Origin of the sequence: Parapedobacter soli (assembly GCF_025460835.1) — a bacterium.
GTDB classification, from domain to species: domain Bacteria; phylum Bacteroidota; class Bacteroidia; order Sphingobacteriales; family Sphingobacteriaceae; genus Parapedobacter; species Parapedobacter soli.
Map to the genome: position 1 here is coordinate 1 of NZ_JAMXAY010000007.1, position 57,671 is coordinate 57,671.

47 protein-coding genes (1 of these 47 running past the window's edge) are annotated in these 57,671 nt (G+C 52.2%); 26 read left to right on the forward strand and 21 right to left on the reverse strand.

The features are described 5' to 3' along the window. Positions 1–66: 66 nt before the first annotated feature. A complete protein-coding gene (locus NGM62_RS04735) occupies positions 67–3,411 on the reverse strand; it encodes a SusC/RagA family TonB-linked outer membrane protein (RefSeq protein ID WP_262246198.1) in 3,345 nt (1,114 codons plus the stop codon). Between the two features lie 379 nt (positions 3,412–3,790). Here NGM62_RS04735 and NGM62_RS04740 point away from each other — a divergent pair, with 379 nt between their 5' ends. The 3 genes from NGM62_RS04740 to NGM62_RS04750 are packed head-to-tail and all read left to right on the forward strand — an operon-like array spanning position 3,791 to position 6,599. Then, positions 3,791–4,348: a PH domain-containing protein gene (locus NGM62_RS04740; RefSeq protein WP_262246200.1), complete on the forward strand. Its 558-nt coding sequence runs from the start codon at positions 3,791–3,793 to the stop codon at positions 4,346–4,348. A 2-nt stretch (positions 4,349–4,350) separates the two neighbouring features. Next, positions 4,351–5,967: an apolipoprotein N-acyltransferase gene (gene lnt, locus NGM62_RS04745; RefSeq protein WP_262246201.1), complete on the forward strand. Its 1,617-nt coding sequence runs from the start codon at positions 4,351–4,353 to the stop codon at positions 5,965–5,967. A gap of 41 nt (positions 5,968–6,008) precedes the next feature. Next, positions 6,009–6,599, forward strand: coding sequence for a riboflavin synthase (locus NGM62_RS04750; protein WP_262246377.1), 591 nt, complete (start codon positions 6,009–6,011; stop codon positions 6,597–6,599). Here NGM62_RS04750 and NGM62_RS04755 read toward each other — a convergent pair. Then, complete coding sequence (locus NGM62_RS04755) at positions 6,589–7,461, reverse strand: mechanosensitive ion channel family protein (protein ID WP_262246203.1); 873 nt, start codon at positions 7,459–7,461, stop codon at positions 6,589–6,591. The genes NGM62_RS04750 and NGM62_RS04755 overlap by 11 nt on opposite strands. A gap of 77 nt (positions 7,462–7,538) precedes the next feature. On the opposite strand from NGM62_RS04755, the gene NGM62_RS04760 reads away from it, so the two are divergent. Both NGM62_RS04760 and xerD read left to right on the forward strand, forming a co-directional pair. Next, entirely contained in the window at positions 7,539–7,787 is a 249-nt protein-coding gene (locus NGM62_RS04760; RefSeq protein ID WP_262246206.1) for a hypothetical protein, read from the forward strand. Positions 7,788–7,816: 29 nt separating this feature from the next. Beyond that, positions 7,817–8,710 carry a site-specific tyrosine recombinase XerD gene (xerD, locus tag NGM62_RS04765; protein ID WP_262246207.1) on the forward strand — a complete coding sequence of 298 codons (894 nt, stop codon included), beginning with the start codon at positions 7,817–7,819 and terminating at the stop codon, positions 8,708–8,710. A gap of 59 nt (positions 8,711–8,769) precedes the next feature. Here the strand turns inward: xerD and NGM62_RS04770 are convergent, their stop codons facing one another. The 9 genes from NGM62_RS04770 to NGM62_RS04810 all read right to left on the reverse strand — a co-directional run bounded on the left by NGM62_RS04770 (position 8,770) and on the right by NGM62_RS04810 (position 17,316). After that, on the reverse strand, positions 8,770–9,243 hold the full coding sequence (locus NGM62_RS04770; RefSeq protein ID WP_262246209.1) for a DUF4625 domain-containing protein: 474 nt from the start codon (positions 9,241–9,243) through the stop codon (positions 8,770–8,772). A 25-nt stretch (positions 9,244–9,268) separates the two neighbouring features. After that, positions 9,269–9,757 (reverse strand): DUF4625 domain-containing protein, encoded by a 489-nt coding sequence (locus NGM62_RS04775; RefSeq protein ID WP_262246210.1) that lies wholly within the window; start codon positions 9,755–9,757, stop codon positions 9,269–9,271. 15 nt (positions 9,758–9,772) lie between these two features. Beyond that, entirely contained in the window at positions 9,773–12,184 is a 2,412-nt protein-coding gene (locus tag NGM62_RS04780; protein ID WP_262246211.1) for a TonB-dependent receptor, read from the reverse strand. A 90-nt stretch (positions 12,185–12,274) separates the two neighbouring features. Then, positions 12,275–12,628, reverse strand: a complete 354-nt coding sequence (locus NGM62_RS04785; RefSeq protein ID WP_262246213.1) for a hypothetical protein — start codon at positions 12,626–12,628, stop codon at positions 12,275–12,277. An 83-nt stretch (positions 12,629–12,711) separates the two neighbouring features. Continuing rightward, entirely contained in the window at positions 12,712–13,236 is a 525-nt protein-coding gene (locus NGM62_RS04790) for a YdeI/OmpD-associated family protein (protein WP_262246214.1), read from the reverse strand. Positions 13,237–13,241: 5 nt separating this feature from the next. Continuing rightward, positions 13,242–14,057: a 4-(cytidine 5'-diphospho)-2-C-methyl-D-erythritol kinase gene (gene ispE / locus NGM62_RS04795; protein WP_262246215.1), complete on the reverse strand. Its 816-nt coding sequence runs from the start codon at positions 14,055–14,057 to the stop codon at positions 13,242–13,244. A gap of 78 nt (positions 14,058–14,135) precedes the next feature. Then, complete coding sequence (locus NGM62_RS04800) at positions 14,136–15,164, reverse strand: acyl-CoA dehydrogenase (protein WP_262246216.1); 1,029 nt, start codon at positions 15,162–15,164, stop codon at positions 14,136–14,138. Beyond that, entirely contained in the window at positions 15,161–15,796 is a 636-nt protein-coding gene (gene pnuC / locus NGM62_RS04805; RefSeq protein WP_262246218.1) for a nicotinamide riboside transporter PnuC, read from the reverse strand. The genes NGM62_RS04800 and pnuC overlap by 4 nt, the downstream gene beginning before the upstream one ends. 2 nt (positions 15,797–15,798) lie before the next feature. Further along, a complete protein-coding gene (locus NGM62_RS04810) occupies positions 15,799–17,316 on the reverse strand; it encodes a malate:quinone oxidoreductase (protein WP_262246220.1) in 1,518 nt (505 codons plus the stop codon). A gap of 521 nt (positions 17,317–17,837) precedes the next feature. Here NGM62_RS04810 and NGM62_RS04815 point away from each other — a divergent pair. Genes NGM62_RS04815 through NGM62_RS04865 form a run of 11 tightly spaced genes read left to right on the forward strand, consistent with a single transcriptional unit; the run spans position 17,838 to position 36,082 of the window. Beyond that, complete coding sequence (locus NGM62_RS04815; RefSeq protein WP_262246222.1) at positions 17,838–20,816, forward strand: SusC/RagA family TonB-linked outer membrane protein; 2,979 nt, start codon at positions 17,838–17,840, stop codon at positions 20,814–20,816. Positions 20,817–20,842: 26 nt separating this feature from the next. Beyond that, the gene (locus NGM62_RS04820; protein ID WP_262246223.1) at positions 20,843–22,387 is read left to right on the forward strand and encodes a RagB/SusD family nutrient uptake outer membrane protein; all 1,545 of its coding nucleotides are present in this window, start codon (positions 20,843–20,845) and stop codon (positions 22,385–22,387) included. A gap of 16 nt (positions 22,388–22,403) precedes the next feature. Next, the gene (locus NGM62_RS04825; RefSeq protein WP_262246225.1) at positions 22,404–23,534 is read left to right on the forward strand and encodes a discoidin domain-containing protein; all 1,131 of its coding nucleotides are present in this window, start codon (positions 22,404–22,406) and stop codon (positions 23,532–23,534) included. A gap of 29 nt (positions 23,535–23,563) precedes the next feature. Further along, complete coding sequence (locus NGM62_RS04830) at positions 23,564–24,673, forward strand: DUF5007 domain-containing protein (protein ID WP_262246227.1); 1,110 nt, start codon at positions 23,564–23,566, stop codon at positions 24,671–24,673. After that, positions 24,666–27,815, forward strand: a complete 3,150-nt coding sequence (locus NGM62_RS04835; protein WP_262246230.1) for a SusC/RagA family TonB-linked outer membrane protein — start codon at positions 24,666–24,668, stop codon at positions 27,813–27,815. The genes NGM62_RS04830 and NGM62_RS04835 overlap by 8 nt, the downstream gene beginning before the upstream one ends. Before the next feature lie 13 nt (positions 27,816–27,828). Then, positions 27,829–29,352: a RagB/SusD family nutrient uptake outer membrane protein gene (locus tag NGM62_RS04840; protein WP_262246233.1), complete on the forward strand. Its 1,524-nt coding sequence runs from the start codon at positions 27,829–27,831 to the stop codon at positions 29,350–29,352. Positions 29,353–29,387: 35 nt separating this feature from the next. After that, entirely contained in the window at positions 29,388–30,188 is an 801-nt protein-coding gene (locus NGM62_RS04845) for a hypothetical protein (protein ID WP_262246235.1), read from the forward strand. Between the two features lie 19 nt (positions 30,189–30,207). Further along, positions 30,208–31,827, forward strand: coding sequence for a DUF5008 domain-containing protein (locus tag NGM62_RS04850; protein WP_262246237.1), 1,620 nt, complete (start codon positions 30,208–30,210; stop codon positions 31,825–31,827). Between the two features lie 11 nt (positions 31,828–31,838). Further along, positions 31,839–33,551 (forward strand): alkaline phosphatase family protein, encoded by a 1,713-nt coding sequence (locus tag NGM62_RS04855; protein ID WP_262246238.1) that lies wholly within the window; start codon positions 31,839–31,841, stop codon positions 33,549–33,551. 31 nt (positions 33,552–33,582) lie between these two features. After that, positions 33,583–34,971 (forward strand): discoidin domain-containing protein, encoded by a 1,389-nt coding sequence (locus tag NGM62_RS04860; RefSeq protein ID WP_262246239.1) that lies wholly within the window; start codon positions 33,583–33,585, stop codon positions 34,969–34,971. A gap of 55 nt (positions 34,972–35,026) precedes the next feature. Then, positions 35,027–36,082 carry a PKD domain-containing protein gene (locus NGM62_RS04865; protein ID WP_262246241.1) on the forward strand — a complete coding sequence of 352 codons (1,056 nt, stop codon included), beginning with the start codon at positions 35,027–35,029 and terminating at the stop codon, positions 36,080–36,082. 83 nt (positions 36,083–36,165) lie between these two features. Here the strand turns inward: NGM62_RS04865 and NGM62_RS04870 are convergent, their stop codons facing one another. Together NGM62_RS04870 and NGM62_RS04875 are read right to left on the reverse strand one after the other, a co-directional pair. Then, positions 36,166–37,575, reverse strand: a complete 1,410-nt coding sequence (locus NGM62_RS04870; RefSeq protein ID WP_262246243.1) for a DEAD/DEAH box helicase — start codon at positions 37,573–37,575, stop codon at positions 36,166–36,168. A gap of 138 nt (positions 37,576–37,713) precedes the next feature. Continuing rightward, a complete protein-coding gene (locus tag NGM62_RS04875; protein ID WP_262246245.1) occupies positions 37,714–38,301 on the reverse strand; it encodes a hypothetical protein in 588 nt (195 codons plus the stop codon). A gap of 120 nt (positions 38,302–38,421) precedes the next feature. On the opposite strand from NGM62_RS04875, the gene NGM62_RS04880 reads away from it, so the two are divergent. The 3 genes from NGM62_RS04880 to NGM62_RS04890 all read left to right on the forward strand — a co-directional run bounded on the left by NGM62_RS04880 (position 38,422) and on the right by NGM62_RS04890 (position 40,337). Next, positions 38,422–39,597: an AI-2E family transporter gene (locus NGM62_RS04880; protein WP_262246248.1), complete on the forward strand. Its 1,176-nt coding sequence runs from the start codon at positions 38,422–38,424 to the stop codon at positions 39,595–39,597. A gap of 79 nt (positions 39,598–39,676) precedes the next feature. Next, positions 39,677–39,886: a hypothetical protein gene (locus tag NGM62_RS04885; RefSeq protein ID WP_262246250.1), complete on the forward strand. Its 210-nt coding sequence runs from the start codon at positions 39,677–39,679 to the stop codon at positions 39,884–39,886. A 268-nt stretch (positions 39,887–40,154) separates the two neighbouring features. Continuing rightward, positions 40,155–40,337: a hypothetical protein gene (locus NGM62_RS04890; RefSeq protein ID WP_262246255.1), complete on the forward strand. Its 183-nt coding sequence runs from the start codon at positions 40,155–40,157 to the stop codon at positions 40,335–40,337. Here the strand turns inward: NGM62_RS04890 and NGM62_RS04895 are convergent. The 4 genes from NGM62_RS04895 to NGM62_RS04910 are packed head-to-tail and all read right to left on the reverse strand — an operon-like array spanning position 40,334 to position 46,486. Then, the gene (locus NGM62_RS04895; protein WP_262246258.1) at positions 40,334–43,384 is read right to left on the reverse strand and encodes an efflux RND transporter permease subunit; all 3,051 of its coding nucleotides are present in this window, start codon (positions 43,382–43,384) and stop codon (positions 40,334–40,336) included. The genes NGM62_RS04890 and NGM62_RS04895 overlap by 4 nt on opposite strands. Before the next feature lie 6 nt (positions 43,385–43,390). Next, positions 43,391–44,440 (reverse strand): efflux RND transporter periplasmic adaptor subunit, encoded by a 1,050-nt coding sequence (locus NGM62_RS04900; protein ID WP_262246261.1) that lies wholly within the window; start codon positions 44,438–44,440, stop codon positions 43,391–43,393. A 5-nt stretch (positions 44,441–44,445) separates the two neighbouring features. Then, positions 44,446–45,810, reverse strand: coding sequence for a TolC family protein (locus tag NGM62_RS04905; RefSeq protein WP_262246263.1), 1,365 nt, complete (start codon positions 45,808–45,810; stop codon positions 44,446–44,448). Positions 45,811–45,841: 31 nt separating this feature from the next. Beyond that, positions 45,842–46,486 carry a TetR/AcrR family transcriptional regulator gene (locus NGM62_RS04910; RefSeq protein WP_262246265.1) on the reverse strand — a complete coding sequence of 215 codons (645 nt, stop codon included), beginning with the start codon at positions 46,484–46,486 and terminating at the stop codon, positions 45,842–45,844. 230 nt (positions 46,487–46,716) lie between these two features. Here NGM62_RS04910 and NGM62_RS04915 point away from each other — a divergent pair, with 230 nt between their 5' ends. The 4 genes from NGM62_RS04915 to NGM62_RS04930 all read left to right on the forward strand — a co-directional run bounded on the left by NGM62_RS04915 (position 46,717) and on the right by NGM62_RS04930 (position 50,098). Then, positions 46,717–47,193, forward strand: a complete 477-nt coding sequence (locus NGM62_RS04915; protein WP_262246267.1) for an Lrp/AsnC family transcriptional regulator — start codon at positions 46,717–46,719, stop codon at positions 47,191–47,193. A gap of 47 nt (positions 47,194–47,240) precedes the next feature. Continuing rightward, positions 47,241–48,317: an EamA family transporter gene (locus tag NGM62_RS04920; RefSeq protein ID WP_262246268.1), complete on the forward strand. Its 1,077-nt coding sequence runs from the start codon at positions 47,241–47,243 to the stop codon at positions 48,315–48,317. A gap of 73 nt (positions 48,318–48,390) precedes the next feature. Beyond that, a complete protein-coding gene (locus tag NGM62_RS04925; RefSeq protein WP_262246269.1) occupies positions 48,391–49,158 on the forward strand; it encodes a 5'-nucleotidase C-terminal domain-containing protein in 768 nt (255 codons plus the stop codon). After that, entirely contained in the window at positions 49,133–50,098 is a 966-nt protein-coding gene (locus tag NGM62_RS04930; protein ID WP_262246271.1) for a metallophosphoesterase, read from the forward strand. Before NGM62_RS04925 ends, NGM62_RS04930 begins: the two co-directional genes overlap by 26 nt. 23 nt (positions 50,099–50,121) lie before the next feature. Here the strand turns inward: NGM62_RS04930 and NGM62_RS04935 are convergent, their stop codons facing one another. Both NGM62_RS04935 and recR read right to left on the reverse strand, forming a co-directional pair. Beyond that, positions 50,122–50,943: an SDR family oxidoreductase gene (locus tag NGM62_RS04935; protein ID WP_262246273.1), complete on the reverse strand. Its 822-nt coding sequence runs from the start codon at positions 50,941–50,943 to the stop codon at positions 50,122–50,124. Continuing rightward, positions 50,924–51,538: a recombination mediator RecR gene (gene recR, locus NGM62_RS04940; RefSeq protein WP_262246275.1), complete on the reverse strand. Its 615-nt coding sequence runs from the start codon at positions 51,536–51,538 to the stop codon at positions 50,924–50,926. The genes NGM62_RS04935 and recR overlap by 20 nt, the downstream gene beginning before the upstream one ends. 78 nt (positions 51,539–51,616) lie before the next feature. Between recR and NGM62_RS04945 the strand changes: the two genes are divergently transcribed. Continuing rightward, on the forward strand, positions 51,617–52,327 hold the full coding sequence (locus tag NGM62_RS04945; RefSeq protein ID WP_262246277.1) for an LOG family protein: 711 nt from the start codon (positions 51,617–51,619) through the stop codon (positions 52,325–52,327). 37 nt (positions 52,328–52,364) lie between these two features. Here NGM62_RS04945 and NGM62_RS04950 read toward each other — a convergent pair whose 3' ends face one another. Together NGM62_RS04950 and NGM62_RS04955 are read right to left on the reverse strand one after the other, a co-directional pair. Further along, positions 52,365–52,625, reverse strand: coding sequence for a Txe/YoeB family addiction module toxin (locus NGM62_RS04950; RefSeq protein WP_262246279.1), 261 nt, complete (start codon positions 52,623–52,625; stop codon positions 52,365–52,367). Then, complete coding sequence (locus NGM62_RS04955; protein WP_262246281.1) at positions 52,616–52,813, reverse strand: DUF2683 family protein; 198 nt, start codon at positions 52,811–52,813, stop codon at positions 52,616–52,618. Before NGM62_RS04955 ends, NGM62_RS04950 begins: the two co-directional genes overlap by 10 nt. A 322-nt stretch (positions 52,814–53,135) precedes the next feature. On the opposite strand from NGM62_RS04955, the gene clpB reads away from it, so the two are divergent. Together clpB and NGM62_RS04965 are read left to right on the forward strand one after the other, a co-directional pair. Beyond that, the gene (clpB, locus tag NGM62_RS04960; RefSeq protein WP_262246379.1) at positions 53,136–55,730 is read left to right on the forward strand and encodes an ATP-dependent chaperone ClpB; all 2,595 of its coding nucleotides are present in this window, start codon (positions 53,136–53,138) and stop codon (positions 55,728–55,730) included. A gap of 119 nt (positions 55,731–55,849) precedes the next feature. Continuing rightward, positions 55,850–57,671 carry the 5' portion of a hybrid sensor histidine kinase/response regulator gene (locus tag NGM62_RS04965; protein WP_262246283.1) on the forward strand. The gene runs 701 nt beyond the window's last position, so the window shows 1,822 of its 2,523 coding nt (coding positions 1–1,822); its start codon is at positions 55,850–55,852; its stop codon lies off the right edge, out of view.

Here is a 57,671-nt window from a genome sequence, read left to right on the forward strand (position 1 = left end):
TTATTTCTGTTTTTTTTATCCCTAAGTCATAATGCACAACGGGTAGTATCTACCTAATCTACACCCTTAAAAACTGGCATTTAAACCGATGACGAACTGACGGGGGCGCGGATACGTGCCCCAGTCGAAACCCGGCGTCGGATAACGCGAATTATTAATGTTGGGATTACTGTTTATTTCCGGATCTATTCCGGAATAACCCGTCAAGGTCATCACATTGTAGACGGTCCCGTAAATCCGCAATGCACTCAGCCCCGCTTTACTCAGTAACTGGTTGGGCATGGAGTAGCCCAGTGTCAAGGTGTTGAGCCGAAGGTACGATCCGTCTTCGATGCCGATATCGCTTACATACCCCTGATGCATATAAGTCAGTGGCAACGTTGCGTTTTTATTAAGCGCGTCCAGCGCTGCCGGATCGGTAACGCGTACCAGGTTGCGGTTTTCGTCGATATCATACACCCGATAGCCATCGTTTACGATATCGAGTTTGTTGCCATATAACCCTCCGCCTTTGTTGCCATTGTATAAGGAGGCCAATTTGTTGGCGTTGTAGATTTCATTGCCGTAGCTCCAGTTGAAATAAGCGCCCAGGTCTACTCGCTTATACTTAACCGTCAGGTTGAAACCACCTGTATGCTTAGGGGTCATGTTGCCGATTTCCACGTAGTCATCGGTATTGATTACCCCATCACCATCGCGATCGAATAATTTAGGCATACCGGGGTAAGCCTGTTGGCCTGCGGGCACCACGCCTTTATGATGGGCTACAAAGGCCGGCGCAAGGTCGGGAACGCCGTCTTTCAGTGTATACATGCCCGTAGCAGCGTCGTAGTTGAAATCGCTCGTTTCATAATAGCCCTTATCTACCGTCCGGAACCCCATCACAATGCCCACCGGCTTGCCTTCCTTCAAGAGGTAGTCGCTCTCGGGAATGCGCGACTGGAAAAAGGATGTCCCGTAGGCACTCTGTACGCCATCGGCCAACTCATCGATATTTGACTTGTTGAAGTTGATATTACCACCGGCGGTAATCTGCCAATCGTCATTTTGGAAAAGGGTGCCCGACAGCGATAGTTCAACACCCCTGTTGCTGGTTTGGCCAACATTGGCATAACTCGTGGTAAACCCGGTGATGGATGGGATATCGGTGAGCATTAACAAATCCCGTGTATTGTTTTTATACACTTCCACGCTACCCCACAACCTGTTCTGCAGCAACGTAAAGTCGAGCCCAAGGTTACGGGTAATGGTCGTTTCCCATTTCAGGTCGCTATTGGCCATCTGGTCTGCTGCCAAATCATACGCCGGTTGGATGGCATTGTCCAACACCGCTTGGCGCCGTGTGTCTGTTTCGGCCCTCCAAAGTTGCGACCATTGGTTGGGATCTACCGCATCGTTGCCCACCTCGCCGTAGGAAGCACGGAGCTTCAGGTCGTCTATCCAAGACACATTTTCCATAAAACGTTCGTTAGAGATACGCCACGCCACGGCCCCTGCTGGGAAATACCCCCAGCGGTGTTCCGGCGAAAAGTTTGACGAGCCGTCCGCCCGCATGGTAACGGTAAATAAGTATCGATCTAAGAACGAATAGTTTCCACGGCCAAAATAAGAGATGATGCGTCCGGGCGTCGATACGCCCGTGGCAACGGTCAAGTTGGTCGCTACGCTACTATCGTATTGGTTCATCATGGCAAACGCATTCTCTTTGGTGAAGTTCGCCGGGAAACGCAGGGCGTTTATCCGCATGTCGGTTCCGCCCGAATTGGTGAACTCCTGTCCCGCCAGTATGTTAAGTCGATGTTTGTCTGTCTGGAGAACGTCGTAATTCAACGTATTGGTCCACCTTAAGTTCCACCGGTCATTTTTCCGATAGTCTGCGTTGCCGGCAAACAACACCCGATCGATCGTTTCCATGGTGCCGGTAGCGACAAAGAAATTCGCATCGGTGGTCGGTCCCGACCAGTTGCGGTCAATGCTGTACGAGCGCGCCAGGGTCAATTCGCTAAAATAGGTTAGATTCGGTACGATGTTCCACGTTGCCCCGGTGGTACCGAGAAAATGTTGGTCCAAGGCAAGGTTTTCGACGTCGTTGGTCCGGTTTACGGGATTGGTCACGTCATACATAACGGTCGCTTCTTCGCCTAGCGTAGCGTGCGTAAGCAGAGATAAATCACCCTTGATATCGCTAATCCGGATCGGCCGGAAGCGGTAGGCCGACGAGAGGATGGAACCTGCACCGCTGGTGGTACCTTCGTTTCCGAGGCTTCTGCGGTCTGTATAACGCAGGGTGAGATTCAGGTTGAGATTATCACGGATTTTTTGGTCCATCTTGAACATGGCAGCCGCCCGTTTGGCGTAAGACATCAATTTCATGCCGTCTTCATCCATGTAACTGGCAGACACCCATATTTTCGTCAGGTCGGTTCCTCCGGTCATGCTCAGGTTGTGCTGTGCGGAGTGCACCGCACCGCCAAACAGTTCCCGTTGCCAATTGGTGCCTGCTTGGTATTTATACAGTTCCAAATCGTCATATTCGCCAAAAAACTTCTTGAAATTGGTATACTCGCTTGAGTTCTCTCCGCGCAACACACCATATTCGTAATGCAACAGTGCAAACTCGTAAGGAGAAAGCACATCAAGCTCCTTTGGCATGAACTTGCTCTGAAAGAAATTATTATAGTTGATATTAGTACGGCCTGCTTTGGGCGATTTGGTAGTAACGATAACGACCCCGTTCGCCCCACGCGAGCCATATATGGCAGTAGAAGAGGCATCTTTCAACACGTCGATCGATTCGATGTCTGATACAGCGATATCGTTGATATTGTCTACGATGAAACCATCCACGATATATAACGGTGAGTTGTCTTGGGTGATGGATCCGCCCCCACGCACGCGAATAATGATTTCCGCGCCGGGCGAGCCGTCTACACTAGTTACCTGTACGCCGGGAAACCGGCCGGTGAGTGCCTCGGCAACATTGACCACAGGCGCTTGCGCCAACTCCGATCCTTTGATCGAGCTTACGGCCCCTGCCAGATCTTTACGCGACACGGTTCCATAGCCAATGGCCACGGCTTCTTCGAGCAGGTTATTGTCGGGCGTCAAAGCGATGATTACCGGTTCACCAGACACGGCCTCTCGCTCCACCGTTTGGTAACCCACATAGCTAAACACCAATGTAACGGCGTTAGCACCGGGCGCAAGCGCCAGTTCGAAGGTACCGTTGTCGTCCGTTTGGACATCGCGGCCCCCACCCCGTTCCGACACGGAGACACCCGCTATCGGCTCACCTGTAGAAGCGTCGTTTACCGTACCGCGAACAACGTTTGACTGTTGGGCAAAAACGTATGGGTCACTACCGTACACCATAACCGCGATGACCAAAAGAAATAAATAAAATTTTCTCATACTTATCGTCTCCAGTTTTATAATTGACAATTGGCTATTCGTCTGCAACCGCATTTCCAACGTTGGAATTACTTCCACAACGATTGCCCATTCCTGCAATTATAATGTATCGTAGTCTTAGTTTACGGCAATAATGGGATAAAAATTTACGCAATCGATACCGGTAACGATTGCAAGACGGTGCAGGATGGCTAAGTGCGATGCGTGTTGCGTTTAGCCTATTGTACGTAGGAGTTGAGCGACACCATCCTCGGATCGTTATGATGTAAACCCCATCGGCCGCACAACATTGCAGGCCGGTTACGGTGGGTTTCCAACCGCCACCGGAACAGATTCAAACACCTAAACAAATCTTTCCTATATTAGTGCCAAAATTACGATGCGTATCGACCAATACATCAACGACGATCAGGATCCCATAGCGGTGGAAAAGTTACTGCTGAAACTGCAAGATATGTTGGCCTCCGCCGGTGAGGAAATCACCTACATCGCCGTGCAGAAAAAGCCGGCGGTCACGTTATTCCCCAATAGCATAGCCCTCACCAACAAGCGGGTATTCATCTGTAAATCGACCAAATGGGGGCTGGCGACCGACTTTGACATCGTGCCGTGGCAGGACATTGAAGACCTCTCCTTCAAGGAAGGTATCTTGGGAAGCCAAGTGACGTTCACCAAATACAATGGCGAAACCCTCACAATGGCCTACATCCCCAAAGACCAGGCACGGAAGTTGTACCGAGCGGGTACGGAAGCCTTGCAGGCACGGTCCGCCAGGGATGGAGCTAGCGACACCGATGCGACTGCCCAACTGGATGCGGCCGACCCAAACGACGAACTCTCCGTAAAACTCAAAAAGTTGAAAACCTTGTTTGAGCGCGAACTGATTACCGAAGCCGAATACGAAAACAAGAAAAACGAACTGTTATCCCAGCTGTAACCGTGAAAAAAAACTATTTATTGGCCCTACTGAGTGCGCTCTTATTATGGTTGGCATGGCCACCGTTCTCTTATACCTCGCCCCTACTTTGGGTGGCTTTCGTGCCGCTCCTGCTGGCGCTCGAAACCGTGATGCGGGGCGACTACCGCCGCAAAGGCGGCAAAGTTTTCCTGCTGGGCGGGCTGACGGGTCTCGTATGGAACACAGCCTCCATCTACTGGGTATTCAACGCCATGAATGCCGTGATGCCCGTGTATGCGGCAGCGTTCGTTTCATTGATTCCATTCGGGCTAGCCGCCCTATTGATGGCCTTGGCCTTCCGGCTGTACTACCAATTGCGTAAGCGCTACGCCATCGGATGGTCATTGGCGGGATTGGTTTCCTTCTGGATGACCTACGAATACCTGCACCAGAGTTGGGACCTATCCTTCCCCTGGATGACCTTGGGCAACGGGTTCGCCGGCACCCACCAGCTGGTGCAGTGGTATGAATTTACGGGGGTATATGGTGGAACCGTGTGGATATGGGCAAGCAACATCCTGCTCTTCCTGATTATCTTATCCGCCAAAGATGGCTTCGGGCGGGCACACCGCTATAAGCTGCTGGGCGCACTCGTGCTCCTCATCGGCATACCTTCAGCATGGTCTTTATACCGCTATTCCAGCTACGAGGAACACCAAAACCCCTCGGATGTGGTGGTGGTGCAGCCTAACATCAACCCTTATGGCAAGTTCACCTTCATCACGCCCGAACAACAGATCGACAACCTCATCCGGCTGTCGGATTCGGTAGCCCAGCCGAACACGGAATTTTTCATCTGGCCGGAAACGGCCATCGCCAGGCAAGGCGGGTTTGATGAAGACCGCTTTTATGAACACCCCGCCTTCTTCCGTATCGAGCAGTTTTTACGGCAGTATAAGAATGGAAACGTCCTCTCGGGCATCGAGGGTTATCGGGTCTATAACGATCAACGGACGCCTACTGCGCGCGAATATGACGGTATCTATTACGATGCCTTCAATTCGGCCGTGCTGATCGAAAATTCCGCCAAACTCCAGTTTTACCACAAGTCCAAGCTGGTGGCCGGCGCCGAACAATTTCCCTTTGCAGGAGCGTTGGGGTTCCTGAAACCGCTGTTCGCCGGATTCGGCGGCACCACAGGCGGGTACGGGAGCCAGGACAAGCCTTCGGTTTTCTACTCGCAAAGTGGCATCGGTGCCGCACCCGTCATCTGTTACGAATCGATATGGGGTAATTACGTCGCCGAATACGTCCGCGAGGGAGCGCAGTTCATCGCTATCATAACCAATGATGGCTGGTGGGGCGACACGGCGGGGAAAGACCAGCACCTGGCGTACGCCAAACTACGGGCTATCGAAACGCGGCGCTGGGTGGCCCGGTCGGCCAACACGGGTATTTCCGCATTCATCAATCAACGGGGCGACGTGGTGCAGCAAACCAACTGGTGGGTGCCCACCGCGCTTAAACAAGACATCAACCTCAACGAGGAGATCACGTTCTACGTATCTACAGGCGACTACCCCGCCTACGCCGGGCTTGCCGGCAGTGCCGGGTTCGCTTTCCTGATCTTGCTTGCCCTCATCAGGCGTAAAAAGTAATCACTATCTTTGTGGATTGGTTCACAAACGCACAAACACACATGTTCACCGGCATCATCGAAACCCTAGGCAATGTCACCCACCTTCGTCAGGAAGCGGGAAATCTCCATATTACTGTGGCCTCCACCTTATCGGATGAGCTCAAAATCGACCAGAGCATCGCGCATAACGGCGTTTGCCTTACCGTGGTTGCCTTATCACCTGGTGAGCACACGGTCACGGCCATCGCCGAAACACTACAGAAAAGCAATTTGGACGAACTAAAGGTAGGGAGTCTCATCAACCTGGAGCGATGCACCAAGGTGGGCGATCGGCTGGATGGCCATATCGTACAGGGGCATGTAGACCAGACCGCGCAGTGCGTATCCATCGCCGATCAGCAAGGTAGCTGGCTATATACGTTCCAATATGACCAAGGGCAGGGCAACATCACGGTGGAGAAAGGGTCTATCACGGTCAATGGCATCAGCTTAACGGTGGTAGATTCGCAAGCCGACCGCTTTTCCGTAGCGATTATCCCCTATACCCTCGAACATACCAACCTCAGCGAAGTGAGGGTCGGCGATAGCGTAAATCTCGAATTTGACGTTATCGGCAAGTACGTGGCACGGATCATGGCCCTCAGGGGGTAACCGGGGGGTCCCCGCCAAGGCTCCCGCCGCTGTCGCCAGTACCGGGTACGTTGACGATACGCATCTCCTGCTGGGGGTAAGGGATGGTGATGTTATTGGCATCGAGCGCCAGCTTAATGCGTTCGAAGTTTTCGTAATAGGCCTCCCAAAACTGCTCTTTCGGTGCCCATGCCCAAATCACCAGGTTGACCGCACTATCGGCTAACTCCGAAACACGCACTTCCGGCTTAGGCGTGCCCATAATGCGGTAATCGTCGTTCAGCACCTTTAGAATCACTTCGCGTGCTTCTTTGATGTTAGACTCGTAGGCAATGCCGATTTTATACTCAAGGCGCCGCTTGGTGATGCTGGAGTAGTTTGTAATCACGGTATTGGCCAGCGGCCCATTCGGCGCAAAGACGGCAATCCCGTCAGAGGTGCGCATGGTGGTATACAGGATGTCGATCTTTTCGATGGTGCCCGCTGCGCCCGACGCACTGCTCACGTAATCGCCCACGCGGAACGGGCGGAACAATAAAATCAATACGCCGCCTGCGAAATTAGATAAGCTGCCCTGCAACGCCAACCCGATGGAGAGACTCGCAGCACCCAGTACCGCCACAAATGACGTGGTCTGGATGCCCACCATCGATGCCACACTGAGGATGAGCATGGTATATAAGATAAACTTGACGATGCTCGCCACGAAATCGCGCAGCGACAGGTCAACGCTTCGCCGCTCGAACCGCTTCCGGATAATGCGGAGAATCAACCCGATTAACCAGCTACCGGCAATCAATATCAATATGCCCAACACCACACTGGGTATGCGCGATAATACTGCTTCGATGATGTGGTCCAAGGCGAGCTCTATCTTTTCCATTGGACGTAAAGTTAAGAAATCGGAATGAATTTGCATATAACGGCATTTTTGTCGAAATTTGTGTAAACTGATATAGAATGAGTACTATCACCATTACAAAGCTATATTCTTTGCTTTCCAATAAATTAGGGAGGGAATCAGCTGAAAACCTAACCACATATATCGAAGAAAAAATTAAGGATGAAGTGGGTGATAAAACAAAAATTTTAGCAACGAAGGCAGATTTAGCAGAAACTAAGTCAGAAGTGATCAAATGGATGTTCATTTTCTGGATTGGCCCGATAGCGGCAACATTCGGCTTTATCCTGTTGTTCCTAAATAAATAGTAGACTCGTTGGCCCTTGGACGCGTGTCAATGAATTGGGATTCCGCGATCGGCGACTTTAAAAACTACCTCCAATTGGAGCGTGCAATGGCGGCAAACACCGTAGACGCATACCTCAACGACCTCGTCAAACTCCAGCAGTTTGCCGACCCGCTGAACCTCGAACCCAAGGACGTTACCCCCAAACACATACAGGATTTCTTAACTTGGATAAATAGCTTCGGGCTATCTGCTACCAGCCAGGCACGCATCCTTTCGGGCATCAAAACTTTTTACCTGTTCATGAGCCTCGAACACGACCTACTCGAAAACCCCACGGCGTTGATCGAAACGCCGCGCCTGTCCCGCAAAATACCCGATGTGTTGAACATCCGTGAAATCGAACAGCTTATCGACGCCATTGATCTTTCTGTGCCTGAGGGCATGCGCAACAAGGCGATGCTGGAGGTACTATACGGCTGTGGACTCCGGGTGAGCGAACTAGTGGGGCTCAAAATATCCAACCTGTTCCTCGACGTGGAGTTCATTAAGGTAGAAGGCAAGGGAAGCAAAGAACGGCTCATCCCCATCGGTACCCACGCCATCAAATTCCTCCGCATATACCTCAACGAAGTGCGCGTACACCAGAAAATCAAACGGGGAAATGAAGACTTCGCCTTCCTCAACCGGCGGGGTGCGCCCCTCACGCGGGTGATGGTCTTCATCATCATCCGCGACCTTGCTACCAAAATCGGCCTGAAAAAGAAAATCAGCCCCCATACGTTCCGCCACTCATTCGCCAGCCACCTCGTGGAGGGCGGTGCCGACCTACGTGCCGTGCAAGACATGCTGGGCCACGAAAGCATCACCACCACCGAAATATACACCCACGTGGACCGTCAATACTTGCAATCCGTGATTACCCAATACCACCCACGGTCATAAAAAAAACCGCCTCGCATGTGAGGCGAGACGGTCTTGATTGTCGCTAACCTTGTTCTTCGCTAATGGTCGTGATCATGGTCATGATCGCCATGGTCGTCCTCACCCGCCACGATATCGAGGTGTGATTCCGTTTCCGCCGTATTGCCGGCCTTATCAACTACGGTAAGATGCAAATGGTATTCCCCTTCCGCAGCGTCGGCTGGTATATCGATATGTTCATGGAAATCGGCGTTCTTAAGCCCTTCATAACCTTCCGTGTACACGCGTTCGAACGTCCATCCGGTTTCACCTTCCGGATGGATTGACAACGTGATGCGGGCGATGACACCAGGCGCCAAAATAGCCGCATCGAGGTGAAGGTCACTGCCCGGATGCGCTATACCGTCGTTATCGTGCCCTACTTCCAGCGATTCGATCAACGGTTTATCGACCGTCGGTGTTCCGCCTTTGTCGCACGCCGCCCAGGAAAAAAAGGTAAAACCAAGTAGGATATATACAAGGAATTTATTTCGCTTATTCGTGATGTTATTCATTACTGATAATATTGTTCGTTAAAAATTATTCGATTTTGATGCTCAGTCCGCGCCGGGACTGCCAGCCTTCCCGATCGGTTACGCTAATCAGGAAGTGATAATCGCCGGGGTCGACGTCCATCGGAACGTCAATCTCAACCTGGGCTTCGTACGTTTCCGGCGCGCCGGGGATGTCGAAGGATTTGATGTAAGTAAACGGCTTTATCGGTGTGTTAGTGCTATCTTCCTGCTCCAACGTACATTCCTCGACTTCCGTACTGTGGTTGTGGTGGTCGAAATTGTCATGCACATTCAAACCGAAAGAGCCAAGCGCCACGTTGTCGCTGAATCTCGCCCGGAAGACAAACGTCTCCCCCCGCCGTACGGTACCACACTGCTGTGGGAACGCTGCTTCAAAATTCTTCTCGATGACCGGGTATTCCGTATCGACCGTCTCCGCGTCCTTGCTGCATGATAGCGCCAGTGAAAGAATTCCAAAGGCAATGATTGCTTTCTTTATCCGTAGTTTCTCCATGATTCTCATGTTTTTTCAATCGTTTTTTTTATTGATGACCGGAATCCGCAGGGAAAGGACAATGTTCCTACCCATTTCCGGCAGTTCGATTAAGCGGTAAAAGCTGGCATGATCCATATACCTGGTATTCAACAGGTTTTGCACCTGTACGTTCAGCTGTACAGGCACGCCCGCCAACGTGGCCGTACCACCTGCTCGCAGGGCCATTACGCCGTAACCGGGAGTTTTCTTTTCCGGCGGCACAATCCGGTCCTGCGCAGCCACCAACCGATGGTCGACCCCAACAAACGGGCTGCCGGGGAAGTGGGGCGACCATGACAGGCCGATCAACAGCGATGGCGGCGGGGCAAACGGCAGTGAAAAGCCGGACTTCGCACCCGAAAGCTGTTTGGAAAACAGGTACTCACCCAACACTTCTGCCTTGAACGACCGCCCCAGCTTACGCGATACCTGCACCTCCCCGCCATACCGCATCACCCGACTCTCGGCATATTCGAACACTTGGTTGCCGGCACCATAAAAATGGTCGAACGACGCCGTGGGGTTCAGGTAAATGTAGTTGGGGAAATAGTTGTAAAACGGGCTTACCTGAATGTACCAACCCGCTGCTGTCCACGTCGCAGACACATCGGCCTGGTACGACCGCTCCGCCGAAAGCGATGGATTACCGCGCTCATAGCCGAAATAATGGTAATTCACGCCGTTGGCCGACAGCTCTTTGGCAATGGGCATGCGGAAGCTTTTCCCGACATTCGCCTTTAAGGAAAGGTTTTCGAACGGCTCGTAATTTATGCCTACCGACCACACGATGCTATTGAAACGCCGGTGCAAATCGGCCGCGCGGACGAGATACGCCTGCCCACCCTCGGGCACATCAGACGGAAACCAATCACGGTATTCCTGCATGCGTAGGCTACCGTGGTCGAAACGCACAGCGCCATGCAGCAGCACCCGGTCGGTTAACCGGAACCGGTCGTACGCGAAGACACCCAACGTCGACTGTTCAAACGAGGGCACCAGGAAGGTCCACCCACCGATATTATTCCGCTGATGTTCCGTATTGAGACCAACGGTCAGCTGGTGCCTGCCCCGCTCTAAGTAATCTTTCACATTCAGCGAATACACCTGTTTATCGAATTGGCGCTCCAGCGTGGCCGGAATGCGCAATGTATCCGGCAATACAGATGGCATATACCCATGGTTCACATACGGACTGTGCTCCTGCCTGAAATTGCGCTGGAACCCCAGCTCTGCCTCGATGTGATGCTCGCCTACATGCAGGGCGTTCCTACTTATCAACTTGAAGTGGTTGACCTGCTGGCCGGGCAGCTGGATATCCCGTGCCGATCGGTCGTGCAGGTCCGTATCCACCCTGCGCGGCTCCAGGCCGTGCGCATTGGCAAAAAAACCGGCCTTATGAAAGGTGTTGCTCACATACAGGATGGAATTGAAACGCCCGCCCAGGTAACCGGTGGTGAAGTGCACGTCTGTTTCGCGCCCGGCGGTATTGCGGAGGTGCTGGCCGTTGAGCGGCACCGCATAATCATAGACGTATACCGTGTCTGCGGGGACGCGGTAGTCGCCGTAACGCAGGTAGGTAAAGCGAGCTTCGGCAAACCATTTGTCGCCCCGCCCGCCCACACGCACCGAGGTACCATAGCTGAGGTTGTTACTCCGTCCTACCAGATCAACCGACACCGCCCGCGTGTGTGGAGCCGGCAGCGCTTCGGGCTTCACGTCGATGGCCCCGCCAATGGCATCCGACCCGTAAACGAACGATGCCGCACCCTTGATGAGCTCTACTTCCCCTGCGGCAAACTGATCCAGCTCGAGGCCATGGTCGCTCCCCCACTGCTGTCCTTCGTGCTTGATACCCCGGTCGACCACCACCACCCGGTTGAAGCCCAGTCCCCTGATGAGCGGCTTCGATTGCCCCGATCCGATGCCGATGGTCTGCACGCCGGGCAACCTTTCGAGCGTTTTCATGAGGCTGCCGCCCAGGTTGCGGTAAACAAAATCCTTGCCTACCACTTCCAGGTTGAGCGATTCCTCCTGCTTTCTGCGGACAACGTGGTTGTCTACCACGAGCACTTCATCCAGTAACCGCACCTCACCATACAAAACTATGGCCACGTCACGCAGGTCGCCCGTTAAAGGCACCGCTACTTGCTGCTCCCTATACCCTTTCTTTTCAACCACTACCCGATAATTTCCACGCGGCAGTCCGGAAAAAGAAAACTCACCGCCCATATCGGCATTCACGGTCGCCACAATTCGAGCCGGCACGCCAGGCCCATGCAATACAACATTTGCCTCGGCGATTGGATGATCTAAGCTATCGGTCACCCGGCCTGCCAAGCTGAAGCTCTGCCCCTGGACGGCGCCGGTGCAAAGCAGGCCGATAAGAATATTAATTACGAATTTCATCGAATGCTATAATCGCATTGATTAAAAAATATGAAAACAGGAAAAACATGCAGACACCAGACCAACTTCCCGTTGATCCGGAGTTTTTGATCAGGCATAAAGGGACGGCGGCCCCCGGGTAGTATGTTTGTTTGCTATACCTTTACAAAGCACTTTAGGCCTCGGTTGGGCAAATATGGTAAGCAGTGGCGTTATCGGTGCCCGAAAGGAAAACGAGGGTACAGGCAGTGCGTCCTTCGGCGTGAATTGTGTATATAACGCACAGAAATTACAGTCTTGTGCGCCGTCGGTACCCGTAGCGTCACCATGCACGCCATCACACCCATCCACGTGGGCAACGTGGGTATGCAGGACGGAAATCAGCGGGATACTGACCACCGTAACCACCACGCTTAGCGTAATCGCACACAGCAACCACCGGGATATATGAAAATGACGCCTCATATAATTTGCAGCAAAGTTGCATTAATAAATTAACACCACCAAAAAACCAGGTGTTTTTTTCAGCAGCCAAGCTGGCGCACAGTCTAGTTATTTTGCCTACGGGCCTTATCTAACCGGATCATAGCTCCAAAATCGAGTTTGAGGATCATCGCTTCTACCGTCATCGCAATACGTTTGGCACGTGTCGGTTCAGTTTTCGCGTCAGTAATGTATTTGATGAAATAATTGCGATGCGACTTGGCCAATGCCATAAATCGCTCCATTAAATCATCGTCTTCATCCCGCATGCAGATTTCGAGGTCTTCGGGTACGTCTATACGGAATTCCTTGTCTTCTTCCAAACAGAGGGTCAAGAGATCCCCGATATCTTTTTTCAGTGTCCGGCGCATGGCAGCATTGATTGCCAGGTAATAATCCCCCTCACCCATCGGCATCAATGCCATGCCTGCAAATGTGTAGCTGTCGATTTGACCACGCACGCGGTAAACCTGTTTGTAGTCCGGTTTGATCTGGCAAGCAATGATACGGGGCACTTCCACGTAAGCCCATCCGGCCATGGCAGCTCCTTGGTTTTCGGCTCGCAGTATTTTGGCTTGGAAGGTGACCATAACGATTACAGATTAGACGGATCGATAACAAAGACCGTATGTGCGGGGTTCACCCCCCGCAGCTCCACCCGCTTTTGAAACAGGCCATACACGCTCGATCCGCTGCCACTCATAGCAGCGAATACTGCTCCGCTGTCATATAGAAGCGCTTTCACCGCAGCAATTTCTGGATATTTGGCAAAAATCCCCGCCTCAAAATCATTCACAATCGTATCGCGCCATGTTTCCACCGGCGCTTTTATGGCCATGGCCAGCTGCCGGCCTGCGGGATCGGGCTTCACCATCCCGTACGCTTCGGCTGTGGGGACATGGACGTCGGGTTTCACTACCACGATATGGTACGACGACAGGTCCAGTTCAACCTCCTGGAAAATATCGCCCACACCGGTGGCATACACCGGCGCATTCCGGATAAAGAAGGCACAGTCGGCACCCAGCCGGCGGGCGTATTCCGTCAGCCGGGTTTCATCGAGCCCGAGAGCGAACTTCGCATTGGCAAGCTTCAGTAAGAAGGCGGCATCGGCCGATCCGCCACCCAAACCCGCACCGATTGGGATGACTTTATGGAGGTAGATGTGGACAGGCGGTAGGTCATATTCTTGTTGGAGCAGCCGACAGGCCCTTAAGCACAGGTTATCTCTCCCATCATCAGGAATGGCGAGCCCCGACGGGAAAAAACGCGTCTCATCGGCTTCCACCATTTCCAACACATCGTTCAGTCTGATGGGATAAAACACGGTTTCCAGGTTATGGTAACCATCCTCCCGGCGGTTGAGCACCTGGAGCCCGATATTAATCTTGGCGTTGGGGAATGTGACCATATAACAACGCAAACTTAGCCAAGTTGCGCTGTATATGCAAGAATTTCGTCAGTAGGGCGCCGCTATATCGTTTGGCCACTATACACGTAGCAGGCTATGCTGGCTTGCGGTGAAGATATCGCGCCACACACGGTTTATTTCAGACGATGCATCCGCTCCGGCCATTCCCACATGCGGATATAAGGCAACGACCTCTTTACGGGCTACGTCGACCAACGTGCGGCTCAGCTCACTTACGTTTTCCAATGTCGCGGGAGACAGTCCACCCGCACGCAACAAGTCGTTCCAAGACGCACCGAGCGCATCATAAAATAATTTCCTCACTTCGGAGAGCCTCCATTCGGCATCCTGCACCTTCTTTCGCAGCTCGGATGCACCTAACCCGCCGGCACACTCCAGGAAATGCCGGGCCATGCCGAGCGTGTTGGCTGCCAACGTAGCTTCTGCGAATTGCAAAAAAGGATACCGGTAAATAGGATGGTCCCACGTAGCGGCCTCCGGTGCTATCAAAAAAGCCTGTGATCCGTCGGCCGATACGGTGTCGACTTCAAACGACCGGCTGGCTGTGGCTTTAAGTCCGAATGCGTTCCAGTCGTTCACGATGCGGACATCCGACTTCGGAAAGAAAAAAGAACGTACCCCCTGCTCGGTCATGCAGTTTGCCGTGAAATGCGTCAGGTGCGGCGCACCGGTAGCATAGCGCCATTTACCCGAAACCTGATACCTGTTTCCCACGGTAACAGCCTTACCTGTAACCTGTCCGCTGCCGCCCAGGCACACTTCGGCATCTGCAAAGATCGTTTCGCCGACCGCACGGTCCATATACCCCACAAACAGGTTGGCCCCGGCACATAGCGTAACCGTCCACCCCAAGCTTCCGTCAATCCGGGCAAGCTCCTCTTCCAGTAGCACACCTTCGGGCAATGACAACTCCAATCCACCGAGACTAGCCGGCACAAACAGTTTAAACCAACGATGATTGTAGATAATGGCTAGCTGCTCGGCGGTAAGCACACCCTGAACCTCCGCCTGGTAAGCAAACCTACGAAGTTGCGCTATCAGTTCATCCGGGATTGGTGGCTCGGGGTGCTTGTCGTGTTCATTCATGCTCTAACGGCGTTTTCTTCGTTATGTTGCTTATCGATGATGCGCTTCCACTCAAAATAGCCAAAAATTGCCACAACGAAAAGAAATAATGTGAGCAATGCATAGAGATGGAGGCCCTTATAGGCGAGCAGTGGGATGGCGAAGGCATTGCTGATATTCAGCCACACCCAGTTTTCGATCTTTCGCTCGGCCAGAAGCCACATCCCCGCCCACGCCGTGGCGCTCACCCACGCATCCCATACCGGCACAGTGGAATCTGTGAAATGAATCAGTGCAAAATAGAGCAGTGGAAAACCAAGGGCGGCGATCAGCAGGGTGATGTACCAATCCTTCCGCTTTGAATAAGCGGCCACCACCTGTTGATGCTCCTGCCGCGCCAGCCAATGCATCCATCCGTAAATGCTCATTACAAGGTAGTAGAGGTTCAGCAGAATCTCCGCATAGAGCCCTGCTTCGTACAGTACATAAATGATAATCAATATACTGGCGATACCAAATGGGTAGAGCAGTACTTTGTTGGACTTGGCAAGAAGCACCTGGATTACACCACAGGCTACACCGACCCAATGGAGTAGCGGCGTCTGTTTGAGCTGCACTGCCAATTCATGGAACCAGTCTGCGACGTCCGCCACACTTAAACGGATTCAAACGTATGTTCCAACTTCAATATCGAGGCCGACCGGTCGCGGGTCTCGCGGCATAGTTGTTCATCATCGGCGATAGAATGGCTGAACGAAGGGATCATCTCACGCAATTTGCTCAAGTATTGCGCTGTTTTTGCACGCTCGGGGAAGCATTTTGCCAAAAGGCCGACCATGATCGATACCGACGTGGACGCACCCGGCGATGCTCCGAGCAGTGCCGACAGCGAACCATCCGCACTGCTGACCACCTCGGTGCCAAATTCGAGTATGCCGCCATGCTCTTTATCTTTCTTGATCACCTGCACCCGCTGGCCCGCAATTTCGAGCTCCCAATCTTCCTTCCGCGCGGTAGGCACATATTCCCTCAATGCCGACAGCCGGTCATCGGGGCTTTGCCGCACTTGGTTGATCAGGTATTTGGTAAGCGGAATATTATCCATCCCCGCGGCTAACATCGGGCGGATATTGTTGAGCTTAATGGAAGCGGGTAAGTCAAGCCACGAGCCATTTTTAAGGAACTTGGTCGAAAACCCTGCATACGGCCCGAAAAGCAGCGCCGTTTTCCCGTCGATAACGCGGGTATCGAGATGGGGCACCGACATCGGGGGCGAGCCTACCGCAGCTTTGCCATACACCTTAGCGCGATGCTTCGCGATGACATCGGGATTCGTACATTTCAACCATTGTCCGCTCACGGGGAACCCACCAAAGCCATCGGCTTCGGGTATACCCGATTTTTCAAGTAATAACAGTGAACCACCACCCGCACCGATAAAGACAAATTTAGCAACCACGGTTTTCTTCTTGTCGGTAGTCAAGTTCTTCACGGTTATTTTCCATCTGCCGTCGTCGGCCCGCTCAATATCCCGCACCTCATTGGCCAGCCGCAGCTTAACTCCTTTTTGCTGTATCAAATGGATGAACAGTGCACGCGTCAGCTCGCCGAAATTGACATCCGTACCGATATCGATCCGTGTGGCTGCCAGGTGCTCATCGGGCTCGCGCCCTTCCATAATCAATGGAATCCAGTCGCGTAGCACCTCATGGTCTTCGGTATAGCTCATTCCGTGGAATAAATGATGCTGGCTCATCGTTTCGTACCGGGTGCGGAGGAAAGATACATTCTCGTCACCGAAAACGAAACTCATGTGGGGTACACTACGGATAAAACGCTCAGGGCGGTCAATGATGCCCTGTGCAACAAGGTACGACCAAAATTCTTTGGAAAGTTCGAACGCCTCTGCGATCCTGATTGCTTTACTAATATCCACGGAACCATCTGGCCGTTGGGGGGTGTAGTTCAATTCGCATAACGCCGAATGGCCGGTGCCGGCATTGTTCCATGCATCGGAACTTTCGGCTGCCACCTCGTCAAGGCGCTCGAATATCGCAATACTCGCCTTGGGGTGCAACTCATTGATCAGCGTACCCAATGTAGCGCTCATAATGCCTGCGCCGATAAGAACAACATCCACCTCTTCGGCGGTTTTTTTCTTTTTATTTGCCATTATATTATCGTTGTTACAAAATTACGGACAGAAATTAAGATATTCCTCATTTCGTAAAGATTAATTACAAAACCCAAACAATCAATCAACTCGCAAGTTTTCCCAAACCAAACCACAAAACACTCATTAACAACCGCTTTTATACCTTCCTATAAGAAAAAATAAAAAAAACTTGCTAAAACGATTTTTGTTTGTAACTTAGCCGTCACAAACCAAGTGTAATAATAATTAACCACTGGCTAACGGACCATAACGTTAAAATTGACTTGTTAAATTAAAAAAAACCAAAAAGATTATGAAAATCGTTTTTACGCTAATCACCTAGTTTTCGCATCATAACTTAGGAGCCATTACTTTGGCCGTGTTTTTCCAACTGACTATCCTGTCGGTTAGCGACGCAATATGTTTGTCGCCCTAGTGACTTGTGTGAGTTTCTCACAACGTGTGCACCGTTTGTGCTTACTATGATCGGGATTAATCCTAAAAGATACATATCTGAAAAACCAATATATATGCATAATATGAGAATCTTAATTGGCTGTATACTGATGTTGTCCATACACGCAGTGGCTGCAGGTTCTACCTTTCGGGGCGGTGGGCTACACCTAGCATCGCAAGATACCCTGCTGGAAGCGCCCACGCAGCGAGATAGCCTCGCAGTTGATTCAGTAGCAACAGACTTGCTCCCACCTAAAAGGGGTTCCATTTTTAGCGATCAGCACGTGATTACGGTTGCGCTTGATGCAGATGACATTGCACGCTTTCCGGCAACTTCGCTCCAACAGTATCTCAAAAATCAAGCTCCGGGGCTTTATATACAGGAAAGTACGGGCGAGCCCGGCACAGTGCAACCCATGCACATCAGGGGTATACCGATGCCTATCCTCACACAGAAGGAGGTATATCAGTCACAGCCCTTGGTCGTGCTCGATGGGATCCCGTTGATTGGGGAACATCCGTTTGCTTTTGATATCCAACAGTATCAGTTCGATCGTATAGGCCCCGCTACCAACCTGTTGGGCAATATCGACATGAACAACATCGAATCGATCCAAGTACTTAAAGACATCGGAAGCACCGCCATCTACGGTCCAATGGCAGCCAATGGGGTAATCGCTATTACGACTAAACAGCCCGGTACCACACGTAAAATCAGCTTCAATTCCTACGTCGGTGTTGCGCAGCGGCCGACGGTCACGGCCATCAATGGCGAATACGAAAACGCTTTCCGCCAACAGTTCTACGACCGCTACACAGCTATCGGACGGTATTCGGCAGACGATGCGTATCCGCTGTACCTCAGCGATTCGCTAAATGCTTCCTATTACGGGCCGTCGAACTGGACAGACAGCTACTACCGCAACGGTTTGGTCTATTCGGCCGATGCCGATATTTCCGGCGGTGGCGACCGGGCAAACTTCCGCTTCGCCGTGGGCCACATGCAAAACCAAGGAGTTGCCGACCAAACCGGCATGAAACGCTACAGCGCGTTGTTCAATATCAATATGAAACCAGTCAAATGGCTGCTCTTTTCCGCGATGATAAACGGTAACCGCGTGCTTCGCGACCGTAACCGTACGCTACGCGACCGATTCGCCACCATGTCATACATCCCCGACCTGTCGTCGCCACTATCCCCCAACAACACCGTTTATGGCCAATACTTGAACGAATTCGATAACAGCTTCGACAATAACGCTACGAATATCGTCGAAGGGCATGCGAAACTACTTTTCGATTTCAATCGGCTGACGGTCACCTCACGGCTGGCCGTTGATTACAATGAAGGTAACCGCGACCTATTTTACCCCCGGCCACTGATGGAAGAAAACAGTTTCGCAGCGAATTACTACGGGTACAATCAACGGCTTATTTTCGACAACCACTTATCGTATAATGTGCCGGTGGGCAACCAGCATCACCTGTTCATCGAAGCCGGAAATGTGCTCCAATGGGATGCCTTCAAATACAATTACGCCTATGCGTACAAAGGCATCAATGACTTTATTAAAATCAATCTGCTGGAATCAGACCCTGACAATGGCAATTACCTCAATCCGCTTGCTTTTCCGAGGGAAATGGTCTTTAAATTCTTAGACTATACCAAACAAAACCTGATTTCGGTGTACGGACGGGGCACCTATAACTTCGACGACCGATACACGGTGTCGCTCCTATTACGAACGGACGGCTCTTCCAATGCCCAGCCGACCAGCCGCTGGCTGTTTACGCCGACACTGGCTTTTGACTGGAATATCAAAAACGACCTGCTGGCGGATGCCCCCACCATTTCCACACTGAAGCTACGTACCAGCGTAGGGCGTCTGGGCCGTCTCAATGTATTCGATAATTTTTCGCAGGGACCAACCTATTCAACCTTTGTAGGATATACAGGCAACGTGATCACACCCGGTTACAACGGCTTTGGTGTACTCACCCGGCCGTATGAATTCGGATGGTCAGGCTATGGCATCCCATGGGCCTATAGCGATCAATTGAACATTGGATTGGACATCGGGCTCGCCGATGAACGCTTCCGCATCAACCTTGATTGGTATACCAAGTACGACCGAAACCAGCTTTTGGGCGTTCCTTCGTACGCCGAATTCGGTTACCGCCAGTCGTATAATGCGGGTATGGACGTCAACAATACCGGCGTTGAGCTCCTATTGAGTGCCGACGCGGTAAAAAAGGACAACTTCACCTGGACACCGTCGCTGAACATCAGCTACAACACCAACCAGCTGGTTAGTCTACCCGGCGGGCTCGATGAGATCGTCATCAACAACCGGCTATTCCGCGTCGGAGAACGCATCGATCGCTTTTGGATTCTTCAAAACGAAGGCATCTACCTGAGCGATGAGGAAGTCCCGACGCGTGATGGCAATGCCATGAACTACAATGGCATCCCCCTGCGTGCGGGCGACCCCCGTTGGGCGGACGTAAACGGCGACAACACCATCAATGACGCCGACCGCCAATTGAAAGGCACGATTCTTCCGAAAGTCATCGGCGGATTCATGAACCAATTCACCTTCGGCGACTGGAGCCTGGATGCTCATTTTTACTTCAACATCGGGCGCAACGTGCTGAACGCCGATATGGCCAACCGATTCGATTTCATTAACCGTGAAGGGGTAACAGAAATGAATTCCGTGAAGGAAATCACCTTTTGGGAGAAACGAGGCGACTACAGCCGTTATCCGTTATATAATCCGTGGAGCAACGTCATCCCCTACCGCAAAGAACAGGACCTCTTCCTCGAAGACGCTTCTTTCCTCAAGTTACGTACGCTTTCGCTGGGTTATGACCTGACCAAGCTACTCAACAAAAGTTCGAACATCAGTCGCATATTCGTGTATTGCACCGGCCACAACCTATTCACCCTTACGCCCTATACAGGCAGGGACCCTGAGTTGGTCGACTTCATGGGCTACGATACCGGTTACGGACTGCCTATACCACGCACCTACACATTGGGTGTGCGAATGAATTTATAATTGCCATTGGTTAAGAGAAAAAACAAATGATGAATAAATCGATAAATAACCGATTCAAAACAAGTGCCCTGAAGCTCCTGTTGCCGTGCATGGTTTTGTTGGCCGGATTGGGCGGATGTGAAAAGATGCTAGACGTCGATTCGTCACGGGTGGTTGGCGAAAAAAACATGTGGAATACGCTGGAAGACAGCCGGGCAGCCATCATGGGTACCTACGGACTGGTCCGGGCGGCCTTGGTAGACCATAATGCGCATTGGTTGTATGGCGACGTCCGCGCCGGCGAATTTACCGCTCCGACGCGGCAGGATCTGCGTGCCATCATTTCGCACGACCTTACCGCGTCGTATCCCAGCATCGAGGCCATATCCAACTGGCGCCGCTGGTATGCGGTCATCAACTCGGCCAATGTATTCCTCGAACGTATCCACGAGGTGCGCGAGAACGACCTGCGCTACACCGAGAACAACATGACGGTCGATATCGCGCAAATCCGCTTCCTACGTGCATTTGCCTATTTCTATATGGTGCGTATCTGGGGTGATGTACCGCTTATCATCTCTTCTTACGACGGCCGTTTCGAAGACAAGCCGCGCGAAAACCAAGCCAAGGTACTGGCCTGGGCCGAAGAAGAAATGCTCGCTGCGGCCGCCGATTTACCATATAAGTATAGTGATGGCGACGAGCAGCAGCAGGGCGACTACTACAATGAAGCGGAAAGCAGGTGGAACGGGGCCCTCGCCCGCAAGCTCTCCGCGTACGCCGTGTTGGCCCACCTCGCGGCCTGGCAGGGCAACTACCCCGATGCCGCCATCTACAGTAAATTTGTGATCGACAATTACCCACGCGGAGAAAACGACTACATCTCCACGGGCCACCTCACCGATGCTAACGGCTTCTTCTACGACAAACGGTACAACCAGCTCTTCGGGTTCGCGTTCGTATGGGCACACGTGGATGGATCGTTCACAGGTCACATCGAAGAGCTCACCCTGGCCGAACCTGTGGTGAATAAGCGAATCCCTGATATTTACCTCCCTAAAGATTCCATCATTGCCATCTTCAACGAGGCCGGCGACGAGCGCTTTAGTTTAGACACCTTGGGCTCGCCCGTATCCGAAAGGTATTTTACCAACTACAATGGCCGATACCCCATCTTCAGCAAGATCAAATGCATCATGGGTGGCGTGAATGACCCTACCTTCCGGTTCTTCTCGAGCGCACTCGTATTCACACGGCTCGAAGATGTCACACTGCTCCGCGCAGAAGCCTTAGCCGTGCTGGGCGAACGCCAGGGTGCCATCGAAATGCTCAACGCCATCCGCACCCGGCGGGGATTGGATCCCTACAATGAGGATGTCAACGGCGACCTGCTCCACGCCATCTTCCGCGAACGGCAGCGGGAACTGATGGGCGAAGGCCACCGATGGTACGATTTGGTGCGCTACAACCGTATCCGCCCAAGCCATCCCGTCATTGCACCCTTGATTGCCGAGAATGGCCACATTTGGCCCATCGCACAAACGCTGCTCTCGCAAAACAAGGAACTGACTCAAAACGAATATTGGAAATAACGAAACGGACAACAACATGAAGCACGTTTTTAAAACATACGGATTCCCTTTGCTGCTTATCCTGCTTGTGCTCGCCTGTGCCAAAGACCGCGGGTACTACCAACCCGATGCGATCGATAAGCATTTCAATGGCGACACTTATGCCTACCTGCAGAGTAAACACGGCGTATACGACTCCTTGCTGCAGGTGATAGACCGCTTGGGGCTGGAACCCACCCTACGCGATAGCAGCATCACCATCTTTGCACTCACCAACGAGAGTTTCCAATTGGCCATCACCAACCTCAATAACATCCGTTACCTGGCCGATCGCCCATCGGAATATTTGGCCACCATCGATCAGGAGCATTTGGATACCATGCTCACGCAGTACATCATCCGCGGCAAATACCCCACTGATTCTATGCAACTTCAGGATGGTGTCGACCTGAACGGCATCCGCTACGGCTACCCCATGCACGCTAAACTCGCACGGACCACCTCTTCCGGATTCCGGGACGGTGGACCGGAAACCATCGATTTCAGCGACACGAAGCGAAGCCAATTCCGGCGGAACTGGATTACCACCAATACCGGATCGATTAACATTGAAACAGACAATGCCTTCGTGCATGTCATCAATAGCGACCACGTTTTCGGATTTGGTGATTTCGTCAGCCGGCTTACGTTCATCCCACCTCCACCCAACCTTTTCCATCTGGTGGGTGGCGAGTGGTCCACATCACGTGAAAACTCGGGCGGGCCAAACCATATCGAAGCAGCACAGTTTGCCTTCGACGGAAACCGAGAAACCAAGTTCCTCTTGGGCGGCTTCAACGGGGCGTGGTTACAGTTCAAGCTGAACGAACCCACCGTCGCCGGTGCATATACCCTCACCTCGGCCAACGACTTCCCCGAACGCGATCCGATCGACTGGAACCTCGAAGGTTCACACGATGGCGAAGAATGGGTACAATTGGATTCGAGAGCCGGTGAGATATTCGAAGAACGGTTCCAAATGAAAGTATACCGCATCAATAACCGTGTAGCGTACCAATATTACCGTCTCAATATCCTCCGCAACAGAAGCGGAAGCACCATGCAAATGGCCGATTGGTCGGTCAACGCGCCCGACAAAGCGGAGAGTGATGAAGACCCGCAAGATTAAAAAGTTTAATGCCACAACTGCGAGATTATATGACAAGCAATAGATTACTACGGAAAATAAAGGCTGCTCTCGGCGTACTGGCCGCGGGCCTCTTTCTCCTGGGTTGCGAAAAGCTGTATGACCTGCCCGAAGAAAAGGAATACATCAGCGAAAACATCAACTACGGCAGTAAAATCCTGGAACCCATCCTCGGGCGGACCAACCTTATGGGGCAGTTCAATCCCGATGCCTCGACGATGCCGCTGAAGTTTGAAATCGTGAATGCCCGCTATGGCGACGGAAGGCCGGTAACCGACCTCTTCCAGGTACGACCCACTTACGTGTGGATCAGCGCGTACGATGGCCTTGAAACGTCGCTGGAAGAGATCGAGGCCAAGCGTAAACTGGAAGACCGGCCGCTTTTTGAAGTACGCGAATCGGGGCAATTCATCCTCTGGGCGTCGTCTGACAATGACCTCATTGAACCACGCCCGGAAGATACCACCCTACTGGTGCAAGACACACGGTTCTTTGACCTCAAAGTGACCAATACCGGTGGAACGGTATATATCCCCGATTTCCAATTCGTCCCTTGGCGCGAGCGCCCCTATTCCCCGTCCAACGACATCGACCCGTATACCGGCGGTGTTGCCCGGGATCCCAGCGACCCCGAAAACCCCAACAAGCGGGACTATATCCGCCCGTGGCTGGACAATGTCATCGGCGACAAATCCAACCGGCCTCTCCAAAGCAATAATAACATCAAAGACGTCGTGGTGTATATCCGGCCTTTCGAAGGCGGGAACGGCCATAACCTCCGGTTTAAGTTCATGGGGCCCGGTCCCGATAGTAGTTGGATTAACCCAGAGGTATTCAATGAAACGAAGTGGGGTACGCTTGTGCATGGTTTCAATATCCAGAAAACAGCGGAATATGTGCAGTACGATGTGGCCTACCCCATCCCGTTGGTCAATCTCCAGACGCCCTACACCTCCAGTGGCGGCGGGAGCGCCAGCATCGAATTCCAGTATTCACGCAAAGGGTTCGGCGGCGCGCTGACGTACGCGAGTTTTGGGCTGGACTTCAATATTTTCCGAGCCGGCGACTGGGAGATTGTGTTCCATTTTAGAAACGAATTACCAAAGTTTGAAGATGAATAAGATGAAGGCATTGTTTACCGTAATTGCAGCGGTGGCCTTGTTAATCCACGGCTCTGCCCTTGCTCAAACCAACGTTACGGTCACCGGTAACGTGATCGACGAAAACAGGCAACCCTTCCCAGGCGTGACCATTTTCGTGGGCAGGCCCCTCCGTGCGCTGACTTCCACCGATGACAATGGGAATTTCCGGGTGTCGGTACCCGCAAACACTGTATTGGTGTTCCGGATCGTAGGTTACCAGGAGCGGTCGCAAAATGTCGGTTCCGGGCGCACAGTGCTGCGCGTGCAGCTTGCCCCGATCGACAATCAGTTGGACGAAGTGGTCATCCGCGGGTATCAGCCGCGATCCAAAGAACTCAGCACAGGCTCATCATTTGGAATAGACGGCGACGACGTGCAGGACATCCCTACCGCGAACATCGAACAGCTCCTCCAGGGGCGCGTACCAGGTATGAACACCCAGGTGAGTACCGGTGCTCCGGGCTTCCGCGGTTCCACCCAGATCCGTGGCCTCTCAACCGTATCGATGACCGGCTCGGGCAACCAGTCTTTCCTCCAGCCCACCTCGCCACTCTACGTCATCGACGGCATACCGATGGATGCCGACAGGGCCACCGAGTACGGCTTCCAGCAACAAGGACCCGGCATCAGCCCGCTGTCGCTCATTCCGCAAGAAGACATTGCCAGCATCGAAATCCTGAAAGATGCCCAAGCCACCTCCCTCTACGGGTCGATGGCCGCTTATGGGGTGATCATTATCACCACCAAACGGGGCAATTCACCGATACCGCGGGTGCGTTATACGCATAACTCATTCATACGCACCCCACCGAAACTGCGCGAAACACTGGGCGGCAACCTGGAGCGGCAGCTCAAACTGCAGCAAATCTACGGGAATGCGCTGACTGTAAACGACATCTGGCAGATTTCGGAGACACCGTTCCTTTCCGATAGCTTAAACGCCTATTGGAACAACTCCACCAACTGGCAGGATTATTATTACCGCACCCGGTACAACCAAAGCCACAACCTGCACATCGACGGGGGCGACCAATTGTTCAATTACAAAGCGAACCTTGGCTACTTCAGCGACCAGGGCATCATCCGCAATACTGGGTTCACGCGTTATAACGCCAACCTGCGCATGGAATACCAACCCGAAGACCGGCGGTTCCAGATCATCGGAGCAGTGACCGGCCAATTGGGCCAGCAAAGCGTAGGCGATGGTATCGGTATGCTGCAAACCGGCGTGGCAAACAACGGCCTGTCTTCTACCCTGCTGCCACCACCTTCATTTTACCAAGCGGGAGGCAGCCACAGCGCTGTACTGGCCACAGACAACGACAACGCCACACGCCTCATCCGCGCGAACCTCGAAGGCAGCTACCAATTCATTGAAGGGCTACGGGCGAGTACCAGCCTGAGCTACGAGTATGAGTCTAAAACGGAAGACACCTTTACACCGGCGGCGGCCAATGACCAGTTCGCGGAAGTGTATTCGTACAACGGACGTACCACGCAGCTGTACAACCGCAACAGCCTGAGCTATGCCAAGGAGTTCACCGGTGGCCACAACATCTTCATCAACTTCTTCAACGAGTTCCGTATCGCGGGCCGCCAAAGCGCCGTAACGCGCAACGAGCGGAGCCCCAACGACCAGCTACAGGGGCCCATCGGGTTCGATGGTTACTTCTCACGGGGCGGCGGTTTGTTGGATGATTATACCGATGAGCGGGCAGCTTCATTCGCCCTGGCCGCCTCTTACGATTTCAACAAACGCTACGTGTTGGACCTCTCCTACCGGCTCGACGGTTCCTCGGCCAACGGATTTGAAAACCTATACGCCCGGAACCCAGCCATCGGGCTCCGCTGGAATTTCGACAAAGAACCGTTCCTTGAAGGGCTGGATTGGCTCGACTATGGCGCTGTGCGGCTGAGCTGGGGAGTTAACATCATCCCTACGGGCACCCTGGAACGTATTTATGGTAAGTTCAACATCACTGGAAACTACAACGGCCAACAGGGCATCGGCCTGGATTTCGACCAGATCCCCAACCCCGACTTACAGCCGAAAACCAATACCCAATATAACGTAGGGCTTGATTTCTCGCTGTTTAACAGTCGTGTGGAAGTAATTTACGACACCTATTTAAAGAAGGTAGAAAACGAATTGTTTGAACAATTTCTCCCTAACACCACTGGCTTTAACAAGATATTCAGTAACGGGGCCGGTATCGCCAATTACGGGCACGAGTTGTTCGTCATGTTCCGCCCGCTGAGGCTCGACAGCGATTTCAAGCTCACCGTATCGGTAAACGGCGCATATAATAAGGACGTGTTATTATCACTCCCCGCTCACTATTCTGGCCAGTTCATCCGCTATGATTACGACCCTAACCAATACAACCAGCACGTCATCCTCCGCGTGGGTGGAGCAACGTTGGCCAACTACCTTTACGTCAATGAAGGGGTATATGCTACCGACGCCGATGTGCCCGTAGACCCGGTTACCGGACTGCGCTACCAAACCAATGGCCAGTTCTTTCAAGCGGGCGACCCGATGATACAGGACGCTAATAGTGACTACTACCTCAATGACCAAGACTACCAACGCACCGGCAACTCACAGCCGCTGTTCACCGGCGGGGCATCCATCATGCTCAACTACAAGAACTTCGGCTTCAACCTCAACGGTTCATTCACCGGAAAACGGACCATCCTCAACAACGCCTTGGCGCAGCGCCTCGGCCTGATGGGAAACCCGTTTGGCAATAGGGTTGTGGTGCCGTTGAACGATATCGACCTGTGGCGGCAGCCCGGTGACCAGGCTACCTACCCGTATGTATACGACTACAAGCGGTTCAACTCCATACGGCCCGTGCGGTTCGACCAAACACTCTGGGCCGAAGATGGCACCTATTTCAAAATCAACAGTATTGTCCTTTCCTATATGTTCGAGCGCGATCTCGTCCGCCAGTGGGGACTGGACAACCTACGGGTATATATCTCGGGGGAAAACCTGCACACCTTCTCCCGGTATACCGGCCCCAACCCCGAAAACGTCACCACCATGGGGCGCGACGTTTCAGAAGGCTATCCGGTACCCCGTACGTACAACATCGGTCTAAACATTGGATTCTAAGCGCGATATGATTATGAGAACTGTTAAGTGGATAACGATATTTACGCTGGCGATAACTGCCACCTCCTGTAAGGAGTTTCTTACGGTACAGCCGGTAGACCGGCTCACGGGCAACAACTTTTACCTCTCGAAAGACGATGTGGAAGCCAATGTTGCCAACATGTACAGCATGTTTTTCGACAAGATCAACGAAAGCTGGGTAATTGGTGCCATCGGCGAAACCCGTGCCGGCGAAGTGTTTGCCTCACCAGGGGCAAACAGCTACAGTGCCCGGCGCGTGGTCGAGTTCCTTGGTAACAACGACATGCTCACCGTCATCTCATCGGGGAACCCATGGGATTGGTACAACTACATCCTGGTAACGGATTGGAAGCGGTATTACCAGGTGATCCAGACTGCCAATATCCTCATCAGCAAGCTGGAGGAAGGGATACCCGGCCTCAGTGAAACAGACAAGGCCCGGTACATCGCCGAAGCAACTTTCATGCGTTGCTTCACCTATTTCTGGATGGTGCGCCTTTACGGCGACGTGGTGTACTACACCGACCCCTACCATGCCGACGAACTGGCCCGCGAGCCGATGGTATCGGTGATGAACAGTTGCCTGGAAGATCTGCGCCCCCACAAGGATGACCTCCCCTGGCAGTTTCCCGACCCGGCATTGAAAGGCGCCCGGGCATCCCGCGGTGCCATCATCGCCCTGCTCATGCACATGAACATGTGGAATGCTGGCTTCGACCGCAACAAGCGCGACCAGTATTACCAGGAGGTGGCTGCGTTGGGCACCGAACTGATTCAACAGGGCCCCTACCGGCTATACCCGCTTACCGAAGACGGCTGGTCAACGGTAATGAAAGGCCGTTCGGACGAAAGTCTGTTCGAGTTTTACCGGAGTATCAACTACCAAGATGCCAATGCCGCATTATCTCCATTCGGCGACCACTTCCTGCGCTGGCCCTACAAATTCCCGCGCTTCAATAACCAGATCAGCCATTGCTATTTCATCGATACGTACATGGCCAAGCTTTACCCTGCGGGGTTAGCTGACAAACGGGCTGATTTCTGGTTCGACGACATGCTGTCGAACAGTGGGCAGTTTACCGCCGTCAAGTTCGGCTTCAACGTCTATGCATCCGGCAACGAGGACCGCAACCCCGACAACACGTTCATGATTTTCCGGTACGCCGATGCCATCCTGCTGCATGCCGAGGCACTGGCAGAGCTCTCGCGCGATAGCGAGGCTATTGCTTCGCTCAACATGATCCGCAACCGGGCGGAAGCAACGCCCTACACCGGTGCTGGCGGGCAGGAGCTGCGCGATTTCATCTTCTGGGAGCGCTGCCGCGAATTGTTCGGCGAAGGCCACCGGTATTTCGATCTGGTACGTACACAGCGTATCATGAACCCTTCCTTCGCACGGAACCCCTTGAACTCAGACCAGTACAACCGGCGTGCTTGGACATGGCCCCTGAATCCGTCCGCGCGGGTAAACAACCCGAAAGTTGTACTGAATGAATATTGGCTCAACTTCAGATAATATACCGACACATCGTGAAAAAGATATTCGAAACTATGGAGTACACAACAAAACGATACACCCGTTGGCCGCTAACCGCCCTGCTGCTGGTAGTGCTGGCCTCCTTGCTTTGGTCGTGCGAGCGCGATGACTATTACGTGGATGGCGGACGGGCCAATCCGGTATTCGATGGCACGGTACTGGACTACCTCGATGCAACCCCCCAGCTCGATACCATCGGACAACTGGTGCGGCTGGCCGGACTGGAAGAGAACTTCATCGCCGATGAATTTACCTTCTTTTCGCCCAGCGACGTCAACATCAAAAAGTTGATCGGCCGCGTCAATTACGAGGGCTCGGATCCGGGATGGCAGGGCAACGGTGCAAACCAGCAATTATATGACCTCGGCCTGGACACCATCCAGACACTGGCCGATGTCGACTCGGCCATCTGGCGCAAATACCTCGAACGCTACATGTTCCGTGGCAAGCACAAGCTCAGTGACTATCCGCAGATCGACTTCAGTGTACTCAATACGTTCGGCGGGCAGAATTACTACGCCTATAACAACACGGTAAGCAACATCGGGGTGGTATTCCACGATGCCGTCAACGACGAAGGCAAACCCACCGAATCTCGGTTGAAATACATGGGTTACCGGCAGCTGCATATCTCGTATATACCCAACGTTTCCATTCCCGAATCTTGGAACACGGCACCGGTAGCCTCGTCCGACATCCAACCCCACAACGGCGTGGTCCACGTATTGGACTTCACTGGAAGCAACTTTGGCTTTACCGGTTTTGGCTTTAATCAACAGGAAGTCATCGACGACATCATTCAAAGCAAGCGATAAGACGTAAATGAAGATAACTATGCAATCAATAATAAAAACAATCGTTGCGTTTGGTACCATCGCATGGCTTTGCTGGTCGTGCAACAAAGAAACCCTATTACAGGAACCCTATGGGCCGGCCAAAGAGCCCTTGGGCATCACCATGAACCGCAATCAGGCACCCACTCCCGCCTCCGGCCTGCCCGGCACGGAAGTGACCATCAAGGCCTCCGGTTTACTGCCGTTCAGGGACGAACTTATTTTCCGGTTCAACGGTGAAGTTGCCCAGGTCACGGACGTGACCGAAACGGAAATCAAGCTCATCGTGCCCGACTTCGCCAGTACCGGCGTAACCACCGTTTCGATCGGTGATGTCGTGGTGTTCGGGCCCAGGTTTTCCGTCACCGGAAAAATCAACCTCGATCCCACCTTCAATGCACCCCGCGGCACCAACGGCGAGGTAAACCAGGTTATCAGGACCGAAGACGGGCGCCTGTTGCTGGTGGGCAGTTTCACCGACTATGACAACAAAGGCGTCATCCGCCCCATTAACCGCATCGCCCGCACATTCTCCGATGGCTCGTACGACGCCAGTTTGCGTTCGGGGAACGGGGGGAATGGTTCACTCATGGATATCGTTCCGTTCGGCAACGGCTACTTGCTCGGCGGGGCATTCAGCGGCTATTCGCAACGCACCACCGATATCAGTAACCTCACCAAGCTCAATGCTAACGGTACCATAGACACCATGGGCATCCATCCCTTCCGGCGTCCCGACCAATCGGACACCATCAAATACTACCCCACCTTCAATGGAGGCTTCGATGGCTATGTGGGCCGCATATACCCTCAGGGCAACAACAAGATAGTCGTTGGGGGCGGCTTCCGCTATTACATCAATAGGCGATATGACCAACCGAATAAACTCGAAACACGCGACTCGGTCATCATGGATAGCGTGGAAGTGCGGCACCTGGCCCGGCTGAATGCCGACGGCACGCTCGATTCGACCTTCCGGTTTGACGCCGCCTCCGAGCACTTCCGGCCCGGGGGTAACGGCGACGTATATACCATCATGCACGATAGCGGCCCCCACGAGGGCAAGTTCATGGTCTACGGCACATTCAACCAATTTGATGGTGTTCCTGCCGGTCGGATATTGCGATTAAATGCTGATGGTACGGTAGATGAGACCTTCAACACCGGTGGAACCGGTGCAGACCAAGCCATCGACAAACTCTTTTATAATGCGACGACAGGGAAATACATCCTCGCAGGCAAATTCCGGCAGTACAACGGGAAACCCGCCAACCGGCTGGCCGTATTGAATGAAGACGGCACACTCGACGAGTCGTTCGTAGCCAAAACGTTCGACGGCAGCGGACCGAACTTCGCCAAGCAACTCAGTGACGGCAAAATCATTGTAAGTGGCGACTTCCGCACGTACAACGGTGTGGCGCGAAACGGGTTTATGGTCCTCGACGAATCGGGCAACCTCATACCCGGCTATAACGCCACGGGCATTTTCAGCGGTACCATCGAAGATATCATGGAAACGACGGCACAAGACGGGCGACGGGCGCTTCTCATTTACGGAGACTTTAGCCAGTTCAACAGTGAGCCGGCGAATAATTATATCCGGGTAATCATCGAAGAATAACCAATAAAGCTATGCATTATACCATCCATAAAAAAACGACTTATTTGTCAGCCCTACTTGTCGTAGCGGCAGGCACCCTTATCTTGTCGTGCAACCAAGAATTTTCGAAAGTCATACCGGAGACCGAACCGGTAGACTCCGTGGAAGTCGCCTTCGGTTCGCCCCGTGTGCTTTACATCATCGCTGATGGCGCTCGTGGAAAATCAGTACGCGAGGGGGAATTCACCCACATCCACTCCTTGCTCCCCAATTCGATATACAGTTGGGAGTCGTTGTCTGACGAGGAAACATCACCACAGAACGGAACCAACTGGGCCGACCTTCTTACGGGCGTGCAAAAAAACAAACACGGTGTAGTGGGCGATGACTATTCCAACGCCCAATTGGACGATTTTCCCCTGGTTTTCGAACGAATCAAAGAAAACCTGCCCCAGAGCAACCTCCAGGTGTACACCTCCTCGCAGGCGTTTCACGACCACCTTACTACAGGCGCCGATATACGTGAGTTGGTGGAAGGCGACGGCGCTGTGCAAGCTGCCGCTGCCACCGCGCTGGCCGAAGACGACATCACGATGGTAACGGCCCACTATACCGATGTGGATGCCGCCGGACGCGCGCATGGGTACGACCTTTCGGTGCCCGAATACCGCACCGCGCTCACCGAATTCGACAACCGCGTGGGTGAGCTGCTGGACGTGCTGCGCAGCAGACCAAACTACGGTGCCGAAAACTGGTTGATTGTCATTAAATCGAGCAAAGGCGGCGATTATGAAATCCCGGAATGGGAAAATGACAACACCATATTCAGCAACCCCGAGGTCAATACGTTTACCATCTTTTACTCTAACCGGTACACCACACGGATCATCAACAAACCGTTTCTAGGCATCCGGTTCCAAGGCGATTTCGTCCACTTCCGGGATCAGGTGCGCGGTGAAGTGACTGCCGGCAACAACGACTTCTATAACTTGGACAATTCCGCTTTTACCATCGAATTGAAGATAAAGAAAAACCCGGGGCCCGACAATAATTTCGAATACCGGTATCCGGCATTGCTCTCCAAGCGGAACCGCTGGAGCTGGGACGACGTGGGCTGGACCATTTTCCTCGAAGGCCGCGGCTGGCAGTTCAATGCCCGTGGTTTGGGGGGCAACGTGGGCCAGACCAACGGTGGCAACCTCGCCAACGCGACGTGGAACAGCATCGCCGTGGTCGGCGTCATCCGCGATGGCCAACGGTATGTACGCACCTACACCAATGGCCAATTCAATAACGAGGTAAACATCACCAACTACGGCAGCATCACCAACGACCTGCCGCTGATCCTTGGGGCGCGTGATGACAATGGGCAGGCAGACTGTTACATCGCCGATGTACGGTTCTGGAAGGTAGCGCTGCCCGAAGACGTACTGCAACAGTATTCGTGTGAAACCGGAGTACCCGAAGACCACCCCTACTACGATTTCCTTGCCGGTCTGTGGCCCGTGGTCGGATCGGAAGGCAACGAAATCAAGGACGAAGGCCCCTTCGGCAGCCACATGACGCTTTCGGGTGACAACATAGCGCGTGATGCCCTAGCCGACTACGTTTGTGCACCCAGCTCGGAAGACCTGGGCGAAACCGTGCCCAGCAACGTCGACGTACCCGTCCAAATCATGACCTGGCTCAAGATTCCACGCCAGGAAAACTGGCAATTGGATGGCCGTGTATGGTTAGACCAATAATGAAGGTGTTTATTCAAAAAATTAACCGCATATGATTAGTTCAAAAATATATTCGCCGGTATACCTGTCCTTGCTCGCAGGAGCGCTGCTGGCGTTATCGTGTGAACAACAGGAACTAGAGACATTCGATTTAGATCAAAACAACCCCACGACAGTGGTTCCGGACGATCAGGTGGGCGACGTACGGAAAGATGGCGAGCTCGTCGTCGTCCCACTGTCGGTCAGCTTGCCCCAGCCGGCCTCAAAGGCCTTTCAGGTAGAGTTGCAGCTCAATCCCGATACGGTCAACCAGTTAATTGGCAGTGGCCAGTTAGCTGATGTTGTGGCCGTGCCCACGAGCCAGGTATCCATACCGACCGCGGCCACTTTCGCCTTCGGATCCAAAATCAGCACCTTCGATATCGCCGTGAACTTAGGTTTTCTCGAACGCAATTACGGCAAACGTGTTGCCCTTGCCTACCGATTGGTCAATCCCGGAAAGGGGAACACCATCGCTGCCGAATCTGCGTCGGCCGTGGTGGTATTGAACACGGTAGACATCCTGCAACCCGACGAAATACGCTACCTCTCCATTACCAACGGTGGTGGTGGCATCCTCGAAGCCCGTAACCGGCAGAACTACCAATCGCAATCCGGCGGGATGAATATTCCGTTGGGTATCTCGCTGGCCGGTGTTCCCGGCAAGCCCTTCACCGTGCGCGCCGTGGTGAATCCCGATACCATCGCGACACTCATCGATGCCGGCGTATTGCCGGAGAACACCGTACCTCTGACCATCGACCAGGTAACCATGGACACGGTGAACCGCATCGGTTCCAACACCAGTGCAGCACCATTGGATCTCTTCATCCAATGGTCTGTGGTGGAACAATACCCCGATGAGCTATTGGCCGTGGCCGTCACGCTTGACAATCCATCCATCCACGTGCTGGATGAGGAAAAGAAATCTGTCATCGTGCTCATCCACCCGCAGCATGTATTGGAGGTCGATGTAACCAACCAGGGTACTACGTATAGCGTAAACCGCGACAATGGCGGCGGGCCAGAGGCCGGAGAAGGGTCGTTGAAACTCATTGACAATAACATCAACTCCAAGTTCTTGGTGGGCGATTTCCGCGGTGACCTTTGGGCACAGTTGGAATTCGATGAAGCAACGAAGATCGGCGCGTATACCCTCACCTCTGCCAACGATGCGCAGGGACGCGACCCCAAAAGCTGGCGTATACTGGCCTCAAACAACGGTACGGATTGGGTAGAGGTAGACATCCGTACGGACGAAGAGTTCCCGCAGCGCTTCCAGACACGGCGGTTTGAATTTAACAACGAGGAAAGCTACAGCTTCTACCGCATCCACTTTGACGAGAACCGTGGCGACGGGCTCTGGCAGTTGGCCGAGTGGCGGGTTATCCGCATTCCCTAGCCCCATTACATTATTTGACGATAAATAAGATTAGGCAATAAAAACAGTTAATATCATGATCATACGGACGATTAACATCGTGAAACGGATAATGACCCAAGGCCAGTGGGCGCTCTTGGTGGTTTTCTTCCTCGCCTGCAAGGAAGAACCGACCCCCGTTCCTGAGCCGGAGGAGCCAAAACCCCAGGCCATGTTCGATTTTGAGCAGATAGACCCCGCAGACCCCTTTTCCTACTCGTTTACGAACAAGGGCACCAACTTCTCGCTGGTACGCTGGGAATTTGGCGACGATAGCGTATCATTGGACGATTCGCCGGCACACACCTTCCTGCGTACCGGCAACTTCCGGGTGACGCTGCGTACCGAAAACAGTCAGGGGTTCTGGGCGGAGAGTGAAACATTCATCAACCTCAACCCCGACAGCCTGGTTGAAGTTGCCACCACCCCACAGCCCGATGGCAGCCTCGACCTCACCGTTGCCTCGGAGATGGCCATAGACAGCGTATTCTGGTATAAAGGCGTGGGTACCGGCGGTGACTTCATTACCAACGACGACAACCTCAATATTTCTGTACAACAAGGGCAATTTGAAGATTACACGCTGCGCGTGAAAACCCCGAATGGATCGTATGCGGAAATCAACCGTCGACTGACCGACCTTGGCGTGGTACGCGACTTGACCAAAGTACGGAACATCTTCAGGGTATCGCGCGACAATGACGGCGGCCAGTTTGCCGGCGAAGGGTCGCTGAAACTGATTGACAATGATACGCGGACGAAGTTCCTGCAGTTCAACTTCTCAGGTGATCTGTGGTTTGAACTCGAGTATTTCGAGCCGGTCATCCTGGGTGCCTATACCTTCACCTCCGGCAACGATGCGCCTGAGCGCGACCCGAAGAACTGGCGGCTGGAGGCATCGGTGGACGGCGAAAACTGGACGGTATTGGATGAGCGGACCGATGAGGTATTTGACCAACGTTTCCAAACGCGTACGTTCATTTTCGACAATAGCGAGGCATATACCATTTATCGCATATACGTCACGTCGGTGGTAAACTCCGGCCTGTTCCAATTGGGCGAATGGCGAATGCTGGCGCTACCGCAGGGATAGCATGACCGGGGAAAATCTCCGGCTGATATTCGAGCATACTGTCTTGGGAGGATACGTTACCGAGATAAGTGCTACTAAACAAACTAAGATGCCGAAGCCGATGGTGCCGACGATGAGTTAGTTTCCACTCCCTCTGCGGCATTCGGCTTCCGGTTTTTATTCCGTCTTTTGAACGGGCGCTTCTTCTTTTTAGGGGCTTCGTCAGGCGTCGCTGCCGAAGCAGCGTTTCCTTCGGTATTTTTGGGTTGCTGAGAACCTTGACGATTACCCGGTTTCCCACCTTTTCGCTTATTCCGCGACTGGTTTCGGTCGCCACTCCGTCGATCTCCGCGCCGCCGGTCGCGATCGGGGGTCTCGACCGCAGCCTCGATGCCGTCGGGAAGCGGTGCTTCATCCACTTTCCGTTCCATCAACTGCTCAATTGCGGCAAAGCGCCTGCTATCGCGGCCATTTACAAACGTAATGGCCGTGCCGGTGGTCTCGGCCCGGGCAGTCCGGCCGATGCGGTGGATGTAATCTTCCGGGTCGGGTGGCACGTCGTAGTTGACCACCAAGTCGATACCGACCACATCGATACCACGCGAAAGCACATCGGTACCGACCAAGATGGGCAGCTGCTTGTTCTTGAAACGCAGCAGGATCTTTTCCCGTTCTTCCTGGGAAAGGTCGGAATGGAAAGGCTGCACAGCCAAACCCATCTTGCCCAGTTCCCGGCCTAAACTCTTGACCTTTTCCTTGGTCGATGAAAAGACGATGATGCTCTTGAAATCACCGCTTTTCAGGATCTGCTTCAATAATGGTGTTTTCTGATTGTCGGCTACGCGATACTGTTGTTGAACAATACCCTCGGCAGGTTTAGAAAGCGCGATATTGACCTGCTTTGGCTGTTTCAACAGCGTTTTGGCGAACGCACGTATTTTTGGCGGCATGGTCGCTGAAAAGAGCATGGTCTGCCGCTCGGTGGCCAGTTCACGGACAATGCGATTGATATCGTCTTTGAAGCCCATATCAAGCATGCGGTCAGCCTCGTCGAGCACCAGGAACTTAATCTCGTCGAGCCTCACTTTGCCCGAACTGATGTGTGCGATCAACCTACCCGGCGTAGCCACCACGATATCGACGCCCTCGCGCAGCGCGCGGCGTTGTTGTTCATAACCGATACCATCGCCGCCGCCATAGATGGCTATGGACGTGATTCCTGTGAAATACGCCAGCCCTTCCACCTGCTGGTCGATCTGCATGGCCAACTCGCGGGTTGGTGCAAGGATCAGGGCGCTAACCGGCGGGCGTTGATCCAGCCGGCAAATCGCATCCATTACCGGCAAGAGGTATGAAGCTGTTTTGCCCGTACCCGTCTGGGCGCATGCAATCAAATCGTGTTTATCTTGTATAATCGGAATGGTTTCGGCCTGTATCGGTGTGGGCGTTTTGAAGCCCATGCTATTCAAGCCTTCAAAAAGGTCGCTATCGAAGTTAAAATCGCTAAATGTCAAAGTATACCTATTAATCTATCTTATTGAGATGCAAAAGTACACATTTATTGCGTATTACCCATAGCCAATTCGCAGCATTGCAGGAACATAGGCATTTAAACAGCGGTTTATTCAGATTTGTGCACATGTAGTTCCAATTTACATGTGGGTCACTTGCTTTTCATGAGCGGAATCCCTGTCAGGCCCCATGCTATTCACTTTTGCAAACGTACACATCCATTTTGCACGATCGCAATTCGGCTTTACATGTGGGTCATTTGCTATTGTACGAATGAAATTCCAGGTAGACTCCGTGCTATTCACTTTTGCAAGCATGCACATCCCTTTTACACGATGGCAGGTTACTTCTGCAAGAGTGAAATCCCGGTTAGACCCCATGCTATTCACTTTTGCAAGCATGCACATCACTTCTATACGACGGCCATTTGCCTTTACATGGATGCCATTCCAATGCGCACCCGTGCTATTTACTTTTGCAAGCGTGCAGATCACTTCTACACGACGGCCATTTGCCTTTGCACGGATGAAATTCCGATTAGCACGCGTGCAAATTGCTTTTTCCCTATTGCAATTTACTTTTGCACGCGTGCAGACGTTTTTAAAAAACGTGAAAATCAATGTTTGTGATACGATGAAGCCATATTCCCAAATAAAAGTGAGCCAAAAAGATTTTCGGGATACCCCGAAATATGGCACACTTTTATTTGCTTTTTTGATTTCCTGCATTTCGCCAAACATTATCCATTAATGATTGTTCCATCTCCAATAAATCACCATAGGTAGTGTGATCACAATTATTTCATTATCTTTGAATGAGTACACAATGCAGGATTTTAGCTAAATTATATGCAAGAAAACCCTACCAAGAGGCCTTATTCGGTGGAATTAGCAGCCAGTTTGATTTCGTTGGCACTCATCATCGCCTTGATGTATGTACTGCAAAGTGTGTTGCTACCGCTCATGTTTTCCATCCTCATTGCCATGTCGCTATACCCGGTGGCCATCGCCCTTGAGCGGCTACGGCTCGGCAAAGCATTCTCCGCATTGCTGGCGGTTATATTGGCTATTGCGGTACTTTCGGGATTAGTCTGGTTTATCGTCCATCAGGTAATTGTCATTGGCCGGGATGGAACCGACATCCAACACAAGTTCCTAACGATATTCGACACCATACAGCGGTGGCTACAGGAGCGTTTCGGGATAGAACCTACGGAAGTCGTTGAGCGGCTGAGAGGGCAGGCTAATCAAATCCTTTCCAACGCGGCTTCATACATTACTGCTGCTTTTGGCTCTATCGGCAATGTTTTGGCGGGTGTTATATTGGTACCGTTGTTTTCGTTTTTCCTATTGTACTACCGGGTCTTCTTTCGGGAGTTTTTCTTCCGTGCTTTTAAATCCGTTCCCCAAGAGATTGTTCATAATACGCTCAATAAAATATACCACGTAGTGCAGAGTTACCTCCTCGGACTCGTAACGGTAATGGGCATCGTAGCGGTCCTCAACACCGTGGGACTGTGGATAATGGGTATCCAGTATGCGTGGTTTTTTGGCACACTCGCTTCACTACTGATGTTACTGCCGTATATCGGGATTGCCATAGGCTCCATACTTCCCGCGATTTTTGCGCTGGCTACTAAAGATAGTGCTTGGTATGCTGTGGGGGTTATTGCTTGGTTCCAAGTGGTGCAATTTCTGGAGGGCAACCTCATCACGCCCAACATCGTTGGTGGCAAGGTAAGCATCAATCCGCTGATGTCCATCATTTCCATCCTCCTTGGAGGTATGCTTTTCGGCCTCGCCGGCTTGATCTTGGCCCTGCCGCTTACCGCCACCGTAAAGGTCATCTTCGATGCGGTACCATCAATGAACGCGTTCGGTTTCCTTATTGGCGAGCCCGAAAAATATCACCTCAAACGATATTCCACCAAAATCCTGCTTAAACGGTGGAAACTTCGGGATCTGCTGGAAACGCGGGATAAGAAAAAGGGTGAAGCAAAAAAAGAACCGCCAGAAGACGACTGATATCGCCATTCGGGCATTAGTGATTTGAAATACGACATAATTTACGCATTTCTGTATAAAATCAAAATAAGGATTAACCATGGCAACGATTGATTCTGCATTAAGCGAATTTATGAAGTTGGATTTCAATACCCGAGAGATGCTGCTTGATATCATACAGAAACGGCAAGCAGAGGCTAGGCGTAAGGCGATCGCCCGCAACGCGAAGGCTGGCCAACGTGATTATCTCGCAGGCAACCTGAAAAGCGAATCGGCCTCAACATTGATTCAGCGCCTAGAACAATCGTAATTCCAATGGCAACCGAAAGGAAGCTGGTGGCTACCAAAGCCTTTGAAAAAGCATACAAGAAAGTGGAAGTCTTGCGGCCTATCTAGCATGCTCCTGTGGTTATGACTGTCGCATCGTATTTTCAACTGAGGAAGACATTGATGACCCCAAGGCAACGGTCGTACTACTTCAAGACATCGGAACACACGACGACGTATATTGACCAACAATCTCCAGAACAATGACCCACCTCCATTGTTAGGATGTTAACATTAACATAGGAGGCATCATGAAGAAAAAAAAGATCAGTGAACTACCCGACCAGCGCCACAATAACGAAATGGGCACCCCAACTTCTGATAAAGCATTCAAAGACACGCGTACCATGAAACGTCACCAAGGGCTTCCCAATGCCGGCGGTGTACGCACCGGGAAGACCAAAATAGATAACGGACAAAGCAACGACAGTTAATCCCTGGTAATAGCCGGTGGCATCAGTTTATACACCACCGGGGTAACCACGCGCGATAGCAACGTGGAGCTGATGAGTCCGCCGATCATCACGATGGCCAAGGGCGAAATCAACGGGTTGCTCGACCAGGCAATGGGCAGCAGTCCGCCGATAGCCGTGAGCGATGTAAGGATGATGGGCAGGAACCGCATTTCGCCAGCTTTTTCGATGGCATCGTTGAGCGGCATCCCTTCCTTACGCAGCTGATTCGTGAAATCGACCAACAAGATCGTGTTTTTCACCTCGATGCCCGCTAATGCCACCAAGCCAACCGTAGCCACGAAAGACAGGGTGTTGCCGGTAACCAAAAGTGCCAATACGGCCCCCACGATACCCAATGGGATTACGGACAGGACAATCAATGTGCTTTTGAGTGTCTTGAATTCCAGCACGAGCACAGCAACAAACATGAACGCCGTGATAAGGATTACCGTACCGAACCCGCCGAACGATTGCTCGCGGCTTTCCACCTCTCCACCCATTTCATAGCGGTACCCTACCGGCAGCACCTCCCGGTCCATCTGGCTGATCACATCCCGAATCACCCTGTCATTGGCGTAGCCCGCAGCTACGAAGCTATTTACCGAAACCGTACGTTGCCGATTGATATGGTATATCGCCGGCGGCGAAGGCACCAGCTCCAACGTAGCCAGCTGGCTGAATGGGATCCCTTTCCCCTGTACATTGTCTACATAGATATGGTCAAATACCGATAGGTCGGGATAAGCATTCCGGGGCACACTAAGGCGCACGAGGTAATCGTCGTCGTCCGACTGAGGGTCGGTATAGCTCGTCACGTCCAACCCTGCCAAGACCATGCGCACTGTCCGGTCGATATTTGAACTTGGCACCCCCAATGCCAGTGCCTTGTCCCGGTGCACGTTCACCTGGATATCTGTTTTGTCGTTACTTACCGGATTGTTTACGTACAGCGCACCCGGGGTTTGCTCCAGCAGGGTTTCCACACGGCCGGCCAGTTGCTTCAGGGTATCGAGGTTGTCACCGAAGAGCCGCACCTCCACCGGTGAAATCACCGGAACCCCCTGTTCAAAATTTTTCACCTGTACCTTGGCACCCAGATAGGGTGTCCAGCGCTGGCGGAGCCTTTCAATGAGTGCTTCCTTCTCTTTCGACGACGTTTCGGGCTGCAACTGTACGAATATTTCAGCGAAATCAGCCCGTTCGTTGGCCTGCTCCACATTATAGTAAACCCGCGGGTTACCCTTCCCTACATTGGAGGCAAAATACTGCACTTCAGGCAGTTCGGCCAGTTCGGCTTCGATATGCCGGGTAATGTTATCCGTGGCGAAAATATTCGACTGCAAGGGTGCTTCAATGCGGATAAGAAACTGTGGCTTTTCAGAAGCGGGGAACAGGCTGAACCCGACGACCGGAATCAACGCCAACGCACCTCCAAAAATCACCACGGCAATCACTACCGTTTGCCAGGGCCGCTTCAATGCCCTGTCTAGCAGCACCGCATACGTGCTATGGATGGCCCGCTGGAGCCATCGCAATACCGCGTTACCTTCGGGATGCTCGTGCGGTTTCAGCAACCGGCTAGCCAGCAGCGGCACTACCAACAGTGCCACCAGCATGGAAGCGATAACCGAGCCGATGACAGCCATGGGCAAGCTACGGATGAAGTCACCTGCCATCTCGGGCATAAACATAAGCGGCATAAATGCGATGACTAACGTTGCGGTACAGCCCACAACGGCAAGCGCAATCTGATTGGTCCCCTTGATGGCGGCCTCGATAGACGACACCCCTTCCCGCATCCACCGCTCAACGTTCTCCACCACCACGATACTGTCGTCTACCACCAACCCCAGCGCTACCACGAAGCCGACGATGCTCAGCTGGTTCAATGAGTAGCCGAACATATTGAGCACAATAATACCCATCGCCAGCGATAGCGGTACGGCAATCATCACCACCAGCGATGCCCGCGTACCCAAAGGCAATAGCGTAATCAGCACCAGCGTAACCGCGATAAGGAAATCAACCCCCAGGCCACCAAGCCGCTTGTTGACATTCTCGCCTTGGTCGAAGTGCAGCACCATGTCGACATTTTCCGGCAGCCGTTGCTCGAACTGATCGAGCACCCTGAGGTAGTCTTCTTGTGTTTTACTGATGTTTTCACCGGCCTTCTGCGCTGCGTTGACAAATACGGCACGGTAGCCATTGAGGCGGGTGATATGTGTCTCGGGTGCGAAATCAGCGTAGACGTCGGCAATGTTTTCCAGCAGGATGTTCTTACCTTCCGCGCTGGAAACAATGGTGCGCTTAATATGGTCAATGCTTTGATAGTTGCCGCTGGTCTTGATGCTGAATACTTTCCCTCCGGCCAATACGCTACCTCCCGGGATATTGGCGCCTTCGCTTTGGATAGCCTGCATCACCTGGTTCAGCGGTATGCCCAATTGGGCCAACTTAGCGGGTTCGACATCCACACGGATTAACTGGTCGCTGAGCCCGCTGACGGTCACATCCTTGAGCGCCCTCACATTTTCCAGCTCCTCTTTCAGGTCGTCTGAAATTCCTTTCATTTGCTTACGTGAAGCATTTTCAGATATCAGCGCCACCTGCAGCACATTTACACCCGTGGGGTCTATCTTCTGAACATCGATACTGTATAGCTGTTCCGGCAGTTGCGACCTGAGGGCACTCACCTCCCGAATCAGCTCCTGGTACTTATTGTCATAGTCGACGCCATGTTCGTACTCAACAAACAGCACGGCCAAACCATTGACCACAGTGGTTCTGATGCGTTTAATGTTGTCGAGGTCATAAAGGCGGCTCTCGAGAGGCTTGACCACCAATTGTTCCATATCCTTGGGGTTGGTGCCGGGATAAATGACCACCACCGGGAAGTTGGGCGGCTGCATCTCGGGATCTTCCGCCCTGGGCATTGTAAAAATGCTACTGATACCGATGGCGATAACCATCAGGACGACGATGAATGTGAACTGGTAGTTTTTTATCGGATATTTGATGAGATTCATGGCGCTTTATTTTATGCTGATTGCAGAACCGTCGCGCAGGTATGGGCCACCGGATACGATGAGCGATCCGCCGCCTTCAAGTCCGGCAGTTACCACGGCATGATCTTGCCGGAGGTCCGAAACTTCCACCGCTACGCGATGTACAGTCTTACCATCGGCCGTTACGAACACATAGGCCTTGCCGCCGTCGCCATCCATCAGGGCTCCGTAAGGAATAAGCCAAACATCAGACGTTTGGTCCAGCTGGATGGCCGCCCGGCCAAAGAGGCCGGAAGCCAATGCTACCGGAGGTGTCCTCTTCAACTTAAGGTACACGTTAAACACACCCGATTGGGGATCTATCCCTTCCGACTTTCTAGCCACTTCGGCTTGGAGCGACCGCCCCGGCAGCGCATCGGTGGTAACCGTTGCTGCATTGCCGATTTGGATGGCCGACCACTGCTGGTCGCTCACGCCGACCTTAAGCAGCCATCCTCCTTTGGCATGGCTCGCCACCGCCAGCACGGGCGTACCCGGCCCTACCACCTGCCCCGGGTTGGCCGGCCGCTGCAGCACATATCCATCGAATGGAGCACAGATTGCGGTATGTCCAAGATTGTAATCTGCGCGTTCAACATCCCGCTTCGCCGCATCGAATGCGGTTTTCGCATTCTCCATCTGTTCGAGCGTCGCCACACTATCGGCATACAACTGCCGTGCACGGCGGTAATCGCGCTCGGCTTTCTCTAACCCCAGCCGGGCCTGCTCCACGGCGGTATTGATTTCGGTCGACTCCACAGCGGCCAGCAATTGGCCTTTACGGAAAGACTCCCCTTCCTTAACCCGTATCTGTTGGACGATACCGCCCCCCCGGAATGCCAATATGGTTTCATCGTCGGTAGTGAATGTGCCCGTTGCCATCACTGTGCCGGCGGTATCTTTGGTAGCCAATGGCAGCACCTTAACGGGGATAACCGCATCACCGCTAGGTAATTCCGTGTCTTTGCTTTCCGTATTGCATGCCCCCGCCGCTACCACTAAGGCGAAGCCGATCGAAAAAAAGCTGTATGTTTTCATAAACGTTAGTTAATGTTTGCAGTGAGTGGATAGCTAGCTTGTTCGCGCTCAACCTTTGCCGCAGCCGAAAGTACCTGGTACGTGCTGACAGATAGTGCTAAGCGCGCAGACGTATATTGGTTGCGCGCGTCTACCGTTTCGATATAACTATTCACGCCAGCCTGGTAGCCTTTCGTGATGAGTCGTTGGTAAGCTGCGGCGGCCACCAGCTGTCTTTTTGCTGCCCCGTAATGCTGCCAAGCCGACCGCAATCCACTATGGGCTATGGCCGAAGACAGCTGCAACTGCCGGCTGGCATCCGCCAGCTGCAACTGGGCATCGCGGAGGTCCAGCTGTGATTGCCGGACCTGGTACTTATTGCGGTTGCCGTTGAATATAGGAAACGTCAGTTGCAACCCCGCCATGTAATACCGGGTCTGGCCATTAAATCGGAACCCTTCAGACTGCGAACCCAGGTCGAGGAATGCGTTCAGGGTTGGCACTGCATACTGCTTGTCCATTTTCAAGGCCGTTTTCCTGATGTTTACAGCAGTGGTCAGCGCTTCAAGTTCTTCACGCTTTCCCACCGCAGGATTGCCACCGTTTAGCAGTCCGACTACTTCCAGCAGTGAGTTTTCGGGATTAAATGCCGTATCGATAGCTGCTTCCGCTTCCCGGTTCAGCAGGCTGTTGAAATAAAACTTTGCATTATCCGCCTGCTGCTCTGCGGCGGTGAGGGTGGCCTGCGCCGCGGCAACCTCGCCATCGGAGCGCAGCACGTAGGCCGGCAGGCCTTTGCCACTCTCTACCAGCCGTTCGTTCGTACGCTTGCCCTCCTCCGCCAGTTCCAGTGCCGACCGGTAAACCACCACCGACTGTACCGCACTCAAATAACCGAAGTAGGCCACCTTGATTTCCTTCACCAGCTCGCGTTTATACGCCTCCACGTCCAATTCACTTAACTGCACCTGATACTCGCGGATGCGCTTATTGTGGCCGATATCCGTATTGATCAGCGGCAGGGTCGTGCGGATGTGGGCATCGTAATAATTGCGGGGCAGGAAGTTGATGGTTTCATTTTCGATGGCGGGGAACTGACTCGACTCGGTCAGCTGGTTCAACGTAGCATAAACCGGATTGAGCAGGTCGCCTATCGGCAGCGGGATATTCCGCCCACCGTCGGCCGTCTGGTAGCCCGCTTCCAGGTTTACCGATGGTAAATATAGGCTCTTTGCCGACTTTAATGCCATAACGGCCTTTTCGAACGATACATGGCGTTGCTGTAGCAGCAAATTACTCTGCAATCCGCTATCGATGTAAGCCTGCAAGGATTCCTGGGCCAATGCGTTCAATGAAGCCGCTAGCAAGACTAAAATTGATACTGTTCTCATTATTAACAGTGTTAATCTAATACGCAAAAAATCATTTCATCCGTTCCAGTAATTGCAAATATGTTTGGAAAACATTCTCCAGCAGGGTGTCTTGTTTAGCAATCGCCACTTGGCTGCACTTTTCTGCGATATGCTTAAAGTGACTGGTAATATGCAGCGAACACAGGCCGTGGACCACACTCCAGGAAAGCATCGCCATTTCCTCGGCATTCATATCTCCAAAATAACCCCTGGCTTTACACCCCTCTACCGTCTGTATCAACCCATCGAATACCCGCTCGCCTTCCGGCCATTCCTCTTCCGGATGGTGGGCTTGCAAATACTGCATAGGCTCTTTCATGATGAACATCAACTCATAGAAGTCAGGGTGATCCACAGCAAATTGAATGTACCCGCGCCCCATAGCTTTGAGCCGTTCAAACGGATCATCCACATATTCCAACGTCGAGAAACGCTCGCGCAACAACCCAAATCCTTCTTGATGCAATGCGTAGGCTATATCGGTCTTATCTTTGTAATATAAGTAAATGGTAGTCGGACTGAATTCGATCTCCGCAGCGATTTTGCGGATCGAGGTGGCCTCATACCCCTTGGTTATAAACAACTTCTTTGCGGCTTCCAGGATCCTTGCTTTGAGGTCCTCCTTATGCCGCCCTTTCCTTTCTTTGATTCCCATTGTCTTTGATTACCACGCAAAGGTACTTAACACTGTTAATCAATCAAAGATATATTTATATTTTTTCACTAATGGAGCACAGCGTCCACCTATTGGAGACCACCCGAACGTATGAAACGAAGTGCTTTTTCCGTCTATTGAACGGAACTGAACAACAAAAAAAGAATATCATTCTACATACTGGTATGTAATTTGAACATCATTCTAATATTTATTATATTTGCAGAATAATGAACACAATCGAATACAATCTGGATCAGACCGACTACGCTATCCTGCGATTGCTGCAGGAAAATGCCCGCATCAGCAATGCGGATATCGCCCGGGAGGTCGGGATGGCTCCATCTGCAATCCTCGAGCGCATCAAGAAGCTCGAACAAAAGGGGGTGATTTTACAGTACCGCGCCAAAATCAATCCGGCAGCGCTGGACCAGACGTTGCTTTCTTTCATTTTCATCCGTGCGGCTGATGGAATTGGGTGTGCTGCAACCGGAAAGGCATTGGCAGCGATCCCCGAAGTGCAGGAGGTACATGACATCGCCGGCGACGACGGCTACCTCGTAAAGGTCCGCACTGCCGATTCGGCTGGCTTGGTAGCACTCATGCGCGATTCGTTTGCTAAAATACCGAGCATCATTTCAACCCGCACAACCATTGTATTGGAAACGGTTAAAGAAGAACAGCAGTTGGTAATCCCTGAAGGGTAATTGATGGTGGGTCGCTTATAGTGGATAATTAATAGTTGAGAAAGGACATGGCAATAGGAGTTAAAAAGGACAGGCAATTCCAGGCGAAAGTTATCGTGGCATTCGCCATGATTTACGTCGTATGGGGATCTACGTTCTTTTTTATCCATAAAGCATTGGCTGGTTTCCAACCGTTCCTTCTTGGAGCCATCCGGTTCAGCACAGCGGGACTATTGCTGTTGGGCTGGTGCTATTTTAGAGGATACCGGATACTCCATAAACCGACGATCTTACGTGCGGCACTGATGGGGCTGCTGCTACTCTATATAGACAATGGCATCATCATCTGGGTCGAACAATTCATGCCAAGCGGACTCGTCGCCATCATGTCGGCTTCCGCAGCCATCTGGTTCATTGTACTCGACAAACCCAACTGGAAAACTAATTTCCATAACCTCCCCACGGTAATCGGCCTGTTCATGGGTTTTTTCGGTGTGGTCATGCTGTTCGGCGACCGCATTGCACAGGCTTTTGATGCCTCCGAGCGGCAGGCCAACATACTGGGCATGTTATTGCTATTGCTTGGAGCATTATCGTGGACCATAGGCTCACTGTATTCCAAATACTACGGAAATTCAAAAGGGAGAGAGAAGCACAACAGCATGGTCAGCACAGCCTGGCAAATGCTCATTGCTGGGATAGCATTCACCCTTACTGCCGCCGTCCGTGGCGAAATAGCCGGCTTCCAAGCGGAAAACGTCCCCGCCTCCGCTTGGTGGGCCATCATCTACTTAATCTTCATGGGTTCCATCGTTTCCTATAGTTCCTATATCTGGCTGCTTCAGGTCCGCCCGGCTACGGAAGTAAGCACCCATACCTATGTAAATCCCATTGTCGCCGTATTGCTGGGCGCCTGGTTTGCACATGAAACGGTGACCGACTCTCAGATTGTGGCCCTGACTGTTATCCTTGGAAGCGTGCTGCTGATCAACTGGAATGCGTATAACCTCTCTTCCCTGTTCAACAGGCGCAAGAAGCGGTTTGCCCGGCTCCGTGAAAAAGCACGTACCCGCTCGAAAATCCGTGCTTCCATCCCCACCCCGTCTGACGGCAGAGCAATGGACAAGGCAAAAGGTAAGCTTTAATGATTAATTTTAACACCAGAATGCCTACCTTTACCTCGTCCGTTGCTGCAATGCCAATGGTCCATTAACACGCATGAAGTATTACAAGATCCGGAGTTACCTCACCCTGTTAGCTGCAACCATCTGCCTTATTGGCGCCTCCTGCAGCAAGTATTTCGTACCACGCGGGCAAGCTGCTTACACCAGATTACAGATAGACAGCACCATCATTGCCGATTCGTCGTATGTAGCGTTCTACATGCCTTATAAGCAACAATTGGAAGCAGAGATGGACCGGGTGGTGGGCCGTGCAGCCATCGACCTCACCAAACCCAATGATACGCCCGAAACATTGCTAGGGAATTTCTTCGCCGACGCACTGTTGGCCGAGGCCCGGAAGCAGGATCCCGAAGCGGCTTTCTCGTTCGGCACGAAAGGGGGCCTCCGTATCGAACTGCAGCAGGGCCCCATTACCATCGGCAACCTGTTTGAACTCATGCCGTTTGAAAACGAAATCGTCATATTGGAGCTTACCGGCGAAAGCGTACAAGACCTAGCGCGGTTCATTGCCACCACAGGTGGGCAACCGGTGTCGAGCATCAGCATGGAAATAAGCGGCAGCAAGGCCACCAACATCCGAATCGGCGGGGAGCCGTTGGATCCAAACCGCACCTATAAATTGGTCACCTATGACTACCTAGCGAACGGGGGCGACAATTCACGTGGACTAGACAACCCGGTAAGCCGCATGAACCTCGGTATAAAAGTGCGCGAAGCATTGATTGATTATGTTCGCGAGCACGCACAAGCAGGCAAAGACATCAATACGCAACTCGATGGAAGAATCACTCATAATAAATAGGCGTAATTTCCTGAAGCAGGCCGGCGTATTTGCAGCTGTTTCTGCTATGGGGGGAATCCCTTCAATGGCGCTGGCCAATGACGAACACGTTTCCCTCACCATCTTGCACACCAACGATGTGCACAGCCGTATCGAGCCTTTCCCGATGGATGGCTCACACAATCAGGGTCTGGGTGGCGTAGCCCGCCGCGCAACGTTGGTAGAGCGGATACGCAGTGAACAACGCAACGTGCTGCTGCTCGATGCAGGCGACATGGTACAGGGCACACCTTATTTCAACCTCTTTGGCGGCAAGGTCGAACTGGAGCTGATGAGCAAAATGGGATACGATGCCGGAACGTTCGGCAACCATGAGTTTGACAATGGGCTGGAGGGCCTCGCTGCCATGCTTCCTTATGCCAACTTCCCTTTCCTGACCGCCAATTATGATTTCAGCGACACCATAATCAACGGACAGACACGCGACTACATCATTTTCAAAAAACAGGGCCTTCGTATCGGTGTTTTCGGGCTTGGCATCCGGTTGGCAGGACTGGTCGATCCCACGCGCTGCCGCGGCGTACGCTACCTCGACCCAATCATCGTGGCCAACGAAATTGCCGGCCGCCTCAAGAATGATCATAAATGCAGCTTGGTCATTTGCCTTTCACATCTGGGTTACCAATATAGAGACAACAAGGTGTCCGACCGTGTGCTGGCGGCCAACACCCGCTTCATCGACCTCATCATCGGCGGGCATACCCATACGTTTATGCCCGAGCCCGAACTGATCCGCAACCTCAATGGCCGCACAACCGTCATCAACCAGGTTGGGTTTGCAGGTATCAACCTCGGCCGGTTGGATTATGAGTTCGAGCGGAAATCAGGGAAGGCTTCGTTGGTGACCGCCGGCAGGTATGAAATCTCCGTTCGGGAACGTTCCTTAATCAAACATGGATAGCGCAGACCCGTGGTATCCGCGGTCTATTTCAGCAACGAGTTCTTTTCTTTGGCAAACAATTGGTATACTTTCTTATCTACCCATGCCGGCAATAGTTTATTCATCAGCACAGCCAGTTTGCCCTGACGGGTCATCACCAGTGTGCGTTTGCGCCCGATTACGCCCTGCACAATCCGGTCGGCGACTTCCTCCGCTGTCATCATCTTCCCTTCATCCATACTGGTTTCGCCGTGCGCCTCGCCCGCCGCGTCCAATGCAGTTGCCCGGATACCGGATGCTGTAAACCCCGGGCAAGCAAGCATCACATGCAGGCCGGTTTTCAGGTTCTCTACCCGCAATGACTCCATAAATCCGTGGATGGCGAATTTGGAGGCCGAATAACCCGTACGGCCCGGCAGTCCGCGATAGCCGGCAATCGACGACACGGCCACGACGGAGCCGTTACTGCGCAGCAACTCCCCTATTGCATATCTGGTGCAGTAAACCGTACCCCAGAAATTGACATCCATCAGCCGGTGCAATACCGCCAGGTCCAAATCGGCAAACAACGCCCGCATACTGATACCGGCATTGTTGACCAACACATCGATACCGCCAAAAGTAGCCACTGCCTGTTGTATGAGGCTTCTGCAATCTGCCTCATTGGCCACATCGCACTGTACCGCCACCGCACGGATTCCGTATTCTTTCTCAAGTGAGTGCGCCAGCGTACATAAATCAACATAGCGCCGTGCTGCCAGTACCAAATTAGCCCCGTGACGCGCAAATGCAGCAGCGCATGCCCAGCCTATACCGGACGACGCACCGGTGATGATGACCGTTTTGTTACGCAATGCTCCGTTCATAAGGTACCCGCGTAGCGATTGAGCGACCCAAAGTCACCTCATCGACGTATTCCAATTCACCGCCGAAGGAAATCCCCCTGGCAATGGTACTGATCTGCACACCGAAGTCTTTGAGTTTCTTGTACAGGTAAAAAATAGTGGTATCACCCTCCATCGTGGCACTCAGGGCTACGATAACCTCCCGCACCCCTCCTGCTTCCACCCGTTTCACCAGGCTGTCTATTTGTAAATCAGATGGCCCAACACCATCCATAGGCGAAATAAGTCCACCCAGCACATGGTACACGCCATGATACTGGTCGGTATTCTCAATAGCCATCACATCCCGGGTATCTTCCACCACGCATATCAGTGCGCCGTCTCTTTTATGCGAAGCACAGATTTCACAGACAGCTGTATCCGAAACATTGTGGCACGTTGTACAGTACCGGATTTCCCGCTTCAACCGATCGAGTGCCTCGGTGAACCGTGACACCTCGGCCTCGGGCTGGCTCAGGAGATGCAGCACCAGCCGCAAGGCTGTTTTCTGACCTACCCCCGGCAGACGGCCAAATTCTGCAACAGCTTGTTCCAGTAGTTTGGAAGAAAAATTCATAACGCAAAGGTACTTTTTTTCCCACACAACGGCCTTTACCTGAAAAATATTACATTAGCAGAAATCAAAAAAGCAGTTATGGCAAGAACACGGGAAGATAAAATAATGCGGGCTTTCGAGAACAAAACCTGGCAGGAAATCAAAGTGAAGGATTCGTGGCAGATTTTCAAGATCATGGCCGAGTTTGTGGACGGATTCGAGAAACTGGCCAAGATCGGCCCCTGTGTATCCATGTTTGGGTCGGCCCGGACGGCGCAGGACCATAAAAACTACAAGCTTGCCGAGGACATCGCCCGACTGCTTACCGAACGGGGTTATGGTGTCGTATCAGGCGGCGGACCGGGCATCATGGAGGCTGCCAATAAAGGTGCATACGAAGCTGGAGGAAAATCGGTCGGCATTAATATCGAACTGCCTTTCGAGCAATTCCACAATCCTTACATCGACCGCGACAAACTGCTCCAATTCAACTACTTTTTCGTGCGCAAAGTCATGTTCATGAAGTATTCCCAGGGGTTTATCGTTTTACCCGGCGGATTCGGCACCATGGACGAGCTTTTTGAAGCGATTACGTTGATTCAAACTGGAAAAATTGCCCGGTTTCCGATTGTACTCGTTGGCCAGGAATACTGGGGTGGACTTTTTGATTGGGTCAAAAAAAGAATGCTTGAAGAAGGCAACATCAGTCCGGAAGACCTCAATCTCTACCGGTTGGTGGACACCGCCGAAGAGGCTGCCGGCCATATCTTTCGGTTTTATGATAAGTATTTGCTTAAGCCGAATTTTTAAGTGAGGATTGCAATGATTTGATCGGAAGAATAACTACTCAGATATAATGCCCTTTTAACGAAAAGACATATACAATATTGCCCCGCACCTCATAAACATAACGATGTTCTCGGTTAATTCGTCTTGACCATTTGCCGGCATATTGGTACTTAAGGGGTTCTGGTTTACCAATGCCTGAGAACGGATCCTGTAAAATGGCCTGGGTTAAGTCGGCAATACGCTTTGTGATTTTTTCATTGCCGCTTTTCTTCCATTCCTCCCATTCCTTAAATGCACGTCGGGTGAATTCTATTTCCATAGCTCGTCCAGTGTCATTTTCACTGTACGGCCCGCCTTAATATCCTCTTCGCCCTCCTTCATTTTCGCAACAAAATCAGCGTTATAGGCTGTTTTGCTCTCCTCAAAATCAACCTTCAAAGCTTTCAGTATCGCCTTGATCGCCGTTAACTTTTCGCTAGTATCCGGATGTACGATTAAATATCCCATACCGCAAATTTACAAAATTCTGCAATGATTTTCTGCTCTGCCACGCCCACCTTAACATTTAATATCGTTAATACCATCGTTAACTATATTATTTACGGTAGCTTTATAGCCAGTGCTTTAAGGCACCCAGCTGCGGTTGGAATGTTTTATTGTTATCTGAAGTGCACCAATTGCGCACTGACCTGCTATTTTTTCAGTATAACCCACTATACACCAGACAATTATTCAGCATCACACAAAAGAGGTGAGACAAAATTTCCGATTATCCAATCAAATCCCCCGTGGTATTTGTTTTGCGTATATGTCTGAAACAAATAAGAAGATGAATTTCAACAACTATACAATCAAAGCACAGGAAGCCATCCAAAAGGCTTCCGAGATTGCAGTGGGCAACCAGCAGCAATCCATCGAAACAGCACACCTGCTGAAAGCACTGCTCGTGGTGGATGAAAACGTGGTAAGCCATCTGCTCAAAAAGCTGAACGTAAACGTTAAGCATGTGGATGAAGAGCTCGACAAGCAAATCGCCACGTTTCCGAAAGTGAGCGGCAGTAACATCTACCTGTCGTCCGGAGCGAACGCAGCGTTACAGAAAGCCCAATCGTACCTGAAGGAATTCAAGGATGAGTTCGTATCCATTGAGCACATCCTGCTGGGTATCCTCAATGTGGGTGATAAAACTGCGTCGCTGCTGAAAGATCAAGGTGTGACCGAAAAAGACTTGAAAAAAGCCATCAGCGAGCTCCGCGGAAACTCGCGGGTAACCGACCAGAACGCCGAGGCGACCTATAACGCGCTCAACAAATATGCGCGCAACCTCAACGAGTTCGCCGAATCTGGTAAGCTGGACCCCGTCATCGGCCGCGACGACGAAATCCGGCGGGTCATCCAGATCCTCTCGCGCCGCACGAAAAACAATCCGATACTCGTAGGGGAACCCGGCGTTGGTAAAACAGCCATTGCCGAGGGTATTGCCCACCGTATCATCAAAGGGGATGTCCCCGAGAACCTGAAGACAAAAACAGTCTTCTCGCTCGACATGGGTGCGCTGATTGCAGGAGCCAAATACAAAGGCGAATTTGAGGAACGGCTGAAGGCAGTCGTGAAGGAAGTGACACAAAGCGATGGCGAAATCATCCTATTTATCGACGAGATACACACGCTTGTAGGTGCGGGCGGTGGCGAAGGGGCCATGGACGCGGCCAATATCCTCAAGCCGGCACTGTCGCGCGGCGAACTGCGCGCAATTGGTGCCACGACACTCAACGAATACCAGAAATACTTCGAGAAAGACAAAGCATTGGAACGCCGCTTCCAGAAAGTAATGGTCGAAGAGCCGGATACACAGGATGCTATTTCCATCCTCCGCGGGCTGAAGGAACGCTATGAAACCCACCATAAGGTGCGCATACTCGATGAAGCCATCATTGCAGCGGTGGAACTATCGCAGCGATACATCGCCGATCGGTTTCTGCCAGACAAGGCCATCGACCTTATGGATGAGGCCGCTTCGAAACTCCGGCTGGAAATGGACTCCGTCCCTGAAGCGGTGGACGAAATAGAACGTCGCATCATGCAGCTGGAAATCGAGCGGGAGGCAATCAAACGGGAGAAAGACACCAAAGAAGTGGAGGAGCTTAGCGAGGAAATCGCGAACCTCAGTGCGGAGCGCGATTCCCTACGTGCGGCATGGCAAAGCGAAAAAACACTGGTTGATAGTGTCAACCAAGAGATCGAAAAAATCGAAAATTACAAGCTCGAAGCAGATCAGGCCGAACGCGCCGGCGATTACGGCCGGGTTGCTGAAATACGTTACGGCCGCATCAAAGAGTCACAGGACAAAGTGGAAGCACTGAAAAAAGAGCTTGCCGAAAAACAGAGCGACACGCGGATGCTTAAAGAGGAAGTAACCGCCGAGGATATTGCCGGCGTGGTATCGCGCTGGACCGGAATACCGGTAGCCAAGATGGTACAAAGCGAACGTGACAAATTGCTACACCTTGAAGAAGAATTGCACAAGCGCATAGCCGGACAAAACGAGGCCATCGAAGCAGTTTCTGACGCCATCCGGCGGTCACGTGCCGGGCTGGGTGACAAACATCGCCCCATAGGGTCATTCATTTTCCTGGGTACCACAGGCGTCGGGAAAACCGAACTGGCGAAGGCGTTAGCCGAATTCCTTTTCAGCGATGAACACTCCATGGTGCGCATAGACATGAGTGAATACCAAGAGCGGCATGCGGTGTCACGCCTCATCGGCGCGCCCCCGGGTTATGTGGGTTACGACGAAGGAGGCCAGCTTACCGAGGCCATCCGGCGCAGGCCCTACGCCGTGATACTGCTAGACGAGATAGAGAAAGCGCACCCCGATGTGTTCAATATCCTGTTACAGGTATTGGACGACGGGCACCTTACAGACAACAAGGGGCGCGTGGTGAACTTCAAGAATACCATCATCATCATGACGTCCAATATCGGGTCGCACCTCATCCAAGAGAATTTCAGCAACCTGTCGGAAGAAAACCATGATGAGGTAATGGCCAGGACACAAAACGAGGTACTTGAGCTGCTTCAGAAATCCATGCGGCCGGAATTCCTGAACCGCATTGACGAAATCATCATGTTTACGCCGCTGAGCCGCGACGAGATCGGCGAAATCGTACACATGCAGTTCTCGAACCTGCAAAAGCAGTTGGCAGAGATGGGCATCCAGCTTTCGGCCAGCGAAGAAGCGCTCGATTGGCTGGCACAGCTGGGCTACGACCCCCAATATGGTGCCCGCCCGCTCAAGCGGGTGATACAAAAACATATCCTCAACGAGCTGTCCAAAGAGATTTTGGCAGGTAAAATCGATAAGGAAGCCAAAGTAAGGCTGGATATGTTTGACAATAAGTTCGTGTTCCTGAACGAGCAGTAGACCAACAATAATAAGTTAAAAACCGATAGGCTGTATGGAGTGGTTAGGTACCGCGACGTACAGCCTGTCTCGTTTTTGTACAATTTTTGATAACTTTACTGCAAAGTAAGGGAGTATCCATGCCTACCCGAGACATACAACCAACGAGGAGCGTAAGGCACAAAGTCATCTTTGTCTTTCTATCGTGCGCCGTTTCGTTGGTTTTGGCGTGGGTAATCAGCCGGGTCGCGTTTACCGAAATCATGGATACGGTGGAAAGCATCACCACACCCGACCCTAAATTGGAAATCGTGAGTGGAATCTCGCGCGATATCATGCGTCTCGACCAACTGCAACGGGCACAGGCCTTCGGTGGCCGTACTGCCTATAATAGCTTCTCAAAAGAATCGGCAGCGATCGTCAATTCACTCGACTCATTGAAAGGGTTGTATGAAGGCAGCGACGTTCAGCAATCGCGTATCGACTCGATAAAGACCCTACTCCGCCAGCGCGACAAACTTTTCACAGCCTATGTGAAAGTGCGCGAAAAAGTGGTAGACAGTAAGGAGTTTTCCGAGCAATTGCAATCGCTTAGCGACATCATCTATGAGCCCAATACGGAAAGCAAAGTCGTTACCACTGAACGCAAACGCCGAACCACGACAATAGCTGGCGACACGAGTGCGGTGACTATGCCCACCCCACCAGACGACCGCAGCTTTTTTTCACGCGTTTTCGGCAGAAAACGTGCCGAACAGCCACAGCAGGTAGTGGAAGAGCGGCGCATGGTGGAGGAGGAAATGGAAACCATCATAGACACCATCAGGGCTAGCCAGCCTGACAGCATATTGGCCCGGATAGACAGCGCTGTGCAGCGTTTCCAAACCCTCCAACAACAGCAACGGGAGCAATTCGTGGATCGCGAAATGGAACTGACGGTTGCCAGTAACGTACTTATCAGCAACATGCTCAGCATCCTGCATTCGGTAGAGAACGAGGCAATGCAACAGATGGAGGTTGATAACCTTCAGGCCAAAGCGGTGGTAAGTGAAAGCGTATGGCGCATCGGTGGCATCATCCTCGCATTTTTTTTCATCACGGCCATAATGGTATACTTGATATTAGCCGATATCAGGCGGAGCAACACCTACCGGATTGCGCTGGAAGCTGCCAAAGAAGAAGCAGAATACCACGCGGCCGCTAAGCAACGTTTCCTAGCCAATATGAGCCATGAGCTGCGTACGCCCCTGCAATCCATCATCGGTTATTCAGAACAGCTTAAACAAACAGATAGCGACAGCAATGCCAAAGTGGACGCCATCTATCAGTCGTCCGAACACCTCCTCCAAATTGTCAATGAAATATTGGATTACAGTCGCATCACGTCAGGTAAGATCACACTGAACGACAAACCGTTTGCGGTGGAAGGACTCGTAAGCAGCATCGTGGCCGCAATGAAAGCACAGGCACATGCCAAGGGGCTTGACCTCGTGTTAAATACGCGCATCCTCGGCTCAGGGCACCTCATCGGCGATGCATTCCGCATCAAGCAAATCCTTTTCAACTTACTGAGCAATGCCGTCAAGTTTACTGACCAAGGAAAAGTATCGCTCGATGTCAGCACGGTGGTCTACGACAAAAAAACCGAGCTGAATATCGTCGTAAAAGATACAGGGAAAGGCATACCGAAGGCTGACATCAGCCGCATTTTTGACGATTTCGAGCAATCTGAAAGTGCCAATTCAGGCACGCACTTCGGCAGTGGGTTGGGATTAAGCATCGTCAAAACCATCTGTGAGAGCATGGGTGGGCAGATCCATGTCGACAGCACCAAGGGGGTTGGCTCGGTATTCAAGGTAAATCTACCACTTAAGACCTACGAGAAGCCGCTGCCCGTTGCTGACGGCCAACAGCCGGACATCTCACATGCTCCCCTGGAGGGCAGTGTATGGATTATAGACG

What these genes read in the sequence shown, in the direction of transcription:
- NGM62_RS04820 (WP_262246223.1), top strand. Translation starts at nt 20,843, where the DNA reads ATGATGAATAAATCGATAAATAACCGATTCAAAACAAGTGCCCTGAAG.
- NGM62_RS04755 (WP_262246203.1), bottom strand. Translation starts at nt 7,461, where the DNA reads ATGGAAAAGATAGAGCTCGCCTTGGACCACATCATCGAAGCAGTATTA.
- recR (WP_262246275.1), bottom strand. Translation starts at nt 51,538, where the DNA reads ATGAATTTTTCTTCCAAACTACTGGAACAAGCTGTTGCAGAATTTGGC.
- NGM62_RS04885 (WP_262246250.1), top strand. Translation starts at nt 39,677, where the DNA reads ATGGCAACGATTGATTCTGCATTAAGCGAATTTATGAAGTTGGATTTC.
- NGM62_RS04800 (WP_262246216.1), bottom strand. Translation starts at nt 15,164, where the DNA reads ATGAATGAACACGACAAGCACCCCGAGCCACCAATCCCGGATGAACTG.
- NGM62_RS04950 (WP_262246279.1), bottom strand. Translation starts at nt 52,625, where the DNA reads ATGGAAATAGAATTCACCCGACGTGCATTTAAGGAATGGGAGGAATGG.
- ispE (WP_262246215.1), bottom strand. Translation starts at nt 14,057, where the DNA reads ATGGTCACATTCCCCAACGCCAAGATTAATATCGGGCTCCAGGTGCTC.
- NGM62_RS04830 (WP_262246227.1), top strand. Translation starts at nt 23,564, where the DNA reads ATGACAAGCAATAGATTACTACGGAAAATAAAGGCTGCTCTCGGCGTA.
- NGM62_RS04760 (WP_262246206.1), top strand. Translation starts at nt 7,539, where the DNA reads ATGAGTACTATCACCATTACAAAGCTATATTCTTTGCTTTCCAATAAA.
- NGM62_RS04845 (WP_262246235.1), top strand. Translation starts at nt 29,388, where the DNA reads ATGGAGTACACAACAAAACGATACACCCGTTGGCCGCTAACCGCCCTG.
- NGM62_RS04770 (WP_262246209.1), bottom strand. Translation starts at nt 9,243, where the DNA reads ATGAATAACATCACGAATAAGCGAAATAAATTCCTTGTATATATCCTA.
- NGM62_RS04905 (WP_262246263.1), bottom strand. Translation starts at nt 45,810, where the DNA reads ATGAGAACAGTATCAATTTTAGTCTTGCTAGCGGCTTCATTGAACGCA.
- NGM62_RS04810 (WP_262246220.1), bottom strand. Translation starts at nt 17,316, where the DNA reads ATGGCAAATAAAAAGAAAAAAACCGCCGAAGAGGTGGATGTTGTTCTT.
- NGM62_RS04850 (WP_262246237.1), top strand. Translation starts at nt 30,208, where the DNA reads ATGCAATCAATAATAAAAACAATCGTTGCGTTTGGTACCATCGCATGG.
- NGM62_RS04775 (WP_262246210.1), bottom strand. Translation starts at nt 9,757, where the DNA reads ATGGAGAAACTACGGATAAAGAAAGCAATCATTGCCTTTGGAATTCTT.
- NGM62_RS04880 (WP_262246248.1), top strand. Translation starts at nt 38,422, where the DNA reads ATGCAAGAAAACCCTACCAAGAGGCCTTATTCGGTGGAATTAGCAGCC.
- NGM62_RS04790 (WP_262246214.1), bottom strand. Translation starts at nt 13,236, where the DNA reads ATGGTCACCTTCCAAGCCAAAATACTGCGAGCCGAAAACCAAGGAGCT.
- NGM62_RS04895 (WP_262246258.1), bottom strand. Translation starts at nt 43,384, where the DNA reads ATGAATCTCATCAAATATCCGATAAAAAACTACCAGTTCACATTCATC.
- NGM62_RS04935 (WP_262246273.1), bottom strand. Translation starts at nt 50,943, where the DNA reads ATGAACGGAGCATTGCGTAACAAAACGGTCATCATCACCGGTGCGTCG.
- NGM62_RS04930 (WP_262246271.1), top strand. Translation starts at nt 49,133, where the DNA reads ATGGAAGAATCACTCATAATAAATAGGCGTAATTTCCTGAAGCAGGCC.
- NGM62_RS04835 (WP_262246230.1), top strand. Translation starts at nt 24,666, where the DNA reads ATGAATAAGATGAAGGCATTGTTTACCGTAATTGCAGCGGTGGCCTTG.
- NGM62_RS04875 (WP_262246245.1), bottom strand. Translation starts at nt 38,301, where the DNA reads ATGCAGGAAATCAAAAAAGCAAATAAAAGTGTGCCATATTTCGGGGTA.
- NGM62_RS04910 (WP_262246265.1), bottom strand. Translation starts at nt 46,486, where the DNA reads ATGGGAATCAAAGAAAGGAAAGGGCGGCATAAGGAGGACCTCAAAGCA.
- NGM62_RS04840 (WP_262246233.1), top strand. Translation starts at nt 27,829, where the DNA reads ATGAGAACTGTTAAGTGGATAACGATATTTACGCTGGCGATAACTGCC.
- NGM62_RS04920 (WP_262246268.1), top strand. Translation starts at nt 47,241, where the DNA reads ATGGCAATAGGAGTTAAAAAGGACAGGCAATTCCAGGCGAAAGTTATC.
- NGM62_RS04750 (WP_262246377.1), top strand. Translation starts at nt 6,009, where the DNA reads ATGTTCACCGGCATCATCGAAACCCTAGGCAATGTCACCCACCTTCGT.
- NGM62_RS04890 (WP_262246255.1), top strand. Translation starts at nt 40,155, where the DNA reads ATGAAGAAAAAAAAGATCAGTGAACTACCCGACCAGCGCCACAATAAC.
- NGM62_RS04740 (WP_262246200.1), top strand. Translation starts at nt 3,791, where the DNA reads ATGCGTATCGACCAATACATCAACGACGATCAGGATCCCATAGCGGTG.
- NGM62_RS04780 (WP_262246211.1), bottom strand. Translation starts at nt 12,184, where the DNA reads ATGAAATTCGTAATTAATATTCTTATCGGCCTGCTTTGCACCGGCGCC.
- NGM62_RS04860 (WP_262246239.1), top strand. Translation starts at nt 33,583, where the DNA reads ATGATTAGTTCAAAAATATATTCGCCGGTATACCTGTCCTTGCTCGCA.
- NGM62_RS04825 (WP_262246225.1), top strand. Translation starts at nt 22,404, where the DNA reads ATGAAGCACGTTTTTAAAACATACGGATTCCCTTTGCTGCTTATCCTG.
- NGM62_RS04855 (WP_262246238.1), top strand. Translation starts at nt 31,839, where the DNA reads ATGCATTATACCATCCATAAAAAAACGACTTATTTGTCAGCCCTACTT.
- NGM62_RS04785 (WP_262246213.1), bottom strand. Translation starts at nt 12,628, where the DNA reads ATGAGGCGTCATTTTCATATATCCCGGTGGTTGCTGTGTGCGATTACG.
- xerD (WP_262246207.1), top strand. Translation starts at nt 7,817, where the DNA reads ATGAATTGGGATTCCGCGATCGGCGACTTTAAAAACTACCTCCAATTG.
- NGM62_RS04915 (WP_262246267.1), top strand. Translation starts at nt 46,717, where the DNA reads ATGAACACAATCGAATACAATCTGGATCAGACCGACTACGCTATCCTG.
- NGM62_RS04925 (WP_262246269.1), top strand. Translation starts at nt 48,391, where the DNA reads ATGAAGTATTACAAGATCCGGAGTTACCTCACCCTGTTAGCTGCAACC.
- NGM62_RS04815 (WP_262246222.1), top strand. Translation starts at nt 17,838, where the DNA reads ATGAGAATCTTAATTGGCTGTATACTGATGTTGTCCATACACGCAGTG.
- clpB (WP_262246379.1), top strand. Translation starts at nt 53,136, where the DNA reads ATGAATTTCAACAACTATACAATCAAAGCACAGGAAGCCATCCAAAAG.
- NGM62_RS04955 (WP_262246281.1), bottom strand. Translation starts at nt 52,813, where the DNA reads ATGGGATATTTAATCGTACATCCGGATACTAGCGAAAAGTTAACGGCG.
- NGM62_RS04900 (WP_262246261.1), bottom strand. Translation starts at nt 44,440, where the DNA reads ATGAAAACATACAGCTTTTTTTCGATCGGCTTCGCCTTAGTGGTAGCG.
- NGM62_RS04945 (WP_262246277.1), top strand. Translation starts at nt 51,617, where the DNA reads ATGGCAAGAACACGGGAAGATAAAATAATGCGGGCTTTCGAGAACAAA.
- NGM62_RS04735 (WP_262246198.1), bottom strand. Translation starts at nt 3,411, where the DNA reads ATGAGAAAATTTTATTTATTTCTTTTGGTCATCGCGGTTATGGTGTAC.
- NGM62_RS04865 (WP_262246241.1), top strand. Translation starts at nt 35,027, where the DNA reads ATGATCATACGGACGATTAACATCGTGAAACGGATAATGACCCAAGGC.